The 57,148-nt window shown below is 40.4% G+C and carries 63 protein-coding genes (2 of these 63 only partly in view); 46 read left to right on the forward strand and 17 right to left on the reverse strand.

Going from position 1 to position 57,148, the window contains the following annotated elements; genetic code table 11:
- The 6 genes from OU683_RS14280 to OU683_RS14305 all read right to left on the reverse strand — a co-directional run.
- Window positions 1-1,219 carry the 5' portion of a hypothetical protein gene (locus tag OU683_RS14280; protein WP_268139496.1) on the reverse strand. The gene continues 539 nt to the left of window position 1, outside the view, so 1,219 of the gene's 1,758 nt are visible here — the first part of the coding sequence; its start codon is at window positions 1,217-1,219; its stop codon lies off the left edge, out of view.
- 8 nt (window positions 1,220-1,227) lie between these two features.
- Complete coding sequence (locus tag OU683_RS14285; RefSeq protein ID WP_268139498.1) at window positions 1,228-2,415, reverse strand: DUF4249 domain-containing protein; 1,188 nt, start codon at window positions 2,413-2,415, stop codon at window positions 1,228-1,230.
- Window positions 2,416-2,433: 18 nt separating this feature from the next.
- Window positions 2,434-5,196, reverse strand: coding sequence for a TonB-dependent receptor (locus OU683_RS14290; protein WP_268139500.1), 2,763 nt, complete (start codon window positions 5,194-5,196; stop codon window positions 2,434-2,436).
- A 14-nt stretch (window positions 5,197-5,210) separates the two neighbouring features.
- Window positions 5,211-6,017, reverse strand: a complete 807-nt coding sequence (locus OU683_RS14295; protein WP_268139502.1) for a hypothetical protein — start codon at window positions 6,015-6,017, stop codon at window positions 5,211-5,213.
- A 154-nt stretch (window positions 6,018-6,171) separates the two neighbouring features.
- Complete coding sequence (locus OU683_RS14300) at window positions 6,172-7,605, reverse strand: SusD/RagB family nutrient-binding outer membrane lipoprotein (protein ID WP_268139504.1); 1,434 nt, start codon at window positions 7,603-7,605, stop codon at window positions 6,172-6,174.
- Window positions 7,606-7,616: 11 nt separating this feature from the next.
- On the reverse strand, window positions 7,617-10,835 hold the full coding sequence (locus tag OU683_RS14305; protein ID WP_268139506.1) for a SusC/RagA family TonB-linked outer membrane protein: 3,219 nt from the start codon (window positions 10,833-10,835) through the stop codon (window positions 7,617-7,619).
- Between the two features lie 505 nt (window positions 10,836-11,340).
- Here OU683_RS14305 and rpsL point away from each other — a divergent pair.
- From rpsL to ctlX, 37 genes are all read left to right on the forward strand, one after another.
- On the forward strand, window positions 11,341-11,715 hold the full coding sequence (gene rpsL / locus OU683_RS14310) for a 30S ribosomal protein S12 (protein ID WP_029037125.1): 375 nt from the start codon (window positions 11,341-11,343) through the stop codon (window positions 11,713-11,715).
- Window positions 11,716-11,759: 44 nt separating this feature from the next.
- The gene (gene rpsG, locus OU683_RS14315) at window positions 11,760-12,236 is read left to right on the forward strand and encodes a 30S ribosomal protein S7 (RefSeq protein WP_228915708.1); all 477 of its coding nucleotides are present in this window, start codon (window positions 11,760-11,762) and stop codon (window positions 12,234-12,236) included.
- 3 nt (window positions 12,237-12,239) lie between these two features.
- Window positions 12,240-14,351: an elongation factor G gene (gene fusA, locus OU683_RS14320; RefSeq protein WP_268139508.1), complete on the forward strand. Its 2,112-nt coding sequence runs from the start codon at window positions 12,240-12,242 to the stop codon at window positions 14,349-14,351.
- Window positions 14,352-14,363: 12 nt separating this feature from the next.
- Window positions 14,364-14,669, forward strand: a complete 306-nt coding sequence (gene rpsJ, locus OU683_RS14325) for a 30S ribosomal protein S10 (RefSeq protein WP_010181931.1) — start codon at window positions 14,364-14,366, stop codon at window positions 14,667-14,669.
- Window positions 14,670-14,819: 150 nt separating this feature from the next.
- On the forward strand, window positions 14,820-15,431 hold the full coding sequence (gene rplC, locus OU683_RS14330; protein ID WP_268139523.1) for a 50S ribosomal protein L3: 612 nt from the start codon (window positions 14,820-14,822) through the stop codon (window positions 15,429-15,431).
- A complete protein-coding gene (gene rplD, locus OU683_RS14335) occupies window positions 15,431-16,060 on the forward strand; it encodes a 50S ribosomal protein L4 (RefSeq protein ID WP_268139525.1) in 630 nt (209 codons plus the stop codon). The genes rplC and rplD overlap by 1 nt, the downstream gene beginning before the upstream one ends.
- 5 nt (window positions 16,061-16,065) lie before the next feature.
- A complete protein-coding gene (gene rplW / locus OU683_RS14340) occupies window positions 16,066-16,356 on the forward strand; it encodes a 50S ribosomal protein L23 (RefSeq protein WP_228915699.1) in 291 nt (96 codons plus the stop codon).
- 9 nt (window positions 16,357-16,365) lie between these two features.
- Window positions 16,366-17,193 carry a 50S ribosomal protein L2 gene (gene rplB, locus OU683_RS14345; protein WP_268139528.1) on the forward strand — a complete coding sequence of 276 codons (828 nt, stop codon included), beginning with the start codon at window positions 16,366-16,368 and terminating at the stop codon, window positions 17,191-17,193.
- Between the two features lie 6 nt (window positions 17,194-17,199).
- Complete coding sequence (gene rpsS, locus OU683_RS14350) at window positions 17,200-17,478, forward strand: 30S ribosomal protein S19 (RefSeq protein ID WP_029035468.1); 279 nt, start codon at window positions 17,200-17,202, stop codon at window positions 17,476-17,478.
- Window positions 17,479-17,486: 8 nt separating this feature from the next.
- Complete coding sequence (gene rplV, locus OU683_RS14355) at window positions 17,487-17,894, forward strand: 50S ribosomal protein L22 (protein ID WP_228915695.1); 408 nt, start codon at window positions 17,487-17,489, stop codon at window positions 17,892-17,894.
- Between the two features lie 8 nt (window positions 17,895-17,902).
- A complete protein-coding gene (gene rpsC, locus OU683_RS14360; RefSeq protein ID WP_228915693.1) occupies window positions 17,903-18,625 on the forward strand; it encodes a 30S ribosomal protein S3 in 723 nt (240 codons plus the stop codon).
- 19 nt (window positions 18,626-18,644) lie between these two features.
- Window positions 18,645-19,064, forward strand: coding sequence for a 50S ribosomal protein L16 (rplP, locus tag OU683_RS14365; protein ID WP_029037135.1), 420 nt, complete (start codon window positions 18,645-18,647; stop codon window positions 19,062-19,064).
- Between the two features lie 11 nt (window positions 19,065-19,075).
- Entirely contained in the window at window positions 19,076-19,267 is a 192-nt protein-coding gene (rpmC, locus tag OU683_RS14370) for a 50S ribosomal protein L29 (protein WP_228915691.1), read from the forward strand.
- Window positions 19,268-19,284: 17 nt separating this feature from the next.
- Window positions 19,285-19,542, forward strand: a complete 258-nt coding sequence (rpsQ, locus tag OU683_RS14375; protein ID WP_268139531.1) for a 30S ribosomal protein S17 — start codon at window positions 19,285-19,287, stop codon at window positions 19,540-19,542.
- Window positions 19,543-19,544: 2 nt separating this feature from the next.
- Window positions 19,545-19,913, forward strand: a complete 369-nt coding sequence (gene rplN, locus OU683_RS14380) for a 50S ribosomal protein L14 (protein WP_228915687.1) — start codon at window positions 19,545-19,547, stop codon at window positions 19,911-19,913.
- Between the two features lie 12 nt (window positions 19,914-19,925).
- Window positions 19,926-20,237, forward strand: a complete 312-nt coding sequence (rplX, locus tag OU683_RS14385) for a 50S ribosomal protein L24 (protein WP_268139533.1) — start codon at window positions 19,926-19,928, stop codon at window positions 20,235-20,237.
- Between the two features lie 2 nt (window positions 20,238-20,239).
- Complete coding sequence (gene rplE / locus OU683_RS14390) at window positions 20,240-20,791, forward strand: 50S ribosomal protein L5 (protein ID WP_228915684.1); 552 nt, start codon at window positions 20,240-20,242, stop codon at window positions 20,789-20,791.
- Window positions 20,792-20,793: 2 nt separating this feature from the next.
- Window positions 20,794-21,063, forward strand: a complete 270-nt coding sequence (gene rpsN, locus OU683_RS14395) for a 30S ribosomal protein S14 (RefSeq protein WP_228915682.1) — start codon at window positions 20,794-20,796, stop codon at window positions 21,061-21,063.
- A 67-nt stretch (window positions 21,064-21,130) separates the two neighbouring features.
- Window positions 21,131-21,529 carry a 30S ribosomal protein S8 gene (gene rpsH / locus OU683_RS14400; protein WP_268139535.1) on the forward strand — a complete coding sequence of 133 codons (399 nt, stop codon included), beginning with the start codon at window positions 21,131-21,133 and terminating at the stop codon, window positions 21,527-21,529.
- 19 nt (window positions 21,530-21,548) lie between these two features.
- Complete coding sequence (gene rplF, locus OU683_RS14405; RefSeq protein WP_268139537.1) at window positions 21,549-22,091, forward strand: 50S ribosomal protein L6; 543 nt, start codon at window positions 21,549-21,551, stop codon at window positions 22,089-22,091.
- Window positions 22,092-22,102: 11 nt separating this feature from the next.
- Window positions 22,103-22,462 carry a 50S ribosomal protein L18 gene (gene rplR / locus OU683_RS14410; protein ID WP_228915676.1) on the forward strand — a complete coding sequence of 120 codons (360 nt, stop codon included), beginning with the start codon at window positions 22,103-22,105 and terminating at the stop codon, window positions 22,460-22,462.
- A 4-nt stretch (window positions 22,463-22,466) separates the two neighbouring features.
- Window positions 22,467-22,991: a 30S ribosomal protein S5 gene (rpsE, locus tag OU683_RS14415; protein ID WP_228915673.1), complete on the forward strand. Its 525-nt coding sequence runs from the start codon at window positions 22,467-22,469 to the stop codon at window positions 22,989-22,991.
- A 12-nt stretch (window positions 22,992-23,003) separates the two neighbouring features.
- On the forward strand, window positions 23,004-23,186 hold the full coding sequence (rpmD, locus tag OU683_RS14420; protein ID WP_029035482.1) for a 50S ribosomal protein L30: 183 nt from the start codon (window positions 23,004-23,006) through the stop codon (window positions 23,184-23,186).
- Window positions 23,187-23,195: 9 nt separating this feature from the next.
- Window positions 23,196-23,648, forward strand: a complete 453-nt coding sequence (gene rplO / locus OU683_RS14425; protein ID WP_228915671.1) for a 50S ribosomal protein L15 — start codon at window positions 23,196-23,198, stop codon at window positions 23,646-23,648.
- 9 nt (window positions 23,649-23,657) lie between these two features.
- The gene (secY, locus tag OU683_RS14430) at window positions 23,658-24,995 is read left to right on the forward strand and encodes a preprotein translocase subunit SecY (RefSeq protein ID WP_268139539.1); all 1,338 of its coding nucleotides are present in this window, start codon (window positions 23,658-23,660) and stop codon (window positions 24,993-24,995) included.
- Window positions 24,995-25,210, forward strand: a complete 216-nt coding sequence (infA, locus tag OU683_RS14435; RefSeq protein ID WP_006988529.1) for a translation initiation factor IF-1 — start codon at window positions 24,995-24,997, stop codon at window positions 25,208-25,210. Before secY ends, infA begins: the two co-directional genes overlap by 1 nt.
- Before the next feature lie 5 nt (window positions 25,211-25,215).
- A complete protein-coding gene (gene ykgO, locus OU683_RS14440) occupies window positions 25,216-25,332 on the forward strand; it encodes a type B 50S ribosomal protein L36 (RefSeq protein WP_037325435.1) in 117 nt (38 codons plus the stop codon).
- A gap of 2 nt (window positions 25,333-25,334) precedes the next feature.
- Complete coding sequence (gene rpsM, locus OU683_RS14445) at window positions 25,335-25,709, forward strand: 30S ribosomal protein S13 (RefSeq protein ID WP_029035485.1); 375 nt, start codon at window positions 25,335-25,337, stop codon at window positions 25,707-25,709.
- 8 nt (window positions 25,710-25,717) lie between these two features.
- A complete protein-coding gene (gene rpsK / locus OU683_RS14450; RefSeq protein WP_228915661.1) occupies window positions 25,718-26,107 on the forward strand; it encodes a 30S ribosomal protein S11 in 390 nt (129 codons plus the stop codon).
- Between the two features lie 88 nt (window positions 26,108-26,195).
- Window positions 26,196-26,801 carry a 30S ribosomal protein S4 gene (gene rpsD, locus OU683_RS14455; protein ID WP_268139543.1) on the forward strand — a complete coding sequence of 202 codons (606 nt, stop codon included), beginning with the start codon at window positions 26,196-26,198 and terminating at the stop codon, window positions 26,799-26,801.
- Between the two features lie 20 nt (window positions 26,802-26,821).
- Window positions 26,822-27,814 carry a DNA-directed RNA polymerase subunit alpha gene (locus OU683_RS14460; protein WP_228915656.1) on the forward strand — a complete coding sequence of 331 codons (993 nt, stop codon included), beginning with the start codon at window positions 26,822-26,824 and terminating at the stop codon, window positions 27,812-27,814.
- Between the two features lie 94 nt (window positions 27,815-27,908).
- Window positions 27,909-28,403: a 50S ribosomal protein L17 gene (rplQ, locus tag OU683_RS14465; RefSeq protein WP_228915654.1), complete on the forward strand. Its 495-nt coding sequence runs from the start codon at window positions 27,909-27,911 to the stop codon at window positions 28,401-28,403.
- A gap of 190 nt (window positions 28,404-28,593) precedes the next feature.
- Window positions 28,594-29,715 (forward strand): glutamine-hydrolyzing carbamoyl-phosphate synthase small subunit, encoded by a 1,122-nt coding sequence (gene carA, locus OU683_RS14470; protein WP_268139545.1) that lies wholly within the window; start codon window positions 28,594-28,596, stop codon window positions 29,713-29,715.
- 391 nt (window positions 29,716-30,106) lie between these two features.
- Complete coding sequence (gene eno, locus OU683_RS14475; protein ID WP_268139547.1) at window positions 30,107-31,399, forward strand: phosphopyruvate hydratase; 1,293 nt, start codon at window positions 30,107-30,109, stop codon at window positions 31,397-31,399.
- A gap of 279 nt (window positions 31,400-31,678) precedes the next feature.
- Window positions 31,679-32,968 (forward strand): citrate synthase, encoded by a 1,290-nt coding sequence (locus tag OU683_RS14480; RefSeq protein ID WP_268139549.1) that lies wholly within the window; start codon window positions 31,679-31,681, stop codon window positions 32,966-32,968.
- 186 nt (window positions 32,969-33,154) lie between these two features.
- Window positions 33,155-34,066 carry a dimethylarginine dimethylaminohydrolase family protein gene (locus tag OU683_RS14485; RefSeq protein ID WP_268139551.1) on the forward strand — a complete coding sequence of 304 codons (912 nt, stop codon included), beginning with the start codon at window positions 33,155-33,157 and terminating at the stop codon, window positions 34,064-34,066.
- A 6-nt stretch (window positions 34,067-34,072) separates the two neighbouring features.
- Window positions 34,073-35,023: a citrulline utilization hydrolase CtlX gene (ctlX, locus tag OU683_RS14490; RefSeq protein WP_268139553.1), complete on the forward strand. Its 951-nt coding sequence runs from the start codon at window positions 34,073-34,075 to the stop codon at window positions 35,021-35,023.
- A gap of 66 nt (window positions 35,024-35,089) precedes the next feature.
- Here ctlX and OU683_RS14495 read toward each other — a convergent pair whose 3' ends face one another.
- Complete coding sequence (locus OU683_RS14495; protein ID WP_268139555.1) at window positions 35,090-35,524, reverse strand: hypothetical protein; 435 nt, start codon at window positions 35,522-35,524, stop codon at window positions 35,090-35,092.
- Window positions 35,525-35,637: 113 nt separating this feature from the next.
- On the opposite strand from OU683_RS14495, the gene argS reads away from it, so the two are divergent.
- From argS to OU683_RS14515, 4 genes are all read left to right on the forward strand, one after another.
- Window positions 35,638-37,407 carry an arginine--tRNA ligase gene (gene argS / locus OU683_RS14500; RefSeq protein ID WP_268139557.1) on the forward strand — a complete coding sequence of 590 codons (1,770 nt, stop codon included), beginning with the start codon at window positions 35,638-35,640 and terminating at the stop codon, window positions 37,405-37,407.
- Window positions 37,408-37,743: 336 nt separating this feature from the next.
- Window positions 37,744-39,072 carry a signal recognition particle protein gene (gene ffh, locus OU683_RS14505; protein WP_228915636.1) on the forward strand — a complete coding sequence of 443 codons (1,329 nt, stop codon included), beginning with the start codon at window positions 37,744-37,746 and terminating at the stop codon, window positions 39,070-39,072.
- Between the two features lie 43 nt (window positions 39,073-39,115).
- Entirely contained in the window at window positions 39,116-39,487 is a 372-nt protein-coding gene (locus tag OU683_RS14510) for a four helix bundle protein (RefSeq protein WP_268139559.1), read from the forward strand.
- Window positions 39,488-39,543: 56 nt separating this feature from the next.
- Entirely contained in the window at window positions 39,544-40,443 is a 900-nt protein-coding gene (locus tag OU683_RS14515; protein WP_268139561.1) for a bifunctional 5,10-methylenetetrahydrofolate dehydrogenase/5,10-methenyltetrahydrofolate cyclohydrolase, read from the forward strand.
- Between the two features lies 1 nt (window position 40,444).
- Here OU683_RS14515 and OU683_RS14520 read toward each other — a convergent pair whose 3' ends face one another.
- From OU683_RS14520 to OU683_RS14560, 9 genes are all read right to left on the reverse strand, one after another.
- Window positions 40,445-40,852 carry a YkvA family protein gene (locus OU683_RS14520; protein WP_268139563.1) on the reverse strand — a complete coding sequence of 136 codons (408 nt, stop codon included), beginning with the start codon at window positions 40,850-40,852 and terminating at the stop codon, window positions 40,445-40,447.
- Window positions 40,853-40,869: 17 nt separating this feature from the next.
- Entirely contained in the window at window positions 40,870-41,889 is a 1,020-nt protein-coding gene (locus OU683_RS14525; RefSeq protein ID WP_268139565.1) for an AI-2E family transporter, read from the reverse strand.
- 13 nt (window positions 41,890-41,902) lie between these two features.
- On the reverse strand, window positions 41,903-42,328 hold the full coding sequence (locus tag OU683_RS14530) for a VOC family protein (RefSeq protein WP_268139567.1): 426 nt from the start codon (window positions 42,326-42,328) through the stop codon (window positions 41,903-41,905).
- Window positions 42,329-42,331: 3 nt separating this feature from the next.
- Window positions 42,332-42,571 (reverse strand): DUF7218 family protein, encoded by a 240-nt coding sequence (locus tag OU683_RS14535; protein ID WP_268139569.1) that lies wholly within the window; start codon window positions 42,569-42,571, stop codon window positions 42,332-42,334.
- A gap of 53 nt (window positions 42,572-42,624) precedes the next feature.
- On the reverse strand, window positions 42,625-43,476 hold the full coding sequence (gene rluF / locus OU683_RS14540; protein WP_268139571.1) for a 23S rRNA pseudouridine(2604) synthase RluF: 852 nt from the start codon (window positions 43,474-43,476) through the stop codon (window positions 42,625-42,627).
- A 17-nt stretch (window positions 43,477-43,493) separates the two neighbouring features.
- On the reverse strand, window positions 43,494-44,051 hold the full coding sequence (locus OU683_RS14545) for a hypothetical protein (RefSeq protein WP_268139573.1): 558 nt from the start codon (window positions 44,049-44,051) through the stop codon (window positions 43,494-43,496).
- Window positions 44,052-44,062: 11 nt separating this feature from the next.
- On the reverse strand, window positions 44,063-45,592 hold the full coding sequence (locus tag OU683_RS14550; RefSeq protein ID WP_268139575.1) for a helicase HerA-like domain-containing protein: 1,530 nt from the start codon (window positions 45,590-45,592) through the stop codon (window positions 44,063-44,065).
- A gap of 62 nt (window positions 45,593-45,654) precedes the next feature.
- On the reverse strand, window positions 45,655-46,716 hold the full coding sequence (locus OU683_RS14555; protein ID WP_268139577.1) for a S66 peptidase family protein: 1,062 nt from the start codon (window positions 46,714-46,716) through the stop codon (window positions 45,655-45,657).
- A gap of 2 nt (window positions 46,717-46,718) precedes the next feature.
- Window positions 46,719-48,044: a D-alanyl-D-alanine carboxypeptidase/D-alanyl-D-alanine-endopeptidase gene (locus OU683_RS14560; protein WP_268139579.1), complete on the reverse strand. Its 1,326-nt coding sequence runs from the start codon at window positions 48,042-48,044 to the stop codon at window positions 46,719-46,721.
- Between the two features lie 161 nt (window positions 48,045-48,205).
- On the opposite strand from OU683_RS14560, the gene OU683_RS14565 reads away from it, so the two are divergent.
- On the forward strand, window positions 48,206-48,838 hold the full coding sequence (locus OU683_RS14565) for a 7-carboxy-7-deazaguanine synthase QueE (protein WP_268139581.1): 633 nt from the start codon (window positions 48,206-48,208) through the stop codon (window positions 48,836-48,838).
- 49 nt (window positions 48,839-48,887) lie between these two features.
- Here OU683_RS14565 and OU683_RS14570 read toward each other — a convergent pair whose 3' ends face one another.
- Window positions 48,888-49,463, reverse strand: coding sequence for a DUF2911 domain-containing protein (locus OU683_RS14570; RefSeq protein WP_268139583.1), 576 nt, complete (start codon window positions 49,461-49,463; stop codon window positions 48,888-48,890).
- Window positions 49,464-49,868: 405 nt separating this feature from the next.
- Here OU683_RS14570 and gyrB point away from each other — a divergent pair, with 405 nt between their 5' ends.
- The 4 genes from gyrB to secDF form a co-directional block, all read left to right on the forward strand.
- The gene (gene gyrB / locus OU683_RS14575; protein ID WP_268139585.1) at window positions 49,869-51,809 is read left to right on the forward strand and encodes a DNA topoisomerase (ATP-hydrolyzing) subunit B; all 1,941 of its coding nucleotides are present in this window, start codon (window positions 49,869-49,871) and stop codon (window positions 51,807-51,809) included.
- A gap of 118 nt (window positions 51,810-51,927) precedes the next feature.
- Window positions 51,928-52,917: a DUF6588 family protein gene (locus OU683_RS14580; RefSeq protein ID WP_268139587.1), complete on the forward strand. Its 990-nt coding sequence runs from the start codon at window positions 51,928-51,930 to the stop codon at window positions 52,915-52,917.
- Window positions 52,918-53,010: 93 nt separating this feature from the next.
- Complete coding sequence (mdh, locus tag OU683_RS14585; RefSeq protein ID WP_268139589.1) at window positions 53,011-53,943, forward strand: malate dehydrogenase; 933 nt, start codon at window positions 53,011-53,013, stop codon at window positions 53,941-53,943.
- A gap of 233 nt (window positions 53,944-54,176) precedes the next feature.
- A protein-coding gene (gene secDF, locus OU683_RS14590; RefSeq protein WP_268139591.1) for a protein translocase subunit SecDF crosses the window boundary here: on the forward strand, window positions 54,177-57,148 show its 5' portion. 16 nt of this gene lie beyond the right edge of the window; 2,972 of the gene's 2,988 nt are visible here — the first part of the coding sequence; its start codon is at window positions 54,177-54,179; its stop codon lies beyond the right edge, outside the window.

The raw sequence follows: 57,148 nt of genomic DNA on the forward strand, positions 1-57,148 counted from the left end.
ATGCAAACCTAATGATCTCTACAAAGGTTTCCTTTATAGTTTCAAACCGGGTGTAAGCATCAAGATCATAGACGGTTGGCTCCTTGACATAAAAGGGTTCTTTTTTCTCTAGTGCTTTTAAAGTGTCCGGTTTTACGCTGTAGTATGCGTTCTCAATCTGGTTTTGGACGCTGCGGTCGAGAATCCATTCTTCCATTTCGGGAGTGATGTGGAATTTTCCAAACTCTAGATCAGGAGCATTAATGTTTGGAAGGGGATCGAGTTGAAGGGTCCAGTTTTCTGCATCTTCTCCAAGGACCTGCATCAAAGCTCCGGAAGTATCATAGCGATCATCTAAATTAATGTAAAATTTCCCCTCATTGTTTGTAGTTGCCACTTTGAAAATATAGTCTTCTCCCGGGAGTGAAAAAGCCAGCTTATTACCGGCTAATTTAGGTTTAGCATCAGAAGTTTGGGGAACAATCCGTCCGGAAATAAGGTTCCCGCGCATTTCGGGCACAAAAACTGAATCTTTGCTGCTGTTTTGGTTTTTGTTTTTGAAAAGTTGAGTGAAATCTTCAGAAGTAAATTTCTTCGGAATATTAATGCTGTCTGTTTTGCGAACGGAAAGTGAGTAATTACCTGGGGCTCCTTCTAATTTTAGATTCACTTTTTCTCTCTTCCCAAAAAGGTCATTTTCCACTATAATTTTTACAGGTGCAGCGGAAGTTTCTTTTAAACTAATTACGCCTGAATTTCCTTTTTTAAGGAGGGAATCTTCTTCAGAATCTGCCGAAATTGCCGACTGATCGCCCAGATATGGATTTATAATGGCGACATCCCCGGCAAAAAAGGTTCCTTCATTCCTCATCCAGTTAGTATAGCCTAACAACTTATAATTTCCTGAAGGAACATTAGTAGGGATAAAAAAATCTCCCTGTCCCACCCCGTTTTTCAGCAGGATTTTATGTTTAAAAATAGAATTTCCGCCTTCACTCAGGAGTTCAATATAAGCAACCTTGCTTGTTTTACTTAACTGGTCAGTTTCCGCCTGGAGGTTGTAAAGCTTGTAATACATGTATTCTCCAGAGAATAATAAGGAAGAATTATAATGGACAAAGATCTTCTCTTGCGGGATTTCCTCTAAAAGTTCTGTGCCTTTAGAAAGGTCCAGAGCCTGGGCATTTAAAGAGCAGGGCAGGAGACACAAACTGAACAGTAAGACAGGTAAGTATTTCATTTCAAATTTTATTCTTCCCAAAATTCAGGGACTTCATTGGTTCCATAAACTGTACAATCCACGCATTCTGTAGCTATGACCCGTATAGGGCCTTCTCCAATTTCTCCTTCCACAGGAGGGCCGGCCATACTAAGATAGCGAACAGTACCACCCTGTATCATACCAATTGGAGTGTCAAAATTTTCCCCCGGTCTAAAAGGTATACAGCTTTCAGGGAATTGAGGTCTTGGTTCATCAAACTCAAAAAAATCGTAATAATTGAAGTAGATCCTTTTTGTTGAGATATTACTGAGGGTAAAAAAACCCAGTACTTTCTCGTCTTCATCATTAAGAGAATACATATTTCCATTTACAAATCCCGGTTGGTTTTGGGAGAGTAAACTTTCTGAGCCGGAGATCTTTTTTAAAGTGGAGTAATAGGAATGTGCTTCCCTGGTAAGGGAGTAGCGTTTAACGAGTATACTGTATCGTTGTCCTAAAACCGGATCATCTTTTTGGATGAAGCGAACCAGGTAAGAATCGAGATTATTTTCCCTTAGGGAAGTTGTATTGGACAGTAGGATCTCCTTCGAGGGTACCGTATTATAGCAAATTGTTTCATTACGGGTATTTGGCACAACTCTCCAGTTTTCTCCTTCAAATTCTATGGTGCTGCGAACCACATAAGGAGATACGATCTTATAGGTTTCTTCATACTCATAAAGGGCATATTTCGAAGCAGCCTCAGAATTTTCACTATCTACAAGCAAAGCAACCCCATCGTCTCCCTGCAAAATCATACGTTTCGCGTATAGATCGTCTATTTCATTACCCGGGAGTAACTCTGCGGGTTCCGATGAGTATGCGTTGCCATCTATGGTATTAATAAGTAGTTGATACTTATTTTGAGGCTGAGCTCCAAATGCTGTGTTGGAAACATAGTTTCCGGGTGTAGTTTCGTAAAAAGGGAATTCATTTCCGGTATCGTCGGTAACTACGACGTTGGCATTGGATTCTGGCTTTGGAAAATCTTCTTCAAGCCTGTAGGTCCTGGTAAGCTTTACTTCGTGAAACTTAACTTCATCGGTAAGAATTGCCTCGACCACCAATGCATCTTCAAAGGTTTCAGTTTCGAAATCGTAGGGTTCTACGCAACTGTTGATCAGGAAGGCTGCCGCCAGTAAGAATATGATTTTATATATAAGATTTGAATTCATTCTCTCTAAATTACGCACTTAAAATTTAAAATTGTAGGTAATTGTTGGCACCGGGATGGAAAATATTGAACTCTTATATGCCTTTATCTCTCCTTGATCTGTTACAAAGAAGACCGAATATGGGTTGTTCCTGCCCAAAACATTATAAATCGATATATTCCAGAAACTATGGGCAAATTTTTCAATCTTATGGTTACCCTCTACATTAAAGCTTAGGTCCAAGCGGTAGTAATCCGGGATTCGAAATTGGTTGCGGTTGCTGTAAAGAACGTACTCCATTCCATTTTGCACATATTTCCCTGTCGGGTAAGTCACAGGTCGCCCCGTTTGATAAACAAAATTTGCTGAAAAACTGAAACGCTGGGTAACTTTGTAATTAGCTACTACGCTTAGATCATGCGGCTTATCATAATTAGAAGGAAAATACTCTCCGTTATTAACCACTTCCTCCCTGTGTTCTCCATCGAGTTGTATGTAAGAGCGGGAGTAGGTGTATCCCAGCCACCCATTTAATCTTCCCTCCGTTTTCTTCATTAGAAATTCTAAACCGTATGAGCGGCCATTTCCTTGCAGTACTTCTGTCTCAATACTTTCGTTTAAGAAAAGTTGTGCACCAACTTTATAGTCGAGAATATTTTTAGATGTTTTGTAGTATCCTTCCAGACTCAGTTCATATTCGTTATTGTCAAAATTTTTATAAAGACCAAGCGAGTATTGATTTGCCTGTTGAGGTCGAACATATCTGTCTGTTAACTTGTAAGTATCGGTAGGGGAGACCGTGGTATTGTTGGATAAGGTGTGGATGTATTGGTAGGTGCTGTTGTAACTAAGTTTGGTTGAGAGATCTGGCATGATGAAATATCTCGCTGAAAATCTAACTTCCGGTCCACCATAGGTGTCCATCACTTCATTTTTTCCAAAGTAAAGGGTGTCAATAACGGTATCATCATTTTTAGGGAGATCATCTTCATAGATCTTTTGTGCTTTCTCTCCCAACGCCGCATACAGGGAATAACGTACACCGGCATTGATCAAAAGGCGATCGTTAACCTCGTAATTATCGGAAATAAAGACTGCCGATTCCAAACCTTTTTCCCCGGGGATTGTGAAGGGTTCAACATTCGATTCCGATCCTAGGGGTTTCAGCTCTCCCGGATGCACATTATACAATTTTCCTGAAATTCCATAATCGAATTTATGGGCATCATTCAGCAGGTAACGCATGTTTAGTTTGGCTTCGGTTTCGTTAATGGTGTAGCCAGAGGAGAAATTGTTGTTCAATTCACTCTCGTAATCAATATTAAATTTATAATTACTATTGGACAGGATTAAACTGGCCTCATTCTTTTCATTGATCTTATGGTCTGCACGTACCGAGAAAAGCAGGTTTTCATAGCTGTAGAGAGAATCTGAAGTTATACTGAAGTGGTCATGGCTAAAATAACCTGTAGTTTTTATAGATGTTTTGTCATTAATTTTGTGATTGTATTTTGCTAAAACATCATAAAAAGAAGCTTTGCTATTTTTTAGTGATTCCTCTTCCAGAGTTTGCAATATCCATCCCGAGTAAGTGCTTCGGCCTCCTAACAGTAAACCCGACTTTTCTTTGATTATAGGAATTTCCAAAGCAACATTGCCAGTGACAGGACCTACAGATACTTCTCCCGCAAATTCTTTAGTATTAGCATCTTTTGAGGTAATATCAAAGACAGAGGAGAGTCTCCCGCCATATTGTGCAGGGATGCTTCCTTTGTAGATGGTCATATCTCCAGTAGTAAAAGGATTAATTGCTGAAAAGATTCCGAAGAAATGTGCAGGATTGTAAATAACAGCATCATCTAAAAGGATGAGGTTTTGATCTGTTTTGCCACCGCGAACATTAAAACCGGCGGCACCCTCCCCGGCTGTTGAAATACCCGGCAGGGTAGCTGCAACTTTCATAACATCCCTTTCTCCAAGGATCAACGGGATGTTTTTTATTTCTTCAATATCTATTTTTTCTTCTCCTGCGATAGAATTACTAACGTTCTCATCGGGATCGGATTCTAATAGGATCTCCCCTAAGAGTTCATAATCCTCTCTTAGGTCTAAGTTCAGGTTTCCATTATTGTAAATCACTAACCTCCTGGTGATATCCTCACTTCCCAGGGACCGTGTTTGTAAAATATGGACTCCTGCGGGAATTTTAAGGGAGTAAAACCCCTGTTGATTAGTAACAGTTCCAATATCGGTTCCTTTGATAAGAACAGCAAGATTTGAGATTGGTTTTCCTGTTTCGAGATCTTTCACCAGGCCAGAAAGAGTGAAAGTCCCTGTTCCTGAGGTCTTGTCTTCTTTCCCTATATAAACTGTTTGTATTTCTGAATTTGGCCTGTCTTCCTGGCTGTAAAAAACAGGATTATATTTTGTAGCAATTTCTTTTTTGATTTTTGGAGGAAGAGAGTCTTTTTTCGGGAAGAAACCCTGTGGCAATTCATCGTATACGATATTGTTCCGGGTGATCACAATCTGGTTTTTATCCAGGCGGTAGAAGTTGAGAAGTGTCTCCGAAAGAATTTGTTGTAGTGCATCCTCTACAGGCACATCCTTTAGGTTGATTGAAATGTTGCCCTGGTTTACCCATTGTTCAACATAAAAGAACTTTATGTCTGTAGTCTCTTCAATTGTGAGGAGGGCCTGCTCCACAGTAGCATTTTCAAGGGTGATCGTGATTTTTGAAGATTCCTGGGCTAGAAGTAGGCCACAGTTCAAAAGAAGTAAAAACGAAATGATTCTTCTCAATGTTTATTGTGTTTTTACAAATGGGAATTAAGGCTTTGAAGCAGTTGTGACAGGAAGCGATCGGGATTTTCTTTTCTTAGTTGCCTGTTACTTCTGTAGAAGATCCTAATTTGTTTTTCATGATCTGGAAAGATCTTCTGAACGTCCCTTCTGGAATTTATTGGAAAGTACGAGTCCCTATAATAGATCACGTGTTGCGGATCATCATTTTCAAATTCATAGTACGTAAAATTCCTGTCCAGGTGCTTACTTATTTTCTTTACATGTTTTTTCAATAACATTACCTCCGGCAAATTCAGCAATACCTCATGGAATCCCTGAACTTCGGAACTTTCTTTTGACGGTACTCTAATGAAAGCATGATTTCTAATATTGAAGGAATCGACATTCTCCTTGTGTAGCTCAAAATTTGACACTCCACCTGAGTTTTGAAGTAGGACTAACAGGATGTCATCGTAAATATTGTATTTTAAAGAAATATCAAAGTAAGGTTGACCGTCGTACTGTAGGTTTCCTGACATGAAATCTGATGAGAGGAAATATTTGTGCTGGTCGTTTCTGATTATATGTTGCTCCAGGTATTCAACGCCATTGGAGAGTCCAGTGTTTTCTAAAGCAATAGCCTTGTCAAAAACTTTGTAAGAGGTCACCAGCTCTTCACTATTCTGTGAATAGGAGGAAAGGGCTGTACCAACAAGCAGGAGGCCTAATGCTAATAAATGGATATTGTGTTTTTTGATTTGTGAAAAGAATTTATTAAATCTGAATAGCTTTGTAGTTATTGTGATACAAAAGGATTGGTATTCTAGGTAAAAATACATTTTTTTTAGAATAATCTAGATTTGCCTTGATAAAAAATTCGGTTGCTGTTTAATAATTATTTCATTTTAGTAAAAAACAAAGCCACCTAAAATTTGCTTTTAGGTGGCTTTTATAATTACAGGATATTAAAATCCTTTTCCTTTATATTTTGGATTAATCCAGATCCCAGAATATTCTGGTTTGTAGTTCGTCACCTCCCATTGCGCTTATAGCAGCGGCCAGGTTCTCCCCATTAAGAGTTGCCTCTGTAGTAGGATAGGTGAATCTAAGTGGTACAGGAAGACCAGATTGTGCTGCGTTTGGCAACTCAGGAACATCAAGTTTTCTCCATGTAGACCATGCTTCGAATCCTCTGTTGTATAGAGCGATCCATTTCTGCATCCCTAATCTTTGTACCCATACAGTTTCATCCCATGCTACTTCAGGCTGAGCAAGATATTCATTAGCCTCTTCTTCGGTACCACCCCAGTAAAGGATAGAAGATGTGATAGCTTCATTGTAATGAGCTTCAGCATCCTCTGTGATATATCCTCTTGCAGCAGCTTCAGCTATAAGAAATTCCACTTCAGTGTAGTCAAGGATAACACCCTCTAATGTTGGATCTTCAAAAATTTCACTGTAGATAGTGCTGTTACCCTGGGTGTTTCCGTTAGCACCATAAGTACCACCTTCGTACACACCTTCTCCAAGATTCTGAGCAAAATAATCATTTCTTCTTGGATCATCCAGTTCATTCATTACATCTACAATAGTATGTGCTGCAACGAAATCTGCACGACCAGATTGTACCAAATCTTCCCAGAGAGGGTTAGTGTTTGGAGCAGATGCAAGATATTGAATTGTAGCATCGTCTGCGTGAGATTCAAAAACACCTGCGGCAATAGCTTCAGTAGCCATAGTTGCAGCTTTTGCGTCATCAACATTAGCATATCTTAAAGCTAGTCTAAGCTTTAATGAGTTAGCGAATTTTGACCATTGTGCTGCATCACCATTATAAATGTAATCTGCACCGCCACCAAAACCTCCGGCTCCTGCCTCAAGTTGAGAAATTGCAGCGTTCAATCTTACGACAAGGTCTGCGTAGATGGCAGCGTCGTCATCATATACTGGGGTCGAATCATCAGCATTTAAAGCTTCTGTGTAAGGAATATCTCCAAAAGTGTCAACCAGTACATGCCAGGTGAATACCTGTAATATTTCGATCATTGCTTTTCTATTCTGAAGATTAGCTTCAGTAAGAGTTGGATCGGGATTCTCGGTAAGGATCATGTCTGCCTCCTTAAGGTCCTTTAATACGTCACGGTATAAGATAATCCATTGTGAACCATTAATGTTCCTTCCAACCAAGTCGTAGTTCGCTTCATCGGTATAGGTGGTTTCGGTCCAATACTGGGCCACCAATCTAAAAATGTTCGTGTTAACATTTGTATTGACCATCTGGTCAAACAAATTTTTGGTTGCATTCGAAAACAGTACATCTGCAGGAACTTCTGTTGGATTTTTCGTGTCAACGTTGACTTCCGAAAGATCATCAGAGCATGCAAAGACTGTTGCAGCCATAAAAAGGATGAAAATTATTTTCTTCATGATTTATATTTTTAAAATTGTAGTCTTACGTTAAAACCATATTCTCTGGATGTTGGAATGGCTCCAGACTGGTATCCCTGAATGTTTCCAGAGCTTAAGCCTGCTTCTGGATCTGAGTAAGGGATATTTTTGTCGATGATCCAAAGGTTTCTTCCCACCGCAGAAAGAGTAATATCTGTCATAGAAATTCTTTCAGATAAACTTGCTGGAAAAGAATAAGACAATGTTACCTCTCTTAGCTTTACAAAACTCGCATCGTATACATGGTATGCATTTGGTGCATAACCATAACCAATGGCGTTTGCATAGTTCTCCATTTGAGTTCTTGTAGTATTTGGAGATCCATCAGGATTAACTCCTTCCAATAATAGTCCACCACCATCGGCGATTGGGTCTCTTACAGGATTTCCAAGTTCATTAAGTCCAGCAGTCTTGGCCGGTACTCCGGTTGCGAAACCATACCAGGTATCAAGTGAGAAGATGTCTCCACCTTCTTGTATGTCAATAAGGAAACTTAAGGAAATATCCTTGTAAGATAAGGAGTTGCTAATACCTGCTTTCCAGTCTGGATTGATATCACCAATCACCTGAGGAGTTCCATCTACAACGAACCTTCCATTAGTTGGATTGATCACAGGACCACTTCCATCTTCTAAATAGGTATAGTTAGTTCCCCAGATCGTTCCGTAAGGTTGTCCTACTGTAGCATTAATAGTTATTCCTCCCTGAAGTGCTGCCATTTGCAGGTTCTGGTTGTCCTCAAATAATGAAAGTACTTCACTTTCATTCTTGTACCAGTTAGCGTTGATTCTCCATTCGAAGTCTGTAGTTCTAATTGGGCTACCATAAAAACTAAGCTCAATACCCTTGTTTTCGATCTCACCGGCATTTACCCATCTTCTTGTATATCCGGTTGCAGCAGAAACTGTAACTGGCATCAATTGGTCAACAGAATTTGACTGGTAAACGGCGGCATCAAAACCTACACGTCTTTGGAAAAAAGACATTTCTACACCAGCTTCCCAACTCTTGGTTGTCTCATTCTTAAGGTTTGGATTGTTTGCTGTACTGGAAACCGAATAAAGAGGAGTCGTAAAGTTAGTTGGACTAAAGTAAGTGTCATTTACAGACAATGCCGGAGCATAGTTACCTACTTCTGCATAGTTAGCTCTGAACTTACCGAAACTTAACCAGTTGTTATCAAGTAATTCTGAGAATACAAGACTGGTTGACACAGAAGGATAGAAATATGTGTTATCCTCTTCTGGTAAAGAAGATACTTCATCAAATCTTCCTGTTACATCCACATATAAGAAATCTCTGTATCCAAAAGATGCACTGGCAAAATAACCATTTGTATGAAGTTCTGTAACTTCTTCAGTTGGTGGTACCAGAAGGTTTACAGAATTTGATAGAGCAAATAGGCCAGGGATCACCAAACCACCAGTGGTTGATGCTCTCATTTGAGACATATCCATTCTTCTTGCTGTAACACCAAGAATACCTGCAAGGTTGATATCTTCATTTAGATCGTGATCAAAATTAAGAAGAAGGTCATAGTTGAGTTCTTTATAGGTAGCATCATATCTACGGTAGTGTGGTACTCCATTACTTCCTACGTTTCTTCTTTCTTCACGGAAATCATTGTAGTAATCCATAGATACACGTCCTGTAGCAGTAAGCCAGTCTGTAAATGTGTAATTTACATTGAAGTTACCGTAAACTCTGTTTCTTTCATCACTCTGATAGTTCTCATAAAGTTGCCAGTATGGGTTATCAGTATAGATAGGGAGGAAATTTCCATTTTCTGCATCTGCATAGTTCCATGTGATGTTACGCCCGGTTTCGAAATAGGCTCTTTTCTGAGCTTCAAAATCAACGTTTGCCTGGTTCCATTGACGCATAGACTGGAAAATGTTTGTTCCACTGTATCCTGTACCGTAACGTCCTTTACCGCTTGTGTTGGTATAAGTGGCAGTAACTCCTGCAGTTAATTTGTCGGTGAAGTCATGAGTAGCTTTTACATCTACAGTGTTTCTTCTAATATTACTGTTTGGAAGAATACCTTCCTGATCGTAAAGTGTGTAACCTAATCTGTAGGTGCTTTTGTCAGTTCCCCCATCAAGTGAGATACTGTTGTTGTAAGAAACCCCTGTTCTAAAAATAGATTCTGGTCCATTCTCTGCAGCTGTCCATGGTGTAGCTTGAAGGTAGTTTGGAGATTCAGGATATAAAGCATCCCACTGGAATACCATTAAACTAGGATCAAATCTAGCACCAAAAGATGCATCCTCAGTAAAAGGAACAACAAGATCATCTGTCCCGTCACCGTCTACATCCCAACTGTCGAAATAACCTGTTTCATAGAATTCACCATAGCCGGCACCGTATTCTTTTTGGTAATCAACAAAAGTGTCATCATCCATCTTAGAGAATGTTACTCCAGAAGAAATTGTAACACCAATGTCCTCATTTTTTTGACCTGACTTAGTAGTGATGATAATTACACCGTTTGCAGCACGTGATCCATAAAGAGCAGATGCAGCAGCACCTTTTAAAACGTTTACGGAAGCTACATCATCTGGGTTGATATCCATTGCGGCGTTACCATAATCGTATCCCCCTCTACCTGTAGTTTGGTCTGAAGTGTTAGTGTTTTCATTACTAATAGGCACTCCGTCAACTACGAATAAAGGTTGGTTATTACCTGTTAAAGAGGTGTAACCACGGATGATAATGTTAGAAGAACCACCTAAAGTACTACTTTTCTTAATGTCAAGACCCGAAACTTTCCCGGATAATGAGTTGATGAAGTTTCCTTCTTTTGCGGTGTTTACTTCGGCGCCGCTAACCTCTTCGGTTGCATAACCCAGAGACCGCTTCTCCCTGGAAATACCCAGAGCAGTCACCACCACTTCTTCAAGTTGTGCAGCATCTTGCTGTAGTACGACATCTATTGTATCTACATTAGTAACAGGATATTCTGCAGTTTTCATTCCTAAATAGGAAAAAACCAGAACTTCGCCCTGACTTACTTCAATAGAATAATTTCCGTCGAAATCGGTTTGCACCCCTTTGGTTGTACCCTTAACGAGTACGTTTACACCTGGGAGAGGCATTCCGTTACCATCGGTCACAGTACCCGTGACTGTGAGATCTTGTTGTGCAAATGTTATTTGCACGACTAACGCCAGTAACAGCGTTAGCATTCCACTTAACTTTGTTTTCATTTTAAGATTTATTTGAATTAGCCAGTGCCAAATTTGACGATAAATTGTCATGTGAGCAACTTTTTTTCTTTAAAAAATCATTTTAAGCTTCTTTCGGGGTCAATATTTAGCTTTTATTTAACCTTTTTTATGATTTCATGATATTTATGTAGTTGCCTTATTTGTAGCTCAATAGAATGTATAAGAGAGGTGTAATAGTTTTTCATCTTTATGCTTCCAGGTGTTTAAAAATTAAATTTTAATATAAATTTTTCAGAATAAAAGTGTCAAACTCTATTGCGTGTTAAAAAGCTTAAAACGGTAAACGTCCATATTAAATAATTCCTGTTTTAGGAGAATGTTTGACAGATGAAACCGCAGGAAGGGGAATGCTGAGTTTTTTTAAAAAGATGATATGTCTGAAAATTAATTCCTTAAGATTTGATTAATCCGGTTTTATTTCTACCTTTGCAGACCTTTTTAAAAAAGGGATTATATCAAATAAATAATTAGTGTAAAAGAAATTATGCCAACAATTTCACAATTAGTACGAAAAGGAAGAGCTACAATTACCAAGAAGAGTAAATCGGCTGCTTTGGATTCCTGTCCTCAAAGACGAGGAGTATGTACTCGTGTTTACACCACTACACCTAAGAAACCAAACTCTGCTATGCGTAAAGTAGCAAGGGTAAGGTTGACTAACGGTAAAGAGGTGAACGCGTACATCCCCGGTGAAGGACACAACCTCCAGGAGCACTCGATAGTATTGGTTAGAGGCGGAAGAGTTAAAGATTTGCCTGGAGTAAGGTATCATATTGTGCGTGGAGCCCTTGACACCGCTGGTGTTGCAGGAAGAACTCAGCGCAGGTCCAAGTATGGTGCTAAAAAGCCTAAGAAATAATCTATTTCCACGGCAAGTAACAATTAACTTATTACAAAGAAGAAATGAGAAAAAGACAGGCGAAAAAAAGGCCACTTTTACCAGATCCAAAGTTTAATGATCAGTTAGTAACACGTTTTGTTAACATGATGATGTGGGATGGTAAAAAATCTGTAGCCTTTAAAGTTTTCTACGATGCTATTGCTATAGTAGAAGAGAAAAAACAAGACGAAGAAAAAACTGCACTTGAGCTTTGGAAAGATGCTCTTTCTAATGTTATGCCTCACGTAGAAGTACGTAGTCGTAGAGTTGGAGGTGCTACTTTTCAGATCCCAATGCAAATTAGACCAGATCGTAAAGTTTCGACCGCTATGAAGTGGTTGATTTCCTTTTCCAGGAAGCGTAACGAGAAATCTATGGCTCAAAGATTAGCTGCAGAGGTTCTTGCTGCTGCTAAAGAAGAAGGTGCGGCTGTGAAGAAGAGGGTTGATACCCATAAGATGGCTGAAGCTAACAAAGCATTCTCTCACTTTAGATTCTAAAAAATGGCACAAAGAGATTTAAAATTTACTAGAAATATTGGTATTGCTGCGCATATTGATGCGGGTAAAACCACTACAACAGAACGTATCCTTTTCTATACCGGTATTAGTCATAAAATTGGTGAGGTGCACGATGGTGCGGCTACAATGGACTGGATGGAGCAGGAGCAGGAGAGAGGTATTACCATTACCTCGGCTGCGACTCACTGTAAGTGGATGTACCGCGATCAGGAATTCACAGTTAATATTATTGATACTCCCGGGCACGTTGACTTTACTGTAGAGGTAGAGCGTTCACTTCGTGTTCTTGACGGGATGGTTGCTCTTTTCAGCGCGGTTGATGGTGTTGAGCCACAATCTGAAACTGTTTGGAGACAAGCCGATAAATATCGAGTTCCAAGACTTGGTTTCGTGAATAAAATGGACCGCCAGGGTGCAGATTTCTTTAAAGTGTGTAAGCAGGTTAAAGAAATGCTTGGTGGAAATCCTGTTCCATTACAAATTCCTATTGGGGATGAAATCGACTTCAAAGGAGTTGTTGATCTTATCTCTAAGAAAGCAGTTGTTTGGAATGAGGAGGACTACGGAATGACGTACGAAACCATCGAGATTCCTGCAGAGCTTGAAGAAGATGTGAATAAATATAGAGCTGAATTGGTTGAGGCAGTTGCCGAGTACGATGAAGCTTTAATGGAGAAATTCTTCGAAGACGAGAATTCTATTACAGAAGACGAGATCATTGCTGCGCTTAGAGCTGCAACAATTGATATGTCTATTATTCCTATGATGTGTGGTTCTGCCTTTAAAAATAAAGGAGTTCAGGCGATGTTGGATGCGGTAATGCGTTACCTTCCTTCACCGGTTGATGTTGAGGCTATCGTAGGTGTTAATCCTGATACAGAAAAAGAAGAAAGTCGTAAGCCACATGTGGATTCACCTTTTTCTGCACTAGCTTTTAAAATTGCTACCGATCCTTTCGTTGGACGTTTAGCTTTCTTTAGAGTTTATTCAGGAGCGTTAGATGCAGGTTCTTATGTTCAGAACAACCGTTCTGGTAAGAAAGAGCGTATCTCTCGTATTTACCAGATGCATGCAAATAAACAACAGCCAATTGACAGAATTGAAGCCGGAGATATTGGTGCGGCTGTTGGATTTAAAGATATTAAAACAGGAGATACCCTTACAGACGAGAAACATCCAATTGTATTGGAGTCAATGTCTTTCCCTGAGCCTGTAATTGGTATTTCTGTTGAGCCTAAAACCAAGGCAGATGTGGATAAGATGGGTATGGCTTTGGCTAAATTAGCTGAAGAAGATCCAACTTTCCAGGTTAAAACTGATGAAGTTTCAGGACAAACAATTATTTCAGGAATGGGTGAGCTTCACCTTGAGATCCTTGTAGATCGTTTGAAAAGGGAATTTAAGGTTGAGGTAAATGAAGGTCAGCCACGTGTTGAGTACAAAGAAACAGTAACCAAAAATGCAGATCACAGAGAGGTTTATAAAAAGCAATCTGGTGGTCGTGGTAAATTCGGTGATATTGTATTCACATTAGGACCTGCAGACGAGGACTTTAAAGGACCTGGACTACAATTTGTTGATGAGATTAAAGGTGGGCGTATTCCTAAAGAATTCATTCCTTCAGTGGAAAAAGGATTTAGAGAGGCGATGAAAACCGGCCCTATGGCAGGTTTCACCATGGATACCTTAAAAGTGGTTCTTAAGGATGGATCTTTCCACCCTGTGGATTCCGATCAACTTTCGTTTGAATTGGCTGCGAAAATGGGTTATAAAGTTGCTGCTAAAAAAGCAGGTGCTGTGATCCTTGAGCCAATCATGAAAGTAGAAGTGGTTACTCCTGAAGAGAACATGGGTGATATAGTAGGAGATTTGAACAGACGTCGTGGACAGGTGAATAACATGTCTGACAGATCTGGTGCAAAAGTGATCAAAGCTGAAGTGCCATTATCTGAGATGTTTGGATATGTTACTACATTGCGTACCCTTTCTTCGGGGCGTGCAACCTCTACAATGGAATTTTCTCATTATGCCGAGACTCCTTCTAATATATCAGAAGCAATCATGAAGGCAGAAAAGGGAACCGCTAACGATTAATTTATCAGGAAAATGAGTCAAAAAATCAGAATAAAACTAAAATCTTACGATCACAACCTGGTAGACAAATCTGCCGAGAAGATTGTAAAAACCGTAAAAAGTACGGGAGCTGTGGTAACGGGACCTATTCCATTGCCAACTCACAAGAAGATCTTTACTGTATTGCGTTCTCCGCACGTTAACAAGAAGTCAAGAGAGCAATTTCAGTTAAGCTCATATAAGAGACTACTGGATATATACAGTTCTTCTTCAAAAACTATCGATGCCTTGATGAAACTTGAATTGCCAAGTGGAGTAGAGGTTGAGATTAAAGTGTGATAGCACTAACGGCTTCGAACCAGTTTCGGGGTCATACATGTCCTGAGCTTTAGGCGAGGGAAAAACGGTGAAAAATACATTCAGGATTGGAAGTGTTTTTCAATCCTGAATATTTTTAAATAAATATAAATTAATAACTAATAATTAATTATGTCTGGGTTAATAGGAAAAAAGATTGGCATGACCAGCATTTTTGACGAGAACGGAAAAAACATTCCCTGTACCGTTATTCAAGCTGGGCCATGTGTAATTACCCAAGTCAGAACCGAGGAGGTTGACGGGTACGAAGCTCTTCAACTTGGTTTCGATGACAAAAAGACTGCTAATAAGGCTGCCGAAGGGCACGCTAAAAAGGCCGGAGCCGCAGCAATGCGCAAAGTCGTTGAATTCAAGGGATTTGAAGGAGAGCACAAACTAGGTGATACTATCACCGTTGAACATTTTGCTGAAGGCGAATTTGTAGACGTTTCCGGTATTTCAAAAGGTAAGGGTTTTCAAGGTGTTGTTAAGCGTCACGGTTTTGGTGGTGTTGGACAGGCGACTCACGGTCAACATAACCGTTTAAGGGCTCCCGGATCTATTGGTGCGGCGTCTTATCCTGCGAGAGTTTTCAAAGGAATGCGCATGGCCGGTAGAATGGGCGGTGAAAAAGTAAAAGTAGAAAACCTGAGAGTTTTAAAAGTGGTAGCAGAAAAGAACCTTATTGTTATAAAAGGTGCTGTTCCAGGACATAAGAACTCTTACGTAATCATTCAGAAGTAATGGAAGTAGCAGTTTTAGATATAAAAGGAAAAGAAACAGGGAGAAAGGCAAACCTTTCTGATGCTGTTTTTGCAGTGGAGCCAAACAACCATGCTGTTTATCTTGACGTGAAGCAATACCTGGCTAATCAGCGCCAGGGTACTCATAAAGCAAAAGAACGTGCAGAAATTACAGGTTCTACGCGTAAGATCAAGAAACAAAAAGGTACAGGTACTGCCCGTGCAGGGAGTATCAAGTCTCCTATTTTTAAAGGTGGAGGTAGAGTATTTGGTCCGCGACCAAGAAGTTACTCTTTTAAGTTGAACAAAAGCTTGAAGAGGCTGGCCAGGAAATCTGCGCTGTCTATGAAGGCAAATGACAACTCTATAATGGTAGTGGAAGATTTTTCATTTGACACTCCAAAAACCAAGAACTTCATTGAAGTTTTACAGGCTTTGGGGCTAGATGGGAAAAAATCTTTGATAGTGTTGGGTGACTCGAATAAAAACGTATATTTGTCGTCACGCAATTTAAAGGCCTCGGAGGTTGTAAGTGCTTCAGAATTAAGCACTTACAAAATTTTAAACGCAAATAATCTTGTGTTTTTAGAGGGGTCTCTAGAAGGAATTGAGTCGAATTTAAGTAAATAAGCATTATGAGTATCTTAATAAAACCTATTATTACAGAGAAAGCTACGGCAGATAGCGAACTTAACAATAAGTACGCTTTTGTAGTTGATAATAAGGCGAATAAGATTGAAATTAAAGACGCAGTTGAGTCTGCTTATGGTGTTTCAGTTACTAAAGTTCGTACCATTAACGTTCGCCCGGACAGAAAAACCCGTTATACAAAGACAGGTGTTGTCACTGGTAAAACCAGTGCTTTCAAAAAAGCACTAGTACAGGTGGCGGAAGGTGAAACTATTGATTTATATAGTAATCTCTAAGATTAAAAAATGTCAGTTAGAAAATTAAAACCAGTTACCCCTGGTCAGCGTTTTAGAGTAGTGAACGGATTTGACGCGATCACTACTGATAAGCCGGAGAAAAGTTTATTGGCTCCGAACAAAAGATCAGGTGGTAGAAACAGTCAAGGAAAAATGACCATGCGCTATATAGGTGGTGGTCATAAAAAGCGTTACAGGATTATTGATTTTAAAAGAGATAAGCAGGGAATTCCTGCAACTGTCGCTTCTATTGAATACGATCCAAACAGAACTGCTTTTATCGCCTTATTGAATTATCAGGATGGTGAGAAACGATATATTATTGCTCAAAATGGACTTCAGGTTGGGCAGAATATAGTATCTGGAATGCAAGATATAGCGCCCGAAATTGGGAACGCTATGCCTTTGTCTATAGTTCCTTTGGGTACTATTATCTCTTGTATTGAGCTTAGGCCGGGACAGGGAGCTGTAATGGCTCGTAGTGCAGGTGCTTTTGCGCAACTAATGGCGAGAGAGGGAAAATACGCAACCATTAAATTGCCTTCTGGAGAGATCCGTAGGGTGTTGGCTAGCTGTATAGCAACTATTGGGGCTGTTTCAAACAGTGATCACCAGTTGTTAATTTCAGGTAAAGCCGGTAGACACAGATGGTTGGGTAGAAGACCAAGAACAAGACCTGTTGTTATGAACCCTGTAGATCACCCAATGGGTGGTGGTGAAGGTCGTGCTTCTGGAGGTCACCCACGTTCTAGAAAAGGTATACCTGCTAAAGGTTTCAGAACCCGTTCTAAGACGAAGTCGAGTAATAAATATATTGTAGAACGTAGAAAGAAATAATAAGATATGGCACGTTCATTAAAAAAAGGACCTTACGTTCACTATAAATTAGAGCAAAAAGTTGCTCAGAATACAGAGTCTGGGAAGAAAGCGGTTATCAAGACCTGGTCAAGGGCTTCTATGATCACTCCAGATTTTGTAGGGCAAACTATTGCTGTGCACAACGGACGTCAATTCGTTCCTGTGTACATTACTGAGAACATGGTAGGTCATAAATTAGGTGAATTTTCACCAACAAGATCTTTTAGAGGTCATGCTGGTGCTAAGAATAAAGGTAAAAGATAATTGAAGCTATGGGAGTTCGTAAAAGAGAAAGAGCAGAGCAGACTAAAGAAGCTAAGAAGCAAATAGCTTTTGCTAAACTAAATAACTGCCCTACTTCGCCAAGAAAAATGCGTCTGGTTGCAGATCTTGTTCGTGGTGAAAAAGTAGAAAGAGCGCTTCATATTTTGAAATTCAATTCTAAAGATGCGTCTAAGAGTCTTGAGAAGTTGTTATTGTCGGCAATTGCCAACTGGCAATCTAAGAATGAAGATGCAAGCATTGAAGATGCAGAGTTGTTTGTAAAGGAGATTCGTGTTGATGGAGGAAGTATGTTGAAGAGACTACGTCCTGCACCACAAGGTCGCGCACATAGAATTAGAAAACGTTCCAACCATGTTACATTGGTACTAGGAGCAAACAATAATACACAAAGCTAGTTAAGAGTATGGGACAGAAAACAAATCCAATCGGGAATCGTCTTGGTATCATTAGAGGATGGGAATCCAACTGGTACGGAGGAAATGACTACGGCGATAAATTAGCCGAAGACGATAAGATTAGAAAATACATCCATGCTCGTCTATCAAAAGCGAGTGTATCAAGAGTGATTATTGAGCGTACTCTTAAACTTGTAACCGTTACTATCACCACTGCCCGTCCTGGTATCATTATTGGGAAAGGTGGACAGGAGGTAGACAAGTTGAAAGAAGAGCTTAAGAAGATCACCGACAAGGAAGTTCAAATCAACATCTTTGAAATTAAAAGGCCAGAGTTGGATGCTCATTTAGTGGGATCCAGCGTTGCAAGACAAATTGAGAATCGTATCTCTTACCGTCGTGCAATAAAAATGGCAATTGCGGCTGCAATGAGGATGAATGCTGAAGGGATCAAGATTGAGATCTCCGGGCGTTTGAATGGGGCAGAGATGGCTCGTTCAGAATCTTACAAGGATGGAAGAATTCCATTGTCAACATTTAGAGCCGACATAGATTATGCTTTAGTTGAAGCTCATACTACTTATGGTAGACTGGGTGTTAAAGTATGGATCATGAAAGGCGAGGTATACGGTAAAAGAGAACTTTCTCCACTTGTTGGCATGGCCAAAAAACAAGGAGGAAAAACCGGAGCCGGACGAAGTGGTGCACCAAAATCACGTCGTAGAAAGTAATTTTTTAAAGTAAAGAAAAATGTTACAGCCTAAAAGAACAAAATATCGCAAGATGCAAAAAGGCCGTATGAAAGGTGTTTCTCAAAGAGGGCACAGACTTTCAAACGGAACCTTTGGAATCAAATCATTAGATTCAAATTTTGTGACTGCAAGACAAATTGAAGCTGCACGTATTGCCGCTACCCGTTATATGAAGAGGGAAGGTTCACTTTGGATCAAAATTTTTCCAGATAAGCCTATCACTAAAAAGCCTCTTGAAGTACGTATGGGTAAAGGAAAAGGTGCTGTTGAATACTGGGCGGCAGTTGTAAAACCCGGAAGAATACTTTTTGAAATAGGAGGAGTGCCTTTTGATGTTGCTAAAGAGGCCTTGCGCCTGGCAGCACAGAAACTACCTGTGAAAACTAAGTTCATTGTAGCTAGAGATTATCAAGCTTAATTAGACACGTCATGAAACAATCAGAAGTTAGAGAATTGTCTGTAGCAGAATTACAGGAAGAACTTGGTAAGGAAAGGAAAGCATATTCCGATCTTAAAATGGCTCACGCAGTATCGCCATTAGAGAACCCAATACAGTTGAGAACTGTAAGAAGATCTATAGCGCGTATTGCTACAGAGTTAACTAAAAGAGAACAACAATAAGTGTTATTCTGCTGAAAATGGAAAAAAGAAACTTAAGAAAAGAACGTATAGGTGTTGTTACTAGCAATAAGATGGTTAAGTCTATTGTGGTTTCAGAAACTAAGAAAGTAAAGCACCCCATGTATGGGAAGTTCGTTTTGAAGACGAAAAAATACATGGCACACGACGAAACAAACGACTGCAACATTGGAGATACTGTAAGGATCATGGAAACTCGTCCTATGAGTAAATCAAAATGCTGGAGATTAGTAGAAATAATTGAAAGAGCGAAGTAATTATGGTACAACAAGAGTCTAGATTAAGAGTTGCAGACAATACCGGGGCTAAAGAAGTTTTAGTGATTCGTGTATTGGGCGGTACAAATAGAAGATACGCTTCTGTTGGAGACAAGATCGTTGTCAGCGTAAAAGAAGCTACACCAAACGGGAACGTTAAGAAAGGTGCAGTTTCAACAGCAGTTGTTGTTCGTACCAAAAAAGAAGTGCGCAGACCAGACGGGTCTTATATCCGTTTTGACGACAATGCGTGTGTTCTTCTTAACCCTTCAGGGGAGATGAGAGGTACACGTGTTTTCGGTCCTGTAGCACGTGAACTTCGTGATAAGCAATTCATGAAGATTGTATCATTGGCACCAGAAGTGCTTTAATACAGAAGTAAGATGAAAAAGCTTAAAATAAAAACTGGAGATAATGTGCGTGTAACTTCCGGGGACCATAAAGGTCAGGAAGGTAAAGTGCAGCAAGTATTTCTGGATAAGAATAAAGCCATTGTGGAAGGAGTGAACATGGTTTCCAAGCATGAGAAACCTAGCGCATCAAATCCTCAAGGCGGAATTAAGAAGAAGGAAGCACCTATTCATATTTCCAATCTTTCTTTAATTGACAAGAATGGTGATAACACCAGGGTTGGATATAGAACAGAGAATGATAAGAAAGTTAGGTTTTCCAAAAAATCCAATGAAGTAATTTAGTTATGGCGTACGTACCAAGACTTAAACAAGAGTATAAAGAGAGAGTGATCTCCGCTCTTACAGAAGAATTCAGCTACTCCAATCTTATGGAGGTTCCAAAACTACAGAAGATAGTTGTGAGCCGTGGGGTTGGTGCTGCTGTTGCAGATAAGAAACTTATTGACCATGCGGTAGATGAATTAACAGCTATCACTGGACAAAAAGCCGTTGCGACCATTTCTAAAAAGGATGTTGCTTCTTTTAAACTTCGTAAAGGAATGCCTATTGGTGCTAAAGTTACTTTACGAGGAGAAAGAATGTATGAATTCCTTGATCGTTTAATAACCTCTGCACTTCCACGTGTACGGGATTTTAATGGGATTAACGCTACTGGTTTTGATGGAAGAGGAAACTATAACCTTGGTGTAACCGAGCAAATTATTTTCCCTGAGATCGATATCGACAAGGTGAACAGGATCAATGGTATGGATATTACCTTTGTGACCAGCGCACCTACAGATAAAGAAGCGAAATCATTGTTAACCGAACTAGGATTACCTTTTAAAAAGAATTAATTATGGCTAAAGAATCAATGAAAGCCCGTGAGGTGAAGAGACAGGAATTGGTAGAAAAGTATGCCGAGAAACGCAAGGCTCTTAAAGAAGCTGGCGATTACGAGGGATTACAAAAATTACCAAAGAACTCATCACCTGTACGTTTGCACAACCGTTGTAAGCTAACAGGAAGACCAAGAGGGTATATGAGACAGTTCGGTATTTCCAGGGTTACCTTCAGGGAAATGGCGAACAATGGATTAATTCCCGGAGTTAGAAAAGCTAGTTGGTAAGATTATAAATTGGGAGAAGGTTCCCCGATAATTATCGAGGGAAAACCCCTTCCGCAAATTAAAATAGATGAATACAGATCCTATTGCAGATTATTTAACAAGAATTAGAAATGCAGTTGCTGCAAGCCACAGAGTGGTGGAGATCCCTGCTTCTAAACTTAAAAAGGAAATCACCAAGATACTTTTTGATCAGGGATACATCCTTAGTTACAAATTTGATGATTCTACTGCCCAGGGCAGCATCAAAATTGCACTAAAATATGATAAGGTTACTAAAGAACCTGTTATCAAGAAAATTCAACGCATAAGTAAACCCGGTTTACGTAAATATGCCGGTGCCAATGAACTTCCTCGTATCCTAAACGGCCTTGGAATTGCTATTGTTTCGACTTCTCATGGTGTAATGACCGGAAAGCAGGCACAACAGGAAAAAGTTGGTGGTGAGGTATTGTGCTACGTTTACTAATATTTAAAGACGAAAAGAAATGTCCAGAATAGGTAAAAGTCCAATCACAATTCCACAAGGTGTTACAGTAGACATTAAAGACGGAGTTGTTACGGTAAAAGGAAAATTAGGGGAGCTAACTCAGGAATTTTCTGAGATTGATATCACTATCGAAGATGGAGTTATCACTTTTGAGCGTCCCTCAGATAAAAAGGATCACAAAGCAAAGCACGGTCTTTACCGCGCTTTGATTAGCAATATGATCGAAGGTGTTTCTAACGGATTCACACATGAACTTGAATTAGTTGGTGTAGGATACCGTGCATCTAACCAGGGTCAAAAATTGGATCTTGCTGTTGGGTACTCTCATAACATTGTCTTAGATTTGGCTCCCGAAGTAAAAGTGGAAACAATTTCAGATAAAGGTAAAAATCCTATTGTGAAATTGACTTCACATGATAAACAACTGGTAGGCCAGGTAGCTGCAAAGATTCGATCTTTCCGTGCACCGGAACCATACAAAGGTAAAGGTATTAAGTTCAGAGGTGAACAGTTAAGAAGAAAAGCAGGTAAATCAGCTTAATAAGTAAGATTATGGCAGTTTCAAAACAAGATAGAAGAACTAAGATCAAGAAAAGGATCAGAAGAGATATAAGCGGTACTCAGGGCCGTCCAAGACTTTCAATTTTTAGAAGCAATAAAGAAATTTATGCTCAAATCGTGAATGATGTGGATGGAAAAACTTTGGTAGCTGCTTCTTCAAGAGATAAAGAAGTTGCATCTGCGACTGTAGAGAATAAAATTGAGCAGGCAGCATTAGTTGGAAAAGCTATTGCTGAAAAAGCTTTAAAGGCCGGGATAGAGACCATCTCTTTTGATAGAGGAGGATATTTATATCACGGAAGAGTAAAATCATTAGCAGAAGGTGCTCGCGAAGGAGGACTAAAATTCTAAAAATATGTATCAGGATTATAAAAACGTAGAACTTGTAAAACCGGGCGGACTTGAATTAAAGGATCGCTTGGTGGGTGTACAACGTGTTACTAAAGTTACAAAAGGTGGTAGAGCTTTCGGTTTTTCTGCTATTGTAGTTGTAGGTGATGAAAATGGTGTTGTAGGCCACGGGTTAGGAAAATCAAAAGAGGTAGCCGATGCTATTGCGAAATCAGTTGAAGACGCGAAGAAAAACCTGGTGCGTATCCCTCTAAACAAGGGTACCCTGCCTCACGAGCAAAAAGGGAAATACGGTGGAGCCAGAGTAATGTTATTGCCGGCCGCTCCCGGTACCGGAGTTATTGCGGGTGGAGCAATTCGTGCAGTACTTGAAGCTGTTGGTGTTCATGATGTATTATCAAAGAACCAGGGTTCATCAAACCCTCATAATGTTGTGAAAGCTACTTTTGATGCTTTACTTCAGTTAAGAAGTGCAGAGACTGTTGCGCGTCAACGTGGTATCTCTCTTGAGAAAGTTTTTAAAGGTTAATAACAAGGAATAATGGGAAGAATTAAAGTTACACAGGTAAAAAGTGCAATCAAACGCACTCAAAACCAAAAACGTACTTTGGAAGCACTTGGTCTAAGAAAACTTGGACAGGTTGTGGAGCATGAAAATACGCCAAACATCCTTGGTATGGTAAATAAAGTAAATCACTTAGTCTCTGTTGAAGAGACCAAATAAGAAATTCACATGGATTTAAGTAACTTAAAACCTGCGAAAGGTTCAGTTCAAAGTAACAGTAAGCGAGTTGGGCGTGGTGAAGGATCCGGGAAAGGCGGTACTGCTACCCGTGGTCACAAAGGTGCCAAATCTCGTTCTGGTTACTCCAGGAAGATTGGATTTGAAGGTGGGCAGATGCCACTTCAAAGACGTGTTCCTAAGTTCGGGTTCACGAACATCAATCGCAAGGATTACCAGGGGATCAACCTTGATACTCTTCAGGCGATGGTTGATGAAGGTAGAATTACCGATACGGTAGACATGAAAGTTCTTGTAGAGAACGGATTGGCCGGAAAAAATGAGTTGGTTAAGATATTAGGTAGAGGAGAATTAAAAGCAAAGTTGAAAATATCTGTTCATAAATTTACTGCCTCAGCAAAGCAAGCTATTGAAGCTGCTGGTGGTGAAGCTGTTACTTTATAATAGATAACAATGAAATTCATCAATACATTAAAGAATATCTGGAAAATCGAGGAGCTAAAAAATAGAATTTTAGTGACCCTCGGTTTGTTGTTGGTGTATCGCTTTGGAGCGCAAGTAGTGCTTCCGGGTATTGATGCGTCCCAATTAGCGAACCTCTCCACTCAGACAGATGGCGGACTTCTTGGACTTCTTAACGCCTTTACCGGGGGTGCATTCTCGAATGCTTCGGTATTTGCTTTAGGTATTATGCCTTATATCTCTGCCTCGATTGTAGTGCAGTTAATGGGTATTGCAGTTCCTTACCTTCAAAAGTTACAGAAAGAAGGGGAGAGTGGTCGTAGAAGAATCAACCAGATCACCAGGTGGCTTACCATAGCCATTACACTTGTACAGGGGCCGGGTTATATTTATAACCTTTTTGCCACTTTACCTTCAAGTGCATTCCTTCTGGGAAGTACAGTAACTTTCGTTACTTCGTCGGTAATAATCCTTACTACAGGTACCATCTTCGCGATGTGGCTAGGTGAAAAGATAACCGATAAAGGTATTGGTAATGGTATTTCCCTTCTTATTATGGTGGGTATTATCGCCACTTTGCCACTAGCATTCATACAGGAATGGGCTTCCAGGGTGACTCAGTCAAACGGAGGTTTAATCATGATCCTTATTGAACTGGTTATTTGGTTCGCTATTATTATGGCTTCGGTAATGTTGGTGATGGCGGTACGACAAATCCCTGTGCAATATGCAAGAAGAACTGCAAGCGGGGGATATGAAAAAAATGTATTTGGATCTAGACAATATATTCCATTGAAGCTAAATGCTTCTGGAGTTATGCCGATCATTTTCGCGCAGGCGATCATGTTCATTCCTGCCGCGGTTGCCGGACTTTCACAGTCTGAAACTGCCCAGGGAGTGACTGCTGCCTTCAGCGATATCTTCGGCTTTTGGTACAATCTGGTGTTTGCGTTACTAATTATTATTTTTACGTACTTTTACACCGCGATTACGGTACCTACAAATAAAATGGCAGATGATCTTAAGAGGAGTGGTGGTTTTATCCCCGGAATTAGACCCGGGACAGAAACTGCCGAATTTTTAGACCGCATCATGTCGCAAATCACCCTGCCGGGTTCTGTTTTCTTAGCGCTTATCGCAGTGTTCCCTGCAATTGTCGTTTCTCTTTTAGGAGTTCAGACCGGATGGGCGTTGTTCTTTGGAGGAACATCATTGTTGATCATGGTAGGAGTTGCAATCGATACCATGCAACAGGTTAATTCATACCTGTTGAACAGACATTATGATGGTCTTATGAAAACCGGTAAAAACAGAAAAGCAGTAGCATAATGGCAAAACAATCGGCAATAGAGCAAGACGGAACGATCATTGAGGCATTGTCAAATGCCATGTTCCGGGTGGAATTAGAGAATGGTCATGTAGTGACCGCGCATATTTCAGGTAAAATGCGAATGCATTATATTAAGTTATTGCCTGGGGACAAAGTGAAATTAGAAATGAGCCCGTATGATTTATCTAAGGCTCGAATAACTTACAGATACTAATAACTATGAAAGTTAGAGCATCAATTAAAAAACGAAGTGCCGAGTGCAAGATTGTGCGAAGAAAAGGCAGACTGTACGTGATTAACAAAAAGAATCCAAAATTTAAACAAAGACAAGGGTAGTTATGGCTAGAATTGCAGGTGTTGATATACCAAAACAAAAGCGAGGCGTTATAGCATTGACCTATATCTTCGGAATTGGAAAGAGCAGAGCTCAGGAAATTCTAAAAGAGGCCAACGTAGAAGAAGGGAAGAAAGTTTCAGACTGGAACGATGACGAGATCGGAAGAATCCGTGAAGCTGTTGGAGCCTTTAAAATTGAAGGAGAATTACGTTCAGAAGTTCAATTGAGCATCAAGCGCTTAATGGATATTGGAAGTTATAGAGGAATTCGTCACAGAGCGGGATTACCGTTAAGAGGACAAAGAACCAAAAACAACTCCAGAACCAGAAAAGGAAGAAGAAAAACAGTTGCAAACAAGAAGAAAGCAACTAAATAATAAGTAGGATGGCAAAAGCAAAAGCAGCTCAAAAGAAGCGTAAAGTTAATGTTGAGTCTATTGGAGAAGCGCATGTTACTGCTTCTTTCAACAACATTATAATTTCGTTAACCAATAAGAAAGGTGATGTTATCTCCTGGTCTTCTGCCGGTAAAATGGGCTTTAGAGGATCTAAGAAGAACACTCCTTATGCAGCACAATTAGCTGCAGAAGACGCATCAAAAGTAGCTCACGAAGCAGGTCTTCGTAAAGTGAAAGTATTTGTGAAAGGACCAGGAAACGGTAGAGAATCTGCAATTCGTTCCCTTCACAATGCAGGAATTGAAGTAACCGAGATCATTGACGTTACTCCACTTCCACACAATGGATGTCGTCCTCCAAAAAGACGTAGAGTTTAATTAACAAGTATAACAAAAGTAAGCAAAGAGATCTGCGAAGGACAGTGACCTTAATTCCACGATCGCTTGCTTTATAACAAATTTTTCAATGGCAAGATATACTGGTCCAAAGACTAAAATCGCCCGTAAATTCGGGGAAGCTATTTTCGGAGATGACAAATCATTCGAAAAAAGAAATTATCCTCCGGGACAACACGGTAACAACCGTCGTCGCGGAAAAAAATCTGAATATGCTGTCCAGTTAATGGAGAAGCAAAAAGCTAAGTATACTTATGGTATCCTTGAGCGTCAATTCAGGAACATGTTTGAAAAAGCAACACGTGCCCAGGGAATTACCGGGGAGGTGCTTTTACAATTATGTGAGTCTCGTTTAGACAATGTTGTATACAGAATGGGAATTGCCCCTTCGAGACGTGCTGCAAGACAGTTGGTTTCTCACAGGCACCTAACTGTGAATGGTGAATTAGTAAACATTCCTTCTTACCAGTTAAAGGCAGGAGATGTAGTAGGAGTAAGAGAGAAATCCAAATCCTTAACAGCTATCCAGGATTCATTAGCTAATTCCAGCAGTGTATACGAATGGATCACCTTTAACAATGAGACCAAACAGGGAACTTATGTTTCTGTTCCGGGAAGAGTACAAATTCCCGAAAATATAAATGAACAATTCATCGTCGAATTATATTCGAAATAATAATTCACAGAAGTCGTAATATGGCAATATTAAATTTTCAGAAGCCCGATAAAGTTATAATGATTGATTCTACCGATTTCGAAGGGAAATTTGAATTTCGCCCTTTGGAACCAGGTTATGGATTAACTGTAGGTAACGCTCTAAGAAGAGTACTTTTATCTTCACTTGAAGGGTTCGCTATTACATCGGTTCGCATCGAAGGAGTAGAGCACGAATTCTCAACTATCCCGGGGGTAGTAGAAGACGTAACCGAAATTATCCTGAATCTAAAGCAGATCAGGTTTAAAAGGCAAATTGATGAAATAGACAATGAAGCCGTTACTATTTCTGTTTCAGGTCAGGAGCAATTAACTGCAGGACACTTTCAGAAGTTTATCTCTGGTTTCCAGATCCTAAACCCAGATCTTGTGATCTGTAATATGGATAAGAAGATAAACCTTAATATGGAAGTTACCGTAGAAAAGGGTAGAGGATATGTTCCTGCTGAAGAGAACAAGAAAGCCAACGCTCCTATCGGTACGATCTATACAGACTCCATTTACACACCAGTGAAAAATGTGAAGTATAGCATCGAGAACTACCGGGTTGAACAAAAGACCGATTATGAGAAACTTGTTTTTGAGATCTCTACAGATGGTTCTATTCATCCAAAGGAAGCCTTGACTGAAGCTGCCAAGACTTTGATCCACCACTTTATGCTGTTCTCTGATGAGCGCATCACTTTGGAGGCCGATGAAATTGCACAGACAGAAACGTATGATGAAGAATCTCTTCACATGCGTCAGTTACTAAAAACCAAACTGGTTGATATGGACCTTTCAGTTAGAGCATTGAACTGCCTAAAAGCTGCTGAAGTTGATACCCTTGGTGACTTAGTATCTTACAACAAGAATGACCTTATGAAGTTCCGTAACTTCGGAAAGAAATCCCTTACCGAACTTGAAGAGTTGGTAAACAACAAAGGATTGAACTTTGGTATGGATCTTTCAAAATATAAATTAGATAAAGACTAGTCGCGGTTAATTTCGCAACTGTCAAAATTATACAGTAACCGTCATAGTTTGCTCCCCAAAATGGGTCGTAGCAAGATGATGAAACAAAAATGTCATGAGACACGGAAAAAAAATAAACCACTTAGGAAGACAAACCGCACACCGCAAGGCTATGCTTGCAAATATGGCTTGTTCCCTAATTGAGCACAAACGTATCAATACTACTGTTGCCAAAGCAAAAGCTTTAAAGCAATTTGTAGAGCCATTGGTAACCAAATCAAAAGAAGATACTACCCACAACAGAAGAATAGTTTTCAGTAAACTTCGCGACAAAGATGCGATCACTGAATTATTCCGTGAGGTAGCTCCTAAAGTTGGTGACCGTCCCGGAGGATACACCAGGATCATCAAATTGGGTAACCGTTTAGGTGATAATGCAGATATGGCACTTATAGAGCTTGTAGATTACAACGAGATCTATAACGTGAACAAACCAGAGAAGAAGAAATCTACTCGTAGAGCCGGTAGAGGTAAGAAATCTGCCGATACTGCTCAAACGAAGCCTGAAGCTTCTGCTGATGACAAGAAAAACGAAGGAAACGAGGAATAGAAATGACTCTTTCTTCATAAATTTTAAAAAGGATAAGCCGTTAAAGCTTATCCTTTTTTTATATCCTGAAATCAAGGTTCCAAAAAAGGTATTTTCAGGATAAATTTTTAGAAAAGAATCAATATCATTAAGTTCAAAATTATCTGCTTCAAAAGTGATAATTTTGCAAAAGTTTAAAGAGGAAACACTTATGAAATACCAAACAAGAAAAAAAGCTATTCTGTTGCTGGAAGATGGTACGATCTTCCATGGGAAAGCTGTAGGAGATAAGGATGGAAAAGCCTTTGGGGAGGTTTGTTTCAACACCGGAATGACAGGTTACCAGGAAATCTTTACAGATCCTTCTTATTTTGGACAGATCATGGTAACAACGAACGCCCATATTGGCAATTACGGGGCAAATGAAGAAGAAAAGGAAGCTGACACAGCTCAAATATCCGGTTTAATTTGTAAAAACTTCAGTTACTATCAAACCCGTCCCGCTGCCGATGAAACTTTAAAGGAGTTTTTGGATCGCAGCGACCTTTTCGCAATTTCAGATGTGGATACCCGTGCTTTAGTAACTTATATAAGAGAGAACGGAGCTATGAATGCCGTGATCACTTCACAATTTGAAGATATTGAAGCTTTAAAAGAAGAATTGGCTGCCGTACCTAATATGGATGGTTTAGAGCTAGCTTCTAAAGTTTCAACAAAAGAACCTTACTTTTTTGGAGACGAAAATGCGAGATTCAAGGTTGCAGTTCTTGATGTGGGTGTCAAAAAGAGCATTTTAAAGCATCTTTCTAAAAGAGATGTATATTGTAAAGTCTTTCCTTACAATGCTACCTATTCAGATATGAAGGCGTGGGAGCCAGATGGTTATTTACTTTCAAATGGTCCCGGGGATCCAAAGCCACTTGAAAGCGCTATCCAGGTAGCAAAGGAAATCATGGAAGATGATAAGCCCCTTTTTGGAATCTGTCTCGGTCACCAGATCATTGCTTTGGCTAACGGAATTTCAACATACAAGATGCATCATGGGCATCGCGGAATAAACCACCCTATTTTAAACCTTGAAACAGGTAAAGGGGAGATCACTTCTCAAAATCATGGTTTTTCTGTGAACAAAGAGGAGACAGAAGCTCATCCCCAGGTTGTGGTGACCCACACTCACTTAAATGATCATACTGTGGCAGGAATAAGGATGAAGAATAAGAATTGTTTCTCTGTTCAATATCATCCCGAAGCCAGTCCCGGCCCCAACGATGCTCATTATCTTTTTGATGAGTTTATTCATAACCTTATTGGCGAGCAAATTTCAGCTGAGTAATTACTCTTGTTTAGAAATCCTCTTCAAAAATGCCATTTTTGAAGAGGATTTCTGGTTTTCTAAAACTTCTGTTTTTACGTGACCTCACTGTAAAAATTAATTTTTTGAGGGAAGGGAGAAGGCTGGTTTTTTCCTTTTTTTATTTAAAATTCCTAATAAAAATATCTTTCACTATTGCCACAAGATAATACCTGGTTTCCCCGGTTTTGCCTATTTCTTCAGTTTGATGAGCTACTAAGATTTTCAGGAGCTATGTGCTCATCATCTACATCGTATTCGTTAATAAATTTCTCTTAATTCCCTTGAAGTAAAGTCTTTGGTTTTTACTATTCTTTTGAAGTATTCGTATCTTGCAGGGGCAAAAAAAGATAATTAATTAAAATTTATAAATATGAGCATTATAATAAATATTCATGCCCGTCAAATTTTTGATTCTCGTGGAAATCCAACCGTTGAAGTGGATGTTGAAACTGAAAACGGAATAATTGGAAGAGCAGCAGTTCCTTCAGGAGCTTCTACAGGAGAGCATGAAGCCGTTGAACTTCGTGACGGTGGAAAGGATTACATGGGTAAAGGTGTTTCAAAAGCGATCAAAAATGTAAATGAGGTCATTGCTGAAGAACTTCTGGGATATTCAGTTTTTGACCAGAACATAATCGATCAGGCAATGATCGAACTTGATGGTACACCAAATAAATCAAAGCTTGGAGCCAATGCTATTCTTGGGGTTTCCCTTGCAGTGGCCAAGGCAGCGGCAAATGAACTCAACATGCCGCTTTATCGTTACGTAGGTGGAGTGAGTGCCAATACGCTTCCTGTTCCAATGATGAACATTATCAATGGTGGATCCCACAGTGATGCTCCTATTGCTTTTCAGGAGTTCATGGTGATGCCCGTTAAGGCAAAGGATTTTTCCGAAGCTTTAAAGATGGGTACAGAGATCTTCCACAACCTGAAAAAAGTATTGCATGACCGCGGACTTAGTACAGCTGTAGGAGATGAAGGTGGTTTTGCGCCAACTTTAGACGGAACAGAAGATGCTTTGGACACTATCTTGAAGTCGATTAAAAATGCAGGTTACAAACCGGGTGAAGAAGTTATGATCGCATTGGATTGTGCTGCTGCCGAATTCTATGAAAACGGAAAGTATGACTATACCAAATTTGAAGGAGAATCCGGGAAAGTTAGAAGTAGTGAAGAGCAGGCACAATATCTTGCTGAATTAGCTTCAAAATATCCTATTATTTCCATTGAAGATGGAATGGACGAGAATGACTGGGATGGATGGAAAGCACTTACCGAAAAGATTGGAGATAAAGTTCAACTTGTAGGGGATGATCTTTTTGTCACCAACGTTGAGCGTTTATCAAAAGGTATCGAGAACAAGATTGCCAATTCTATTCTTATTAAAGTAAACCAGATTGGTACATTGACCGAAACCATTTCGGCAGTAAATATGGCACATAATGCGGGTTATACTTCTGTAATGTCTCACCGGTCTGGAGAGACTGAAGATAACACTATCGCAGATCTTGCTGTTGCTTTAAACACAGGGCAAATCAAAACCGGTTCGGCTTCACGTAGTGACCGTATGGCCAAGTACAACCAACTTCTTAGAATTGAAGAAGAACTTGGAAGTGTTGCTTATTTCCCTCAGGAAAAAGCCTTTAAGATCAACCGATAGGTTTACTTCTTTTTATATTTAAAAGCCTTTCCTCTTCCAGGAAGGGCTTTTTATTTTATAATATGATCTTCGTCATTCTTTTTGATCTTTTACTCTGCTATTTTTAAGACAATTGAAAATTAGGGAGATAGCCGAAAATTAAGCTTTGAAAAAGATGTTTCAAGACTACTTTTCATTTTTTCCGGAGTTGAGGAAAAGGGCTGCTCTAACTAAAAATTAAGGTAGAATTTTGTAAATTAGCAATCCTGAAAATAAATTATAAGCAAATCCATAAAAAATATGTCAAAAGTAGCTACTATAAAAATAGATGGAAAGACCTATGATCTACCAATGGTTGTGGGCACCGAAAAAGAAGTTGCCCTGGATATCACTCAGTTAAGAGGGCAGAGTGGAGCAATAACCTTAGATCCCGGATATAAAAATACCGGTGCATGTGAAAGTGCAATAACTTTTCTCGACGGGGAAGAAGGGATTTTAAGATACCGCGGGTACTCCATCGAGGAGTTGGCCGAAAAAGCTGATTTTCTGGAAGTAGCTTACCTTTTGATTTTTGGAGAATTACCAACCCAAACTCAGCTGCAAAAATTCAATACAGATATTCTTGATCAGAGCATTGTGAACGAGGATATGAAAACTGTTCTTAAAGGTTTTCCACAAACCGCACATCCTATGGGAGTTTTATCCTCTCTTACCAGTGCACTTACCGCTTTTAATCCAAAGTCGGTTAATGTGGATTCCGAAGAGGATATGTACAGAGCGATCGTAAAGATCCTCGCAAAATTCCCTGTACTGGCTGCGTGGACCTTGCGTAAAAAGAACGATCAGGTACTTTATAATAAAGACACCAATATTGGCTATGTTGAAAGCCTCTTGAAAATGATGTTCCAGGATGATAATCCTAAGAAATCTTACAGACAAAACAAAGTAGTGGTAAACGCTCTGGATAAACTGTTGATTCTTCATGCAGACCATGAGCAAAACTGCTCTACTTCTACAGTAAGGATTGTAGGTTCTTCTCACGCCGGACTTTTCGCTTCAATTTCAGCAGGAGTATCTGCACTTTGGGGGCCATTACACGGAGGAGCAAATCAGGCTGTAATTGAAATGCTTGAGGAGATCAAAGCAGATGGTGGTGATACTTCAAAGTTCATTGCTAAAGCAAAAGATAAAGATGATCCTTTTAGATTAATGGGCTTTGGTCACAGGGTTTATAAGAACTTTGATCCAAGAGCAAGAATCATTAAGAAGGCTGCCGATGAAGTTCTGGGGCAATTAGGAGTTGATGATCCAATACTTGAAATTGCCAAAGGTCTTGAAAAAACAGCGCTTGAAGACCCTTATTTTGTAGACAGGAAATTATATCCTAATGTTGATTTCTATTCAGGAATTATATACCGTGCAATGGGAATCCCTACAGAGATGTTTACAGTAATGTTTGCTGTAGGACGTCTACCGGGATGGATTGCGCAATGGAGAGAAATGCGATTAAGAAAGGAGCCTATTGGTCGTCCAAGACAGATTTATATTGGAGAGACTAAACGGTCCTTTAAAGAAATAGAGAAAAGATAATATCTTTTTCAATACTTATTTTATAAAGCTTCACAAAAATTGTGGAGCTTTTTTTTTATGAGAATACCGGTTTAAGCAGTACAAACTTCCGAAGAAATTGAATCCTTAAAAGGTGGTATGAAGAAACATTTTAAGCCCTTATTAGGGACGATTCCTTTTCTTATATTTGCAGCAAATTTGGGCACTATGAAACTAAATATTAAAAATGAAACTTCACGATTAAGGGCTGTAGTCTTAGGAACTGCCGAAAGTCCGGGGCCAACTCCGGAATATGAACATGCCTATGATCCAAAATCAGCCGAGCATATCAAAGCAGGAACGTATCCAGTCGAGGAAGATATGGTGCGGGAAATGGAAGCTGTTCGTGAGGTTCTGGAAAGATATGATGTCAAGGTCTATCGTCCAAAACTTGTAAAAGATTTGAACCAGATCTTTACTCGTGATATCGCCTTTGTCATAGATGATAAATTTATAAAAGCCAATATTCTCCCCGATCGCGAGGAAGAAATAGAAGCCATTCAATATGTAATAGATCAAATGGATCCCGACAAGGTCATTGAATTGCCCGAAGATGTACATGTGGAGGGAGGAGATGTTATGCTTTATAATGACGATCTTTTTATTGGTGCTTATTATGGAGAAGACTATTCTCAATTCATAACAGCGCGCACCAACCTAAAAGGGGTGGAGCATCTTAGGGAAATGTTCCCCAATAAAAAAGTGAAGTCTTTTAATCTTAGAAAGTCAAATACCGAGGCAAGGGATAATGCCCTGCACCTGGACTGCTGTTTTCAACCTGTAGGCAGGGGTAAAGCCATACTTTATAAGGATGGATTTCTTGATATGGAAGAGTACCAGTGGCTGGTCAATTTCTTTGGAAAAGAGAACATATTTGAGATTACCCGCCAGGAAATGTATGACATGAATTCCAACGTTTTTTCTATTTCTGAAGATGTGGTGATTTCAGAAAGGAACTTCACCCGACTTAACTCCTGGCTTAGAGAGAATGGCATGAAAGTGGAGGAAGTGCCTTATGCCGAAATAGCCAAACAAGAAGGCTTGTTGAGATGTTCAACGCTGCCTTTAATAAGGGATTAAAATTATATGAGACAAATCACAGATACTGTACTAATGGTGCGGCCGGTTGCCTTCAGGATGAATGAACAAACCGCCGTGAATAATTATTTTCAGGAAGGTCTGCACATGGATAATGAGCAGATCAATAAAAAAGCTCAGGAAGAGTTTGATAATTTTGTGGCGAAACTAAGAAATGTGGGGGTGAACGTTATCGTGGTAGATGATGACGAGAAACTGGATACTCCAGACTCTATTTTCCCTAATAACTGGGTCACCTTTCATGAGGATGCTACTGCAGCGATTTATCCTCTTTTTGCCGAAAACCGAAGAAGGGAACGCAGGGCCGAAATTTTTGATAAGATCGAAGCCGAAGGTTATCTAATAAAAGATGTAATTGACTATACCAGTGCAGAGGAGGAAGAACTTTTCCTTGAATCCACAGGGGTTCTTATTATCGACAGGGTCAATGAAAAAGCCTATTGTGCGCTTTCTCCCCGCGCCAATGAAGAATTATTGATTGAATTTTGTGAGGATTTTGAGCTTACTCCTGTCATCTTTACCTCATACCAGGATGTGGATGGTCGCAGGATGCCCATTTACCACACTAACGTGATGATGTGCCTGGCAGAGAACTTTGCGGTGATTTGCCTGGATAGTATTGATGATCCAAAAGAGCGAAAAAATGTTGTAAAACATTTGAAGGCAGACGGGAAAGAGATCATAGAAATTTCTGAAGCCCAACTCCATCATTATGCCGGGAATATGCTGCAGGTACAGGGTGCCGAAGGAAAGAAATACCTGGTGATGAGTGATGCAGCAAGAAAAAGTCTTTTGCCTGTCCAGATCGCAGCAATTGAGAAACACTGTGAAATTCTAAGCAGTGATCTTAGCACGATTGAAACCTGTGGCGGCGGGAGTGCCCGCTGCATGCTGGCCGAAGTTTTTCTTCCGAAGAAAGAAAATATGAAGGTTGTCTGATTTTTTTTACAACAACCTGGAATATAAATTTAAAGCCCTTTCAAAAAGGGCTTTTTTTATACTATTTTATTCCTGATCTTCTATCCTGGGCAGCGCCTTGTCTGCTTTGTAGTGGCGCAGCTTCTTTATAAAACTGTGCACTTCTTGCTGGTCTGCGCCCGCATGGATCTTAATAAAATGATGATCCTTATAAAAGGAATATTCCTCCGCCCGGCCTTTGTAAATCTTCAGCTTGTAAAAAGGAATTACAAGGGAATAAGTTTCCCCGCCGGCTTTAAAACTTATCAATACCCCTTTTGAACGCATTTCCAGCGTACAATTGGTTTGGCCTTCGTTTAAGACAAGCAGGTTGTAAATTTCAATACTTGCTGCAGTGACAGGAAGCTCGCGAAGACTCGTGCTTTTTAGCTCCTCTCTTTCTGCAAGATTGAAAGGTTTGCCCACCAGCTCATTTATTTCTTCTCTTTTATCACTAAAATCCTGGGAAATATTAAGTAACATTTTCTTTTTTCTTAAAGGTAAGCATTTGCGCGCAAACCCTTTAACCAAGCTCAAAATTCTGTTATCTTTGCGACTTCCTGTATCATGCCTGCAGGTGATAAAAAGACAAAACAATGAATGTTCAGGACATACTTTCCGCTCAGGTAAATGAAGCGGTGAAAAATATTTTTGATGTAGATCTGGAAACGGTGGAATTTCAGCCTACCCGTAAGGATTTTGAAGGCGATATCACCCTTGTGACTTTTCCCATGTTAAGGCAAATCAAAACCAGCCCGGTCAAACTTGGTGAGGCTATTGGTCAATACCTGGTTGAGAACAACAAGGATATTTCTAAATTCAATGTGGTTCAGGGCTTTTTAAATATTGTTCTTGCAGATCAATTCTACCTGGATTTCTTCGGAAGTATGAAAGATAACACCTCTTTTGGCAAAACTCCTGAAGGGGAACAGTCGATCATGGTGGAGTACTCCTCTCCCAATACGAACAAGCCACTACATTTAGGACACGTAAGAAATAACCTTTTAGGATATTCTGTTGCCGAGATTCTTAAAGCTTCCGGAAAGAAGGTTTATAAAACCCAGATCATTAATGATCGGGGAATTCACATTTGCAAGTCTATGCTGGCATGGCAGCGATTCGGAAATGATGAAACTCCTGAAACTTCCGGTCTTAAAGGTGATAAGCTGGTAGGGAATTACTATGTAAAATTTGATAAAGCTTATAAAGAAGAGGTTTCTTATTTGCTGGCACAGGGCAAAACCGAAGAAGAAGCTAAAGCCGAAGCACCCATTTTAAAGGATGCGCAGGAAATGCTTCGTAAGTGGGAAGCCGGGGATAAGGAAGTAGTGGAGTTGTGGAAGACCATGAACCAATGGGTTTACAATGGTTTTGAGGAAACTTACCAGAAGCTGGGGGTGGATTTCGATAAAAACTACTATGAAAGCGACACCTATTTACTGGGTAAGAATGTGGTAGCTGAAGGTCTCGAAAAAGAAGTTTTTTATCGTAAAGATGATGGTAGTGTTTGGATAGATCTTACCGCCGATGGTCTTGATGAAAAGATCGTGCTTCGTAGCGACGGGACTGCGGTATATATGACCCAGGATATTGGTACTGCCATACAACGTGTGAAGGATTTCCATATCAACGGTATGGTTTACACGGTAGGGAATGAGCAGGATTATCACTTTAAAGTGCTCTTTTTGATCCTCAAGAAGCTGGGTTATGATTGGGCAGATAACCTTTACCACCTAAGCTATGGGATGGTGGACCTTCCAACGGGAAAAATGAAAAGTAGGGAAGGAACTGTGGTTGATGCCGATGATCTTATTGATGAAATGAACGCCACGGCCCGAAAAATTTCTGAAGAACTTGGAAAATTAGATGGATATTCAGCAGCCGAAAAAGATGAGCTTTACCACATTATTGGTCTGGGAGCACTTAAATATTATATTCTAAAAGTCGATCCCAGAAAGAGAATTCTTTTTAATCCTGAAGAATCTGTCGATTTCCAGGGAAATACCGGTCCGTTTATTCAATACACTTACGCCAGGATCCAATCCATTCTTCGTAAAGCTGAATTTGATTACAGCCAGCCCATCCTTGCTTATAATTTAAATGATAAAGAGAAGGAGTTAATAAAACAACTTCAATTATATCCGGAAACTATTCTGCTGGCGGCAGAAAATCATAGTCCGGCGTTGATCGCCAATTACACCTATGAACTGGTTAAGGTATTCAATAGTTTCTATCAAAATGTAACCATTCTTGGGACCGAGGATGAAACCGAAAAGAAATTCCGGGTGCAGCTTTCAAAAGCAGTAGGGGATGTTATAAAATCTTCCTTTGAGCTACTGGGAATTCAGGTGCCGGAGAGAATGTAAGCCCAAATACGAAGTACGAATTTAGAAGTACAAAGTTAATCTGCCGCCACTTCGAGTGAATTTGGACCTGCGGGAGCAGGGACCAATTTGTATCGAGAAGAGAGGTACGGGAGGTGCGATTTTAGAAGTACGAAGGTAGATTGGGAAATTAGAAGTTAAAAAATTGGGGTGTCAAAAATGTCATTTTTGACACCTCTTCCAGATGGAAATTTTTTCCGGGGGGAAAATAGAAATTTTAAAGGTGAAGTGGAGTTGAAAAAGTTTTCACTTCAGCCTCAAATCATTAAATTTGCAACTGCCGACTATAGCCGGCGGTTTAAAAAAATCTGAGAGATTATGTTCGAAAGTTTAAGTGATAAGCTGGATAATGCCTTACACGTCCTAAAGGGACACGGGCAAATTACCGAAGTTAACGTTGCCGAAACCCTTAAAGAGGTAAGGCGTGCCCTTGTAGATGCCGATGTGAACTATAAGATCGCCAAGGAATTTACTACCACAGTAAAGGAAAAGGCATTAGGACAGGACGTGCTTACCGCTTTAAAACCAGGGCAGATGATGGTTAAGCTCGTTAAAGATGAGCTTACCCAGTTGATGGGTGGAGATGCAGAAGGAATTAATCTTTCGGGAAATCCATCGGTGATCCTTATGTCGGGTCTTCAGGGGAGTGGTAAAACCACTTTTTCGGGAAAACTGGCGAATTATTTAAAAACCAAAAAAGCAAAAAAACCTTTACTGGTTGCTTGTGATGTTTACCGTCCGGCGGCAATTAATCAGTTACACGTAGTTGGAGATCAGGTAGGAGTTGAGGTCTTTAGTGATGAAGGTAATCAGGATCCTGTTGCTATTTCAAAAGCAGCGATCGCTCACGCAAAAGCAAACGGTCATAACGTGGTGATCATTGATACCGCGGGTCGTCTTGCCGTTGATGAAGCGATGATGACCGAGATTGCTAATATCCACAGCGCCATCCAGCCGCAGGAAACCCTGTTTGTAGTGGATTCGATGACAGGGCAGGATGCAGTGAATACCGCGAAAGCCTTCAACGACCGTTTAAACTTTGACGGGGTAATCCTTACCAAACTTGATGGGGATACCCGTGGTGGAGCAGCAATTTCCATTAAATCTGTCGTTAATAAGCCAATAAAATTCATAGGTACAGGGGAAAAAATGGATGCAATTGATGTATTCTACCCTTCCCGTATGGCCGATCGTATTCTGGGAATGGGGGATGTTGTGTCTCTTGTGGAAAGAGCCCAGGAACAATATGATGAAGAGGAAGCTAGAAAACTTCAGAAGAAAATTGCCAAAAACGAATTCGGATTTGACGACTTCCTGAGCCAGCTTCAGCAGATCAAAAAAATGGGGTCTATGAAAGATCTGATGGGAATGATCCCCGGGGCAGGAAAAATGTTGAAGGACGTGGAGATCGATGATGATGCCTTTAAACCTATTGAAGCCATTATCCACTCAATGACTCCCGAAGAACGTTCTAAGCCTTCAGTGATCAATGCCTCCAGAAAAAAACGAATTGGAAAAGGATCGGGAACATCTGTTCAACAGGTGAATCAGCTTTTAAAGCAATTCAACCAGATGAGTAAAATGATGAAAATGATGCAGGGCGGCGGCGGAAGAAAGATGATGCAGATGATGAAGGGAATGAAATAAGTGATCAGTATTCGGTGATCAGTATTCAGAAAAATAAAAATTGATGAACTTTCAGGATTTATTTGCTTATCAAAAGTCTGTTTCATTGTCTATGCAAATATTTGAGATTTCAACACAATTCCCAAAGGAGGAGACTTACTCTTTGACTGATCAAATTAGACGCTCTTCCCGCAGTGTTTCAGCAGCAATTGCTGAAGCTTATAGAAAAAGAAATTATCCGAGGCACTTCGTAAGCAAATTGACAGATGGTGATGCCGAAAATTCTGAAACACAAGTTTGGTTGGAATATGCCTATAGATGTCAATACTTAGCTGAAGGATCTTATAAGAAATTGATGATCGAAAGTGAAGAAGTAGGCAAATTAATTAATTATATGATTCTCAATCCCGGGAAATTTGGAGTTAAAAACGAATAAAAGCCAAATCTTATATTAACTGATCACTGAACACTGATCACTGAACACTTACTCATATGACTCTCCTCGACGGTAAAAAACTAAGCAACGAAATCCAGGATGAAATAGCCCTGGAAGTACAAAAAATGAAAGAGCGCGGGGAGAAAGTCCCGCATCTGGCTGCCATTATTGTTGGTAGTGACGGCGCAAGCCTTACTTATGTGAACAGTAAAGTGCAGGCTTGTAAAAGAGTAGGCTTCGAATCTTCAGAATTTCGCATGTCTTCAAATACCAGCGAGCTCGAACTACTGGCGAAGATCGAGGAGCTTAACAATAATGATGACATCGACGGCTTTATTGTACAGTTGCCATTACCTCCACAGATCAATACTCAAAAAGTTCTTTTGGCGGTAAGTCCCGATAAGGACGTGGATGGATTCCATCCTACCAACTTTGGAAAAATGTCTCTTGACATGACTTCCTTTATTCCTGCAACGCCTTTCGGTATCCTGGAGATGCTTGAGCGTTACGATATACCCACTAAAGGAAAACATACCTGCGTAATTGGGCGTAGTTACATTGTGGGAAGACCAATGAGCATCCTCATGGGGAGAGAAGGCTTTCCCGGTAATTCAACGGTTACCTTAACTCATGAATTCACAAAGAACATTACCCAAATAACCTCCCAAGCAGATATTATTATAATTGCAGTAGGAATTCCCAACTTCCTTAAAGCCGAGATGGTCAAGGATGATGCCGTTGTGATTGATGTTGGTATCACAAGAGTGCCTGATGAATCCAAACCTAAAGGTTACAGGATCTCAGGGGATGTGGATTTTGAAAATGTTTCAAAAAAGGTAAGCTATATCACTCCAGTTCCCGGAGGAGTAGGACCTATGACCATTGCCATGCTGCTGAAGAATACCCTGTTGGCCAGGGATACTCATCGCAGCAGGAAAATGGAATTAAAGAACTAGATTAAGCATTTGCTTCTTTAGCCTCTGAAATTTTCCAATCCAGATAAGCATGTAGATCGGACTCTATAAAGCGAACAGCTACTGTAAAGAGGGCGAAATCATCTACATAACCTACTCCGGGTAGAAAATCGGGTATCATATCCATTGGGTTGAATACATAGAGAAGTACAAGGCCGATTGCTGCAATGGTAAACCATGGCGGAGCTGTGTATTCTCCTCTACGGTAGTCTTTTAACATCCCAAACATAAGCTTCCCAAGTTCGGCGTATTTTTTCATTCCGGAACTGTTAAGCTTTTTATCTATGGCCTCTTTGTTATCCATTACCATATCCAGGTCTCCGTCTTCTACTTTCGAGACTTCAGAGTTCAGGTAATCTTTGTTGATTTTCTTTTTCACGTTTTCAAGCATAGCAATATTTTTTTAGGTTAAAGCTTATTTTCTGTTTTTCCGTATTCCTGCTTATATATCTTTAAGATAAGCAAAAACAGGGATACGAGCAAAGGCCCGAATATGAGTCCTATGAATCCAAAAAGGGGAACACCTACTACCACTCCAAAGAGGGTAATTAAAGGATGAACACTTGCCAGCCTGTTAAGGATGTAAAGCCGCAGAATGTTATCTGTGATCCCAACAATCACGAATCCATAGATCATAATAAAAATTGCCTGCCACTCCATTCCCATGGAATAAAGCAGGATAGTCACCGGGACTATACCAATGGCAGTCCCAATGAAGGGAACCATTGCTCCAATGGCAGTGATCACGAACCAGAAGAGAGGGTCGGGTACTCCAACGATGAGGTATCCAATAAGAGCAACAATCCCCTGGAAAAATGCCACAAGCGGGATTCCAAGAGCATTCGATTTCACCATTTCATCCCCTTCATGACCAATGACCTCAAGATTGTCTTCCCCAAGTGGGATGTAGGAGATAACTACATCTTTAAGACTATGCCGGTATATAAGCATATAATACAGGAGGAAGTACATGATACTTATTGCAATAAAGGCATTAAAGGTCCCTGCACCCAGTGATTGCAGGTTATTAGAAAGCCAGTCGGCGACCCTTGCCGAGTCGATACTCTTGCTTAGATCATAACCTACATAGACCTCAGCCTCGTTAATTTCATCTTTCACTGCCTGCAAAACCATCTCGGAATTTGCAACGGCCTTACCAATCTTTGAGGTGAGCATAAGCGCGGTAAGCGTGATAGGAACCAGGATTCCAACGAAGGAGAGGAACATGAGGGTCGAGGCAGCCATCACTGGTTTCCAGCCACGTTTCACCAGCCAGTTCATAGGTTTTTTTAGTACTACATAAAGCGTAATAGCCCCCAAAATTCCTGAGAGATAAGGTAATATCTCCCGAAAGATTAAAACCAGAAGAAAAATAATAAGAAGTAGTACGAACAATTGTCGTACTAAAGATGGTTTTAATCTGTTCATTTAATTGGTGTAATTATTTTGCAAATAACTGGGCAGGGTTTTTAAAGGCTTTAAATTCCAGTGCATTACCACAGGGATCTTTAAAAAACATGGTAGCTTGTTCCCCTACCTGTCCTTCAAATCTAATATAGGGTTCAATGACAAAAGAAATGCCTTTGTCCGCAAGTTCTTTGGAGAAAGATTGGAAGGTGTCCCATTCCAGTACTACTCCAAAATGAGGGATAGGTACATCTTTTCCATCTACAGGATTACTACCTGTATTTCTTCCTTCGGAAGCCGCCTTATAATGGATTACCAGTTGATGACCAAAAAAGTTAAAATCTACCCAGTGGTCACTACTTCTTCCTTCCTCGCATCCTAAAATGTCCCCGTAGAATTTTCGGGCTTTTTCAAGGTTATCGACCGGAATGGCAAGGTGAAAAGGTTGAATCTTCTTCATGTATTAATGGTTTCGCAGGGCGTTGATCAATTCTTCCTTGCTCATTTTTGAACGACCTTCAATTCCCACTTCCTTTGCTTTCTTGTAAAGATCTTCTTTACTGCGATCTTCGTACTTCTCTCCTTTACCGCCTTTCTCGCCGGAATTTGAAGAATTGGCGATCCTGGCAGCTTTCTCTTTACTGGCTCCTTTATCTCTAAGGGCTTCGTATTGATCTTCGTTTTTGATTCTGTTGTCTGGCATAATTTTTTTACTAAAAATAAGCAGATGCAGCAGATAATTTGCTTAATTCTCTGTTAAGATTCCCTGTTTCTGGGGTTTTTTGGAGAATTTCGCTTGTGGTGGGATTTTTTCGAAGCCGTTCCTTTTAGCTCTTTTTTCTGATTTTGTGCAGGGGATTTTTGATCCTGTTTTAAAGAGGCTTCTTCAGTCTTTATAGATTCTCCTGTGAGTTGGTCCAGCCCTTCAAGTTCTTTTTGGGTAAGATGACGAAACTGTCCAATTTCGACATCCAGTTTGATATTCATGATCCTTACCCGTTTGAGCTTTACTACTTCAAAGCCCAAATACTCACACATCCTGCGTATTTGCCTGTTTAGGCCCTGGGTAAGTACAATTCTAAATGTAAATTTGCTCAGTTGTTCTACCTCACACTTACGTGTAACGGTGTCTAAAATGGGAATTCCAGATGACATTCTTTGAATAAAATCGGCTGTGATTATTCTGTCAACTGTAACTATGTATTCTTTTTCGTGGTTGTTTCGAGCCCTAAGGATTTTATTAACGATGTCCCCGTCATCGGTAAGTAAGATAAGTCCTTCACTTGGTTTATCCAGGCGTCCTATTGGAAAAATACGGGTGGGGAAATTGATATAATCCACTATGTTCTTTTTCTCGGCTGGATTGGTGGTGCAAACAATTCCTATTGGTTTATTAAACGCCAGGTAGACATTATCTTTTTTCGGCGGAACGATAAGTTCACCATTGACTCGTACTTCATCGTCTGGACTCACTTTGGTTCCCATTTCGGGCACCTGCCCATTGATCGTAACTCTTCCCTGTTCAATAAGTGTGTCGGCCTTTCGGCGGGAGCAGTAACCTACTTCACTCAAATATTTATTTAACCGGGTAAGATTTTCAGAAGACATTTAGAAGTTTTAAAAAATTAATCCCAATCGATCATAAAGTATTTGATCTTCGCATCATCGGGAATTTGTGATGCCTGGATACGGGTTTGCGTATCATATCGCAGTTCCACAGGGAGCTGTTTTTTATCAATAGTAACGTATATGTTCAAATCATCAATAAAGACTACGGCTGCACTTAAAGTATTTTCAATCCTGGAAATATTGTAGTTTTCAACAAGGTCCTTAAAGGTGCTTTCTTTTCCCACTCCTTTGGCTGTCTTGTAGCGGGGGTCAAGTACCTGGATAAATCCTATGGTGCTGGTGGAATCAAAAGCCTGTACTGGTTCTATAAGAAGAAGTTTATTCCCCTTATTATCGTAAACTTCAATTTCATTGCTTTTCCGGAATAATTCGCTGGTACCTACCTGTTTCACAATAGAATCTTCGGCAAAGATCGAATCAAGCTGATTAATTTTTATATCACTGGTCAAGCGCCCAATACTTTTGGCGCTAATTAAAAAAGGATCCTGTTCTTTTTCGCATGAAACCAGGAAACCTGCTGTGATAAAAAGTAGTAGTAAAAAGGCTTTTCGCATTTTTGTAGGAGTTATTTTAAAAGTTTATTTAGTACTCCCATCACACCTCTTATAAAAGTGGCACTTGTGAGAGCTTTAATTACAGCTTTTTGAGAACCGTCACCAGATCTGCTGCGCCTGCCCAATGTGGTTTTCTCTATTTTCTTTCTCTCTTCCGCGGCTTTTTCCCTGGCTCTTTCCTGGTCTGCCCTCTCAATTTTTTGAGTCAGGATCTCATACGCACTTTCACGGTCAATTTGTTCATTATATTTTTCCTTAAGAGCAGAAGTCTCAATGAGTTCCTTTAGCTCTTCCGGGCTCAGGATATCCATTCGGCTCATTGGTGCCCTTAGCATTGTCGCCGCAAGGGGGGTAGGCCTTCCTTTTTCATCCAGTGCCGTAACCAGCGCTTCTCCAATTCCTAACGTAGTGAGTTCATTTTTGGTATCGTAATATTCTGAAATAGGATAATTTTCTGCAGCCAGTTTAATTGCCTTTCGATCCTTAGCGGTAAAGGCTCTTAGTGCATGCTGAATTTTTAATCCCAGTTGCCCCAGCACATCTGCAGGGACATCGGCAGGATTTTGGGTGACAAAAAATAAGCCAACGCCCTTTGATCTTATAAGTTTGACGATGCTTTCAATTTGATTTAGCAAGGCATCTGAGGCCTGATCAAAAATTAAATGAGCCTCATCTATAAACAGCACCAGTTTTGGTTTGTCACTGTCTCCCTGTTCGGGAAAGCTGTTGTAGACCTCGGCGAGGAGGCTTAGCATAAAGGTGGAAAAAAGCTTCGGGCGATCCTGGATATCGGTAAGTCGCAAAATATTTATATAACCATGGCCGTCGCTGTTCTTTCTTAACAAGTCCTCGACGTCAAAAGATCTTTCGCCAAAGAAGAGGTCTGCTCTCTGTTGTTCCAGGGTAACAATTTTACGAAGAATAGCGCCGGTGGATGCAGAAGAAATCCTTCCGTAGGACTTTTCAAACTCCTCTTTGCCATCTTCTGTTGCGTACTGCAGGATTTTCTTTAGGTCCTTTAGATCCAGAAGAGGAAGGTGGTTGTCGTCACAGTACTTGAAGATGACCGACAATATTCCACTTTGGGTTGGGGAAAGTTCGAGGATGCGGGACAGGAGTACAGGGCCAAATTCACTAACGGTAGCCCGTAGTCTCACTCCCTTTTCTTCGGAAAGACTCAAGATCTCCACCGGGGAGGCACTTGCTTTAAAAGGAAATTTCAGCTTGTCATGCCGAGCCTGAATAAAAGTTTCTCCGGCTGAAGGTTTTGCCAGGCCACTCATATCTCCTTTTACATCCATAAGCAAAACCGGAACTCCTTTTTTAGAAAGGTTTTCAGCAAGGATCTGCAGTGTTTTGGATTTTCCGGTACCGGTAGCGCCGGCGATAAGGCCGTGCCGGTTCAAAGTCTTCAGCGGTATTTTTACTGCAGCATCTGGATAGACTTCCCCGTCCTGCATGGCAGCACCTAAATAGATGTAATCACCTTTTGTTTGATAGCCGGAAGTAATATCTTCTGTAAAATGCTGTTTATTGAACACCTTCAAAATTTTTATAAATGTAAGAATTGTGAGGGATTAGACTCCTTTCTAATCCTTCGAATTTATCGAACTGCAGGATTAAGCAGCTTGAAAGTTCCCTCTTCTGCATTCATTTCGGTTCTTATTCCATTGGGAATGGTGAAGTTATCGCTAATGTGCCCAATCATAGTGCCCGAAAATGCCGGAATATTTAATGGCTTTATAAAATGGTCCAGCACCTCTTCCATGGTCAAAGAGCCGTAGCCTCCTGCGCCTCCCGGTTCGCAATCGCTGCATTTCCCGAAGATAAATCCGCTTATTTGCTCAAGTACACCACCCAGTTGCAGTTGAGACATCATTCTGTCTACTGCATAGATCCTTTCCCCGACGTCTTCCAGGTACAGGATCTTTCCCTCCCAGTTAGTAGGGAAATAAGGAGTTCCCATAAGCCCTGTGAGGACAGAGAGATTGCCTCCCAACAGTTCTCCGGTAGCCGAACCGGCAGTGATGGTCCTAATTCTATTATTGGTTTGTGTTAGCAGTCCCCCCTTATCCACAGGATTTGAATATTGCACGGCTTCAGCTTCAAAAAGCAGATCCTTAAAGTGTTCTACTGCAAAAATATTCCAGGTTGAGGTTGCCAAAGGACCGTGAAAAGTCACCAGTCCTGTTTTTTTGTAAATCGCAAGGTGTAGTGCTGTTATGTCACTGTAGCCTACAAATATCTTCGGATTGTTTTGAATGGCCTCGTAATCCAGTAAATCAATAATACGCGCTGCTCCAGATCCTCCCCTTAGACATATAATGGCATTAATTGATGGGTCTTTAAACATTGCATTAAGCTCCTGTGCCCGCTCTTCATCTGTCCCTGCGAGATGGCCATATCGTTTTTTCACATGCTCTCCCAGTTTTACTTTAAGCCCGAGTGCCTGCATGGATTCAACTGCAATTTCATAAGGCTCAGATTCAAAAATGGCTCCAGAAGGGCTCACGATTCCAATAGTATCTCCCGGCTGAAGACGCTTTGGAAGAATTTCTTCCCCGATCCCAGTGTCAAAATTCATTAAAGCCGGTGCTACGCAGCTATATAGAGGTAAAGCCAGGCTGCCAAAACCCATATTTTGTAAAAATTTCCTTCTTTCCATAATTAGTAGTTGAGGTAAAGTTCCCTAAGCACTTCGTCCATCCTGGATTTCACGACTGCTGTTGGTACCATGTAATGATTATTCATGAAGCTAAAGATAAGGACCCTGCCCGATGATGTTATTAAATATCCGCTAAGGCTGTGGTTGTTGCTTAAAGTTCCGGTTTTGGCGAAAACAAATGGTGGTTTGCCAGCCGGAGCCTTATAATCGTTCTTCAAACTGCCCGAAACTCCTCCTGCGGGCAGAAGAGCGAAAAGTCGTTCCCGGGGAACTTCTCTGTAAATTTTTTCCAGTACCCACACCAGACTTCGGGGAGTTAAAAGGTTGTAGCGGGAGAGACCAGAACCATCCACCCATTTAATTTCATCGGGCATCTCCTTAAAAAGTTCATCTTGCACATAATCAATTGCTATTTCTGCCTTAAGTGTATCAGAAATCTCTCCTGCAGCCATGAGAAGTAACTGCTCGGCAAAAAAATTATCACTGTCCTGCAACATCTTTTTGTAAAGACTGTCCATTGGCCGGCTAAACAATTTATGCTGAAGATCTATATGCTTCGGAAGATTTTGGATTAAATTCACCTTTCTCTTCAGTGTGTCGGAAAGCAGCCGTGCGCTTAGTTCGGCTGAAGTAATGAAAGGCACCTGTTGTTCAAATGCTGAATTTTTTAAAAGGGGAATTTTGAAGCTGTTCTCTTTTAGATTTCGCTCAATCCCGGAAGAAATGCCTGTACTGTCTTCTTTCATTTGATTGTCAAAAAAAGACGGTTCAGCTTTAAGGGAATCTTCGGGAGAAAAGCTGAAGTTCACAGTATTTCCATAAAGCGGAAAAGGAGAGCGTTCAGCAGAAAAGCTATAATTGTAATCATCCCATGCCCAACCTGGTCCAAAAGGTGTTTCTGTAGCTTTAGGGTAAATGAGCATAAGGGTTTCGGAATGGGAATTAAAAAACTCCAGGATTTTAGAAGAATCGAAATCGCTGTGTAATAAACCCGGATCCCCGGTAGGAGTGAAATAAAGGGTGTCATTCAAAACCTCATATTTCAAGGTTGGAATTGAATCTTCCAGGATTTTTAATCCTGCATAAAAGCTGAGCAGTTTGATGTTGGAAGCAGGAGTAAAATATTTATGGGAATTGTGTTCAAAAACCATTTTCCGGGAGTGGGGATCGTAAACCATGAATCCAGTGAACCAGGAAGTGGATGCTTCGGCAGTAGTAAATCTCTTTTTTAGTTTCCGGCTAACATCTTTACCCGGCGCACAGGAAAAAAGGAGCAGAAATCCGCATATAACTAAAAGGATCTTTGTGATTGGGCGAAAAACAGGCAAAAATTTGTTGCTTTAAAAGAAAGGGTTAAAGTAAGAAAACTTTAATAGGAGACCGAAAAATTTATTGATCTGGCAGGGGTTCATAAAATGCCATTTTTGACAGGTGTGCTTTTGTTCGCTCAGGAGTGTTCGGTCATGGTTTTTGTGTACCTTTGCAGGTTATGAATGAGAAGGAAATGAACGAATTGGTGGAGCAGGGGAATATGCTGCCGCTAATGGAAGAATTTTATACTATACAGGGCGAAGGTTTTCATAAGGGAACTGCTGCTTATTTTATAAGAGTGGGTGGATGTGATGTAGGCTGCCATTGGTGTGATGTTAAGGAAAGCTGGGATGCAAAATTACATCCTCCTACCGGCGTGGAAACTATTGTTAACAATGCTTTGAAGAGCAGTAAAACAATAGTGGTTACAGGAGGAGAGCCGCTTACATGGAATATGGAGCCGCTTACCAGCCGTTTAAAGGAAAAAGGAGCCAAGATCCATATTGAAACTTCAGGGGCTTATCCCCTTACCGGAACCTGGGACTGGATATGTCTCTCTCCCAAGAAAATTAAACTTCCCACCGAGGAGATCTATGAGGTTGCCAATGAATTAAAGGTGATCGTGTTCAACAAACATGATTTTAAATTTGCCGAAGAACAGGCAGCCAAAGTCAATGAAAACTGCATTCTTTACCTGCAACCCGAATGGAGCAACAGGGAAAAGATGATGCCTCTTATCGTAGAGTATGTCATGCAGAATCCAGGCTGGAAGGTTTCCCTTCAAACGCATAAATATTTAAATATACCATAAAAAAAACGCCCTTTCCAAAGGGCGTTTTTTTTGTCTGTTTTTATAGTGCTTATTGTGCCTCTTTGAATGGTACCTTTACATAACTGTCATCCCACCCAATATATAGATCGGCGCCATCATTACTTTTTGCGAAGTTCATGGAAAACGCGTCAATATGTACAGGCGATTTTCTCACCGGTACAGTAATGCGGGCAACATCTTTTTCTACGTGATAGTCATACGCACCCCAAATGTTGGTGCTATTGTTCAGGATGATCGTCCATTCCTTTTCTCTTGGAATGGTGAAAAGTGTATAGGTTCCTTTTTTGATGGTTTTACCACCTACCATAAGGTCCTGGTAAAGGGTGATCTCGGTTGCCTCGTTGGCTCCAGTTCTCCATACTTCTCCATAAGGTACCAGCTTACCAAAAACTTCCCTGTCCCGGGTTTGAGGCCGGCTGTAAAGCACTCTTGCCATGGGTTCGTTATTTTCGCCTCTAAACAGGGCGACGTCCATTGGACTCACATCAAGTTTTGAGAAGTTAGGACCATCGTTATCCTTTAAAGTTTCTGTTTTATCCTGGGCATATAATTGGGTTGAAAGAGACCCGGCCAGAACCGCGAACATTATAAGAATTTTCTTCATTACGTCTTTATTTTAAATTTGGTTTAAATATAAAGCATGCTATCCAGTATTTAGTTAAGATTTTCCTTATTTACCGTTAAAAAGATGAGAAAGTAAACCAGCGGGTTTAGTGAAAAATATTTTTAGGAAACACCGGGTTTGGGATAAGCTCTAATTTGTGAATAAGCTGTTTCGGCTTTGGGTTTGAGAATTACATCTAAAAAAGTTGAGAGTATTGATTTCTAAAAGTCTAATGCGAGAAAATAATCGTTCATCTAACTATTCTCAATTGGCTACAGGAGAGGTTTTTTCCACATAAATTGTTGATAACTTAGAGGCTTTAACAAAGGTGGAGGTGGATTTACAGGTATGATTTTGGTATATTTGTTCGTTATAGAAATTGATAAAATTTTAACGAATTTAAGTATGAGCGAAGAGGTTAAAAGAAGCAGTTATTCGGCTGACAGTATTCAGGCATTGGAGGGCATGGAACATGTGCGTATGCGACCTTCCATGTACATTGGGGATACTGGAGTGAGAGGCTTGCACCACCTGGTCTATGAGGTGGTAGACAATTCTATTGATGAAGCCCTGGCGGGACACTGTGATGTTATAAAAGTTACTATAAACGAAGATAATTCTATTACAACAGAGGATAACGGTCGTGGTATCCCTGTGGATTTACATAAAAAAGAAGGAGTATCTGCGCTTGAGGTTGTAATGACCAAAATTGGTGCAGGAGGGAAATTCGATAAGGATTCTTATAAAGTTTCAGGTGGACTTCACGGAGTAGGTGTGAGTTGTGTTAACGCACTCTCCGATCATCTAAAAGCCACAGTCTACCGTGATGGTATTATCTGGGAGCAGGAGTACGAAAAAGGGAAGCCAATGTATCCTGTGAAATCTGTCGGCACGACTGACTTAAACGGTACTGTAGTTACATTTAAGCCCGACGTTTCTATTTTTCAGCAAACCTCAGAATATAATTATGATACCCTTGCCAGCAGGATGCGGGAACTTGCCTTCCTGAATAAAGGGATAACAATTACCCTTACAGACCGCAGGGAGAAAGATGAAAAGGGAGAATTTGTTTCTGAAGTTTTCCATTCAGAAGAAGGACTTAAGGAATTTATTAAGTTTTTGGATGGAACAAGGGAGCCTATCATTAGCGAAGTTATTGCTATAGAAGGGGAGAAAAATGATATTCCTGTGGAAGTGGCTATGGTTTATAACACTTCGTTCAACGAAAACCTTCACTCATACGTTAATAATATCAATACCCACGAAGGAGGTACTCACCTTGCCGGTTTCAGGAGAGGATTGACTACCACCCTAAAAAAATATGCCGATGCTTCAGGGTTACTTGATAAGCTGAAGTTCGAGATCTCGGGAGATGATTTTCGGGAAGGGTTGACAGCAATAGTTTCGGTTAAAGTTGCAGAGCCTCAGTTTGAAGGACAGACTAAGACGAAACTTGGAAACAGGGAGGTTACTGCTGCGGTTTCGCAGGCAGTTTCAGAAATGCTGGAGAACTACCTTGAAGAGAATCCTAACGATGCGAAGACCATCGTTCAAAAGGTGATACTTGCTGCGCAGGCACGTCATGCCGCCAAAAAAGCGCGGGAAATGGTGCAGCGTAAAACCGTGATGAGCGGGGGTGGATTGCCCGGAAAACTTTCAGATTGTGCATCCCAGGATCCGCACGAGAGTGAAGTGTTCCTTGTAGAGGGTGACTCGGCGGGAGGTACGGCCAAACAAGGTCGTGACCGTCATTTTCAAGCTATTCTTCCTTTAAGGGGTAAGATCCTGAATGTGGAAAAAGCGATGAGCCATAAGGTGTTTGAAAATGAGGAGATCAAGAATATTTATACAGCTCTTGGTGTCACAATTGGAACTGAAGAGGATAGTAAGGCACTAAACCTTTCCAAATTGAGATATCATAAAGTAGTGATCATGTGTGATGCCGATGTTGATGGAAGTCACATCGCAACCCTTATTCTTACTTTCTTCTTTAGGTACATGAAAGAATTGATCGAGGCAGGTCACATATTTATTGCTACACCGCCGCTATACCTTATTAAGAAAGGCAGTAAAAAGCGTTATGCCTGGTCCAATAAAGAGCGTGATGAGATCGCCAATTCTTTTAATGGAGGAGTGAGCGTGCAGCGTTACAAGGGTCTTGGAGAGATGAATGCAGAGCAGTTGTGGGATACCACCATGAACCCTGAGTTCCGAACCCTGCGCCAGGTAACAATTGACAATACAGGAGAGGCCGACAGGATCTTTTCGATGTTGATGGGAGATGAGGTGCCGCCTCGTAGAGAATTCATTGAAAAGAATGCTGTTTACGCTAATATCGATGCGTAAAACACCAGAATATATTTAAAGCAAACCCTGCAGAAATGCAGGGTTTTTTGTTTGTAGGAGTCTTCTGAAGAAGCTATGTTTTTTTTGTTATTTTTACTCAATTTCAAAACCAATTCTTGTGAAAAAAATTCTTTACTTCTTTTCCATTTTTTTATTGCCTTTTACTTCGACCGCTCAGAATGATGTGGAACTTTTTGTAAATGACATGTTATTAATAGCAGATAATTTCGCTGAGCCGGCTGCCGAAGGTGCTAGTTATCTCTCGGGAGCCGGATGGTTCTCTTCTGCCAAGGATCTGGAATTATGGGAGCTGGAAGTATCTGTGCTGGGCAATGTTTTGTTTGTTCCCGAAAAAAAGAAAAGTACCGATATTACTAATTCTGATTACAGAACCTTTGATATCCAAGGGGGGCAATCTGCAAATATTCCTACGGCGTTTGGTGGTTCAACAGATGTAGTTTTTGAAGGGGAGATTCTTGGGAATCAATTTGAATTCGATGCGATTGAGGGGGTCAATAAGAGTGTTCTCGCTCATCCTTTTTTTCAAGGCTCTGTAGGCCTTCCATACGGGACGGACCTGACTGTAAGATTTTTACCTAGTGTCAACATTGATGACGTGGCCTTTAGTACTTACGGTGTTGGTCTCAAACATAATTTTAATCAATATTTCTTCAATTCTCAGCCAAATGATTTCCAGTTCGCAGCCATGGTTGCGTATAGCAAATATGATGTGGATTATGAATTCGTGCCGCTGTTGGTCGAATATGAAATCCTTAATGAGCAGAGAGTGGCTTTGGAAATGGATCAGATTGAAGTAGATGCTAATCTATTTCTTTTCCAGGTTCTCACTTCGAAGACATTTTTTGATTCTGGGTGGGAGATTTTTGGCGCACTTGGTGTCTCCAGTTCATCAATAGGTTATGTTGCCGGTGGGGGAGGAGATTTTTTGGGTCAGATGAATTCGGCTCTGGAAACCCTTGATGAAAATAATTTTGAGTTCAAAGGAGATGTTGGATTAAGTTATCAAATATCAAATTTCAAACTTAGTTCAATGATCAGTGCAGGGAAATTTTTCAATGCAAATTTAGGTCTTCATGTAAGGATTTAAAGTGCTGTTTTTGCCGTGGAATTTGAAAGAAAACTCCTGTGAAATTCGTATTTTAGCAGCACTGTTAATCAAAATTAACCAAACTAATTTAAAATGAAAGTTACTATAGTAGGTGCCGGAGCTGTTGGAGCCAGCTGTGCGGAATACATCGCCATTAAAAATTTTGCTTCAGAAGTGGTTCTGATTGATATTAAAGAGGACTATGCCGAAGGTAAGGCTATGGACCTCATGCAAACCTCTTCTCTTCTTGGATTCGATACTAAAATCACCGGAAGCACAAATGACTATTCAAAAACTGCAAATTCAGATATCGCTGTAATCACTAGTGGTGTGCCGCGTAAGCCAGGTATGACACGGGAAGAACTTATAGGTATTAATGCCGATATTGTAAAATCTGTATCTCAAAGTCTTCTTGGGCATTCTCCAAATGTTACTTTGATCGTAGTGAGTAACCCGATGGATACTATGACTTACCTGGTGCATAAAACCACTAAGCTTCCAAAGAACAAAATTATAGGAATGGGTGGCGCTCTGGATAGTGCCCGGTTCAAATACAGAATTAGTGAAGCACTTGGCTGTCCCGCATCAGATGTTGATGGGATGGTTATAGGAGGTCACAGTGACACCGGGATGGTGCCATTGACCAGACTTGCCACACGTAACTCTGTACCTGTTTCCGAATTTCTTTCTAAGGAGCGTATAGAGCAGGTTTCAGAAGATACAAAGGTGGGTGGAGCTACGCTTACCAAAATGTTAGGAACCAGTGCCTGGTATGCACCTGGAGCCGCTGTTTCTTCTCTTGTGCAGGCAATTGCCTGCGACCAGAAAAAAATGTTTCCTTGTTCTGCCCTTTTAGAAGGGGAATACGGGCTTAACGATCTGTGTATTGGGGTGCCGGTGATTCTTGGGAAAAATGGAATTGAGAAAATTGTGGAGTTGGAACTTGATGATGCCGAAAAATCCAAATTAAAAGAGAGTTCAGAGGGAGTTTCAAAAACCAATGATCTTCTCGACCTGAAGAAATAATTTTTTACGAAGAATAACTTTAGAAGAAGCTTCTCGAAAGTGTCATTTTTGAGTTGGATTTTTCCTGCCGGCAGAATCGCCGGCACCTTGGAGAAACCTCGATATGACAGTGCTTTAGAGAAGCTTCTTTTTTTACTTTTAATAGTTAATTTTTTCAAAAAATATAATTGGGTTTTCTATCTTGAAAACTTATATTTGTCCGTTTTAAAAAAATGAACATAAATTAAAGAATAATGCAGAACAAGGGAATAATCAAGGTATTCGCAATTTTGTTTGCCCTGGTATGTATTTACCAGTTGTCTTTCACATTTATTGCTGGCAATATTGAGGAAGATGCCGAAGAATTTGCACAGCAGGAAATTCCGCAAAGTGTTGATAATTATATCACCGCCCGGGAAAGAGCAGAACAGAGATATCTTGATTCCATAGGGAATGAAGAGGTTTTTATGGGGATTACCTATAACACGGCCAAGGAAAAAGAGCTTAATAAAGGTCTTGATCTTAAAGGAGGGATCAATGTGATCCTTCAAATTTCTGTAAAGGACATCCTTAGGGAGCTGGCGAACAACAGTAAAGATCCTGCCTTTAACCAGGCCTTGGTTAGAGCCGATGAGGCTCAAAAAACAAGTCAGGAAAACTACCTTGACCTCTTTTTCGATGCTTTTGAAGAAATTCCTGATGCCCGTCTTGCTTCTCCCGATGTTTTTGCCAACAGAAACCTTAGCGACGAGATCAATTTTGAAATGACTAATGAGGAAGTAAAGCCTATCATTAGAAGAAAAATTGATGAATCCATAGTTTCAGCCTTCGAGGTTCTTAGAAAGCGTATTGATAAATTTGGAGTTACTCAACCTAACATTCAGCGTCTTGGGTCTTCAGGAAGAATTCTTGTAGAATTACCGGGAGCTAAAGAAATCGAGCGTGTACAGGACCTTTTACAGAGTACAGCTCAATTGGAGTTCTGGCATGTTTATAAAAGCAATGAATTTCAAAACTTCTTTGTACAGGCCAACAACCTGCTTAAGCAGATGGAAGTTGAAGAAACTGCCGAGACTACTGTAGATACTGCAGAGGCAGAGCAGGATGAGATCGATGCTTTATTAGAGTCGGCCAGTGATACAGCCCAGGTAGCTGAACAAAACAATCCTTTATTTGATTTAATGGCTGCTCCCGGTTTCCAGGGAGGACCTGTTTTAGCAACATTTAATATTGCAGATACTTCCAAAGTGAGGGAGTATTTAAATAATCCGCAGGTGCGAAACCTTCTTGAAGGTGAACAGCGTTATGCGAAATTCGTTTGGGGAATTGTAGATGAAGATGCTCAGGTTGCTCCATTGTATGCACTAAAAGGAAACAGACAAAATGAGCCACCACTTTCAGGTAGTGTGATCACAGATGCGACTCAGGCTTACGATCAGGTAGGTAGGGTAGCGGTGACTATGCAAATGAACGGGAAAGGTGCAAAGGTCTGGGAAGAAATGACAGGTTTCGCATCTGAAAATCAAAGCCAGATCGCTATTGTTCTTGATAATGTGGTTTATTCTGCTCCAGGAGTTTCGACCGGACCAATTTCTGGCGGAAGAAGTGAGATCACAGGAGACTTCAGCATTACCGAAGGACAGGATTTAGCTAACGTTTTACGTGCAGGTAAATTACCGGCTTCAGCAGATATTGTGCAGAGTGAGATCGTTGGACCGTCACTTGGTCAGGAGGCTATTGACAGCGGTATCATGTCTTTCGCGATTGCTTTGGTCCTGGTATTGCTTTGGATGATCTTCTACTATGGAAAGGCAGGTATTTTTGCAGATATCGCCCTCGTGGTGAATATACTTTACATCTTTGGGGTTCTTGCAGGACTCGGGGCGGTACTTACTTTACCCGGTATTGCCGGTATCGTTCTTACCATTGGTATATCTGTGGATGCGAACGTCCTTATCTTTGAGCGTATTCGGGAAGAATATGCAAAAGGCAAGGTGCAGAAAGATGCGATTAGAGATGGTTTCAACAACGCTCTTTCTTCAATTCTCGATGCAAACATCACCACAGGTCTTACTGCATTGATCCTATTGGTTCTTGGAACCGGTCCTATTAAAGGATTTGCCACTACCTTATTGATTGGTATTGCAACTTCTCTTTTTACTGCGATCTTTATCACAAGATTGTTTATTGACAGGTATGCTAAGAACCCGAATAAGAGCCTTGACTTTTCAACTTCGGTTACAAAAAATCTTTTCTCTGGCCTTACTATTAAGTTTCTTGAAAAGAGAAAGACATTTTATATAGTTTCAGGGGTATTTATCCTTGTAAGTTTAGGATCATTGTTCACCCAAGGATTGAATCAGGGTGTTGATTTCGTAGGAGGTCGCAGCTACACAATTAGGTTTGACAAGTCTGTGAACCCAACTGAACTTCAGGATGAGCTGGTTACCGAATTTGGAAGTGCAAGTGCCAAGACTTTTGGAGCTGCCAACCAAATTAAGGTTACTACAAAATATAAGGTTGAAGAAGAAGGAAGCGAAGTAGATGAGGAGATCACTCAGAAACTTTTTAGCGCAGTTAAAGCTTACCTTCCTGAAGGTACAACTTATGCTGACTTTACTGTAGGAGGAGGGGGCGAAAGAGAGATTGGAATCATGCAGTCTATCAAAGTAGGTCCTTCTATTGCAGATGATATTAAACAAGCTTCGATATGGGCAGTATTAGGATCCCTGTTAGTGATCTTCCTTTACATCCTGTTGAGGTTTAGAAAATACCAATTTTCACTGGGAGCGGTAATTGCTGTTATTCATGACGTGTTGATCGTATTGGGAGTATTCTCTTTAACTTATAAGTTCATGCCATTTAACATGGAGATTGATCAGGCGTTTATTGCTGCTATCCTAACAGTTGTTGGTTACTCGCTGAATGATACGGTGGTTATTTTTGACAGGATAAGGGAGTTTTTTAATGAGCATCCTTCCTGGACCAAGAAAGACGCCATTAATGCCGCGATCAACAGCACGGTGAGTCGTACAGTAAATACCTCTTTGACTACCCTTGTGGTTCTTCTTGCGATCTTCATCTTTGGAGGGGAAAGCATTAGAGGATTTATGTTTGCTCTTATTGTAGGGGTGATAGTAGGTACATATTCTTCTATCTTTATTGCAACTCCTATTACTTATGATACCTTCAATAAGGAGACTAAGAGAAGAAAACTAAAACAAAA

This window comes from Salinimicrobium sp. TH3 (assembly GCF_026676115.1).
GTDB lineage: Bacteria > Bacteroidota > Bacteroidia > Flavobacteriales > Flavobacteriaceae > Salinimicrobium.

Bases quoted from the DNA above. Each gene is read 5' to 3' on its own strand.
- ykgO (WP_037325435.1), top strand. From the start codon at position 25,216: ATGAAAGTTAGAGCATCAATTAAAAAACGAAGTGCCGAGTGCAAGATT.
- rplD (WP_268139525.1), top strand. From the start codon at position 15,431: ATGGAAGTAGCAGTTTTAGATATAAAAGGAAAAGAAACAGGGAGAAAG.
- rpmC (WP_228915691.1), top strand. From the start codon at position 19,076: ATGAAACAATCAGAAGTTAGAGAATTGTCTGTAGCAGAATTACAGGAA.
- rpmD (WP_029035482.1), top strand. From the start codon at position 23,004: ATGGGAAGAATTAAAGTTACACAGGTAAAAAGTGCAATCAAACGCACT.
- rplP (WP_029037135.1), top strand. From the start codon at position 18,645: ATGTTACAGCCTAAAAGAACAAAATATCGCAAGATGCAAAAAGGCCGT.
- ffh (WP_228915636.1), top strand. From the start codon at position 37,744: ATGTTCGAAAGTTTAAGTGATAAGCTGGATAATGCCTTACACGTCCTA.
- OU683_RS14535 (WP_268139569.1), bottom strand. From the start codon at position 42,571: ATGCCAGACAACAGAATCAAAAACGAAGATCAATACGAAGCCCTTAGA.
- OU683_RS14305 (WP_268139506.1), bottom strand. From the start codon at position 10,835: ATGAAAACAAAGTTAAGTGGAATGCTAACGCTGTTACTGGCGTTAGTC.
- OU683_RS14570 (WP_268139583.1), bottom strand. From the start codon at position 49,463: ATGAAGAAAATTCTTATAATGTTCGCGGTTCTGGCCGGGTCTCTTTCA.
- eno (WP_268139547.1), top strand. From the start codon at position 30,107: ATGAGCATTATAATAAATATTCATGCCCGTCAAATTTTTGATTCTCGT.
- OU683_RS14525 (WP_268139565.1), bottom strand. From the start codon at position 41,889: ATGAACAGATTAAAACCATCTTTAGTACGACAATTGTTCGTACTACTT.
- OU683_RS14520 (WP_268139563.1), bottom strand. From the start codon at position 40,852: ATGCTTGAAAACGTGAAAAAGAAAATCAACAAAGATTACCTGAACTCT.
- rpsL (WP_029037125.1), top strand. From the start codon at position 11,341: ATGCCAACAATTTCACAATTAGTACGAAAAGGAAGAGCTACAATTACC.
- rpsN (WP_228915682.1), top strand. From the start codon at position 20,794: ATGGCTAAAGAATCAATGAAAGCCCGTGAGGTGAAGAGACAGGAATTG.
- OU683_RS14285 (WP_268139498.1), bottom strand. From the start codon at position 2,415: ATGAATTCAAATCTTATATATAAAATCATATTCTTACTGGCGGCAGCC.
- OU683_RS14545 (WP_268139573.1), bottom strand. From the start codon at position 44,051: ATGCGAAAAGCCTTTTTACTACTACTTTTTATCACAGCAGGTTTCCTG.
- rplR (WP_228915676.1), top strand. From the start codon at position 22,103: ATGGCAGTTTCAAAACAAGATAGAAGAACTAAGATCAAGAAAAGGATC.
- OU683_RS14460 (WP_228915656.1), top strand. From the start codon at position 26,822: ATGGCAATATTAAATTTTCAGAAGCCCGATAAAGTTATAATGATTGAT.
- rplQ (WP_228915654.1), top strand. From the start codon at position 27,909: ATGAGACACGGAAAAAAAATAAACCACTTAGGAAGACAAACCGCACAC.
- rpsS (WP_029035468.1), top strand. From the start codon at position 17,200: ATGGCACGTTCATTAAAAAAAGGACCTTACGTTCACTATAAATTAGAG.
- rplC (WP_268139523.1), top strand. From the start codon at position 14,820: ATGTCTGGGTTAATAGGAAAAAAGATTGGCATGACCAGCATTTTTGAC.
- rplW (WP_228915699.1), top strand. From the start codon at position 16,066: ATGAGTATCTTAATAAAACCTATTATTACAGAGAAAGCTACGGCAGAT.
- argS (WP_268139557.1), top strand. From the start codon at position 35,638: ATGAATGTTCAGGACATACTTTCCGCTCAGGTAAATGAAGCGGTGAAA.
- rplE (WP_228915684.1), top strand. From the start codon at position 20,240: ATGGCGTACGTACCAAGACTTAAACAAGAGTATAAAGAGAGAGTGATC.
- mdh (WP_268139589.1), top strand. From the start codon at position 53,011: ATGAAAGTTACTATAGTAGGTGCCGGAGCTGTTGGAGCCAGCTGTGCG.
- rluF (WP_268139571.1), bottom strand. From the start codon at position 43,476: ATGTCTTCTGAAAATCTTACCCGGTTAAATAAATATTTGAGTGAAGTA.
- fusA (WP_268139508.1), top strand. From the start codon at position 12,240: ATGGCACAAAGAGATTTAAAATTTACTAGAAATATTGGTATTGCTGCG.
- rpsJ (WP_010181931.1), top strand. From the start codon at position 14,364: ATGAGTCAAAAAATCAGAATAAAACTAAAATCTTACGATCACAACCTG.
- rpsD (WP_268139543.1), top strand. From the start codon at position 26,196: ATGGCAAGATATACTGGTCCAAAGACTAAAATCGCCCGTAAATTCGGG.
- rplX (WP_268139533.1), top strand. From the start codon at position 19,926: ATGAAAAAGCTTAAAATAAAAACTGGAGATAATGTGCGTGTAACTTCC.
- rplN (WP_228915687.1), top strand. From the start codon at position 19,545: ATGGTACAACAAGAGTCTAGATTAAGAGTTGCAGACAATACCGGGGCT.
- rpsG (WP_228915708.1), top strand. From the start codon at position 11,760: ATGAGAAAAAGACAGGCGAAAAAAAGGCCACTTTTACCAGATCCAAAG.
- rpsH (WP_268139535.1), top strand. From the start codon at position 21,131: ATGAATACAGATCCTATTGCAGATTATTTAACAAGAATTAGAAATGCA.
- rpsE (WP_228915673.1), top strand. From the start codon at position 22,467: ATGTATCAGGATTATAAAAACGTAGAACTTGTAAAACCGGGCGGACTT.
- OU683_RS14530 (WP_268139567.1), bottom strand. From the start codon at position 42,328: ATGAAGAAGATTCAACCTTTTCACCTTGCCATTCCGGTCGATAACCTT.
- rpsC (WP_228915693.1), top strand. From the start codon at position 17,903: ATGGGACAGAAAACAAATCCAATCGGGAATCGTCTTGGTATCATTAGA.
- rplV (WP_228915695.1), top strand. From the start codon at position 17,487: ATGGGAGTTCGTAAAAGAGAAAGAGCAGAGCAGACTAAAGAAGCTAAG.
- rplO (WP_228915671.1), top strand. From the start codon at position 23,196: ATGGATTTAAGTAACTTAAAACCTGCGAAAGGTTCAGTTCAAAGTAAC.
- rplF (WP_268139537.1), top strand. From the start codon at position 21,549: ATGTCCAGAATAGGTAAAAGTCCAATCACAATTCCACAAGGTGTTACA.
- gyrB (WP_268139585.1), top strand. From the start codon at position 49,869: ATGAGCGAAGAGGTTAAAAGAAGCAGTTATTCGGCTGACAGTATTCAG.
- carA (WP_268139545.1), top strand. From the start codon at position 28,594: ATGAAATACCAAACAAGAAAAAAAGCTATTCTGTTGCTGGAAGATGGT.
- rplB (WP_268139528.1), top strand. From the start codon at position 16,366: ATGTCAGTTAGAAAATTAAAACCAGTTACCCCTGGTCAGCGTTTTAGA.
- infA (WP_006988529.1), top strand. From the start codon at position 24,995: ATGGCAAAACAATCGGCAATAGAGCAAGACGGAACGATCATTGAGGCA.
- rpsM (WP_029035485.1), top strand. From the start codon at position 25,335: ATGGCTAGAATTGCAGGTGTTGATATACCAAAACAAAAGCGAGGCGTT.
- OU683_RS14480 (WP_268139549.1), top strand. From the start codon at position 31,679: ATGTCAAAAGTAGCTACTATAAAAATAGATGGAAAGACCTATGATCTA.
- OU683_RS14555 (WP_268139577.1), bottom strand. From the start codon at position 46,716: ATGGAAAGAAGGAAATTTTTACAAAATATGGGTTTTGGCAGCCTGGCT.
- OU683_RS14565 (WP_268139581.1), top strand. From the start codon at position 48,206: ATGAATGAGAAGGAAATGAACGAATTGGTGGAGCAGGGGAATATGCTG.
- rpsK (WP_228915661.1), top strand. From the start codon at position 25,718: ATGGCAAAAGCAAAAGCAGCTCAAAAGAAGCGTAAAGTTAATGTTGAG.
- secY (WP_268139539.1), top strand. From the start codon at position 23,658: ATGAAATTCATCAATACATTAAAGAATATCTGGAAAATCGAGGAGCTA.
- ctlX (WP_268139553.1), top strand. From the start codon at position 34,073: ATGAGACAAATCACAGATACTGTACTAATGGTGCGGCCGGTTGCCTTC.
- OU683_RS14510 (WP_268139559.1), top strand. From the start codon at position 39,116: ATGAACTTTCAGGATTTATTTGCTTATCAAAAGTCTGTTTCATTGTCT.
- OU683_RS14295 (WP_268139502.1), bottom strand. From the start codon at position 6,017: ATGTATTTTTACCTAGAATACCAATCCTTTTGTATCACAATAACTACA.
- rpsQ (WP_268139531.1), top strand. From the start codon at position 19,285: ATGGAAAAAAGAAACTTAAGAAAAGAACGTATAGGTGTTGTTACTAGC.
- OU683_RS14495 (WP_268139555.1), bottom strand. From the start codon at position 35,524: ATGTTACTTAATATTTCCCAGGATTTTAGTGATAAAAGAGAAGAAATA.
- OU683_RS14300 (WP_268139504.1), bottom strand. From the start codon at position 7,605: ATGAAGAAAATAATTTTCATCCTTTTTATGGCTGCAACAGTCTTTGCA.
- OU683_RS14515 (WP_268139561.1), top strand. From the start codon at position 39,544: ATGACTCTCCTCGACGGTAAAAAACTAAGCAACGAAATCCAGGATGAA.
- OU683_RS14485 (WP_268139551.1), top strand. From the start codon at position 33,155: ATGAAACTAAATATTAAAAATGAAACTTCACGATTAAGGGCTGTAGTC.